This window comes from Rhodococcus sp. OS5, from assembly GCF_056837585.1.
The window spans coordinates 3,295,551-3,353,221 of sequence record NZ_CM166368.1; the positions used below are offsets into that span (position 1 = coordinate 3,295,551).

General features: G+C 63.9%; 50 protein-coding genes, 2 tRNA genes and 1 riboswitch (2 of these 53 cut by a window edge). Of the genes, 26 read left to right on the forward strand and 26 right to left on the reverse strand.

Going from position 1 to position 57,671, the window contains the following annotated elements:
• Positions 1-734 carry the 3' portion of a thioesterase family protein gene (locus ACVZUB_RS15390; RefSeq protein ID WP_065352494.1) on the forward strand. The gene continues 76 nt to the left of window position 1, outside the view, so the window shows 734 of its 810 coding nt (coding positions 77-810); the start codon falls outside the window, past its left edge; its stop codon occupies positions 732-734.
• Between the two features lie 46 nt (positions 735-780).
• Here ACVZUB_RS15390 and hisG read toward each other — a convergent pair whose 3' ends face one another.
• The 6 genes from hisG to metH form a co-directional block, all read right to left on the reverse strand.
• Complete coding sequence (gene hisG / locus ACVZUB_RS15395; protein ID WP_003944905.1) at positions 781-1,632, reverse strand: ATP phosphoribosyltransferase; 852 nt, start codon at positions 1,630-1,632, stop codon at positions 781-783.
• A gap of 97 nt (positions 1,633-1,729) precedes the next feature.
• Complete coding sequence (locus ACVZUB_RS15400; protein ID WP_003944933.1) at positions 1,730-1,993, reverse strand: phosphoribosyl-ATP diphosphatase; 264 nt, start codon at positions 1,991-1,993, stop codon at positions 1,730-1,732.
• Positions 1,994-2,052: 59 nt separating this feature from the next.
• A complete protein-coding gene (locus ACVZUB_RS15405) occupies positions 2,053-2,913 on the reverse strand; it encodes a pseudouridine synthase (RefSeq protein WP_047270562.1) in 861 nt (286 codons plus the stop codon).
• Between the two features lie 57 nt (positions 2,914-2,970).
• The gene (gene trhO / locus ACVZUB_RS15410; RefSeq protein WP_042450983.1) at positions 2,971-3,831 is read right to left on the reverse strand and encodes an oxygen-dependent tRNA uridine(34) hydroxylase TrhO; all 861 of its coding nucleotides are present in this window, start codon (positions 3,829-3,831) and stop codon (positions 2,971-2,973) included.
• Between the two features lie 12 nt (positions 3,832-3,843).
• Complete coding sequence (locus ACVZUB_RS15415; protein WP_007729900.1) at positions 3,844-4,542, reverse strand: HAD family hydrolase; 699 nt, start codon at positions 4,540-4,542, stop codon at positions 3,844-3,846.
• On the reverse strand, positions 4,535-8,104 hold the full coding sequence (gene metH, locus ACVZUB_RS15420) for a methionine synthase (protein ID WP_047270513.1): 3,570 nt from the start codon (positions 8,102-8,104) through the stop codon (positions 4,535-4,537). Before metH ends, ACVZUB_RS15415 begins: the two co-directional genes overlap by 8 nt.
• A gap of 168 nt (positions 8,105-8,272) precedes the next feature.
• Between metH and ACVZUB_RS15425 the strand changes: the two genes are divergently transcribed.
• The 6 genes from ACVZUB_RS15425 to ACVZUB_RS15450 all read left to right on the forward strand — a co-directional run bounded on the left by ACVZUB_RS15425 (position 8,273) and on the right by ACVZUB_RS15450 (position 18,666).
• Entirely contained in the window at positions 8,273-9,127 is an 855-nt protein-coding gene (locus tag ACVZUB_RS15425; RefSeq protein WP_223257810.1) for a PAC2 family protein, read from the forward strand.
• Positions 9,124-10,284: an MFS transporter gene (locus tag ACVZUB_RS15430; protein WP_050655280.1), complete on the forward strand. Its 1,161-nt coding sequence runs from the start codon at positions 9,124-9,126 to the stop codon at positions 10,282-10,284. The genes ACVZUB_RS15425 and ACVZUB_RS15430 overlap by 4 nt, the downstream gene beginning before the upstream one ends.
• Before the next feature lie 146 nt (positions 10,285-10,430).
• Positions 10,431-11,516, forward strand: coding sequence for a hypothetical protein (locus tag ACVZUB_RS15435; protein ID WP_482627495.1), 1,086 nt, complete (start codon positions 10,431-10,433; stop codon positions 11,514-11,516).
• 33 nt (positions 11,517-11,549) lie between these two features.
• The gene (locus tag ACVZUB_RS15440) at positions 11,550-13,055 is read left to right on the forward strand and encodes a TIGR02677 family protein (RefSeq protein ID WP_019748531.1); all 1,506 of its coding nucleotides are present in this window, start codon (positions 11,550-11,552) and stop codon (positions 13,053-13,055) included.
• On the forward strand, positions 13,052-14,494 hold the full coding sequence (locus tag ACVZUB_RS15445) for a TIGR02678 family protein (RefSeq protein ID WP_218680607.1): 1,443 nt from the start codon (positions 13,052-13,054) through the stop codon (positions 14,492-14,494). The genes ACVZUB_RS15440 and ACVZUB_RS15445 overlap by 4 nt, the downstream gene beginning before the upstream one ends.
• Positions 14,491-18,666, forward strand: coding sequence for a TIGR02680 family protein (locus tag ACVZUB_RS15450; RefSeq protein ID WP_482627496.1), 4,176 nt, complete (start codon positions 14,491-14,493; stop codon positions 18,664-18,666). Before ACVZUB_RS15445 ends, ACVZUB_RS15450 begins: the two co-directional genes overlap by 4 nt.
• Before the next feature lie 57 nt (positions 18,667-18,723).
• Here the strand turns inward: ACVZUB_RS15450 and mshC are convergent, their stop codons facing one another.
• On the reverse strand, positions 18,724-19,965 hold the full coding sequence (mshC, locus tag ACVZUB_RS15455; protein WP_058038814.1) for a cysteine--1-D-myo-inosityl 2-amino-2-deoxy-alpha-D-glucopyranoside ligase: 1,242 nt from the start codon (positions 19,963-19,965) through the stop codon (positions 18,724-18,726).
• A 10-nt stretch (positions 19,966-19,975) separates the two neighbouring features.
• The gene (locus tag ACVZUB_RS15460; RefSeq protein WP_125051104.1) at positions 19,976-22,111 is read right to left on the reverse strand and encodes an MMPL family transporter; all 2,136 of its coding nucleotides are present in this window, start codon (positions 22,109-22,111) and stop codon (positions 19,976-19,978) included.
• Between the two features lie 82 nt (positions 22,112-22,193).
• Between ACVZUB_RS15460 and ACVZUB_RS15465 the strand changes: the two genes are divergently transcribed.
• Complete coding sequence (locus ACVZUB_RS15465; RefSeq protein WP_042450996.1) at positions 22,194-22,652, forward strand: MarR family winged helix-turn-helix transcriptional regulator; 459 nt, start codon at positions 22,194-22,196, stop codon at positions 22,650-22,652.
• On the opposite strand, the gene ACVZUB_RS15470 is transcribed toward ACVZUB_RS15465, so the two are convergent.
• The 4 genes from ACVZUB_RS15470 to ACVZUB_RS15485 are packed head-to-tail and all read right to left on the reverse strand — an operon-like array spanning position 22,649 to position 25,714.
• A complete protein-coding gene (locus tag ACVZUB_RS15470; protein ID WP_482627497.1) occupies positions 22,649-23,455 on the reverse strand; it encodes an SCO1664 family protein in 807 nt (268 codons plus the stop codon). The two genes, ACVZUB_RS15465 and ACVZUB_RS15470, sit on opposite strands and share 4 nt — an antisense overlap.
• 4 nt (positions 23,456-23,459) lie before the next feature.
• Positions 23,460-24,059 (reverse strand): DUF3090 domain-containing protein, encoded by a 600-nt coding sequence (locus tag ACVZUB_RS15475; protein ID WP_003946200.1) that lies wholly within the window; start codon positions 24,057-24,059, stop codon positions 23,460-23,462.
• A gap of 55 nt (positions 24,060-24,114) precedes the next feature.
• On the reverse strand, positions 24,115-24,810 hold the full coding sequence (locus tag ACVZUB_RS15480; protein ID WP_003946173.1) for a histidine phosphatase family protein: 696 nt from the start codon (positions 24,808-24,810) through the stop codon (positions 24,115-24,117).
• A 58-nt stretch (positions 24,811-24,868) separates the two neighbouring features.
• Positions 24,869-25,714 (reverse strand): undecaprenyl-diphosphate phosphatase, encoded by an 846-nt coding sequence (locus tag ACVZUB_RS15485; protein WP_030537531.1) that lies wholly within the window; start codon positions 25,712-25,714, stop codon positions 24,869-24,871.
• Between the two features lie 228 nt (positions 25,715-25,942).
• Here ACVZUB_RS15485 and ACVZUB_RS15490 point away from each other — a divergent pair, with 228 nt between their 5' ends.
• The 5 genes from ACVZUB_RS15490 (at position 25,943) to ACVZUB_RS15510 (ending at position 30,682) form a co-directional block, all read left to right on the forward strand.
• On the forward strand, positions 25,943-26,878 hold the full coding sequence (locus ACVZUB_RS15490) for an aldo/keto reductase (RefSeq protein WP_003946175.1): 936 nt from the start codon (positions 25,943-25,945) through the stop codon (positions 26,876-26,878).
• Positions 26,879-26,970: 92 nt separating this feature from the next.
• Positions 26,971-27,657: a biliverdin-producing heme oxygenase gene (locus ACVZUB_RS15495; RefSeq protein WP_054187388.1), complete on the forward strand. Its 687-nt coding sequence runs from the start codon at positions 26,971-26,973 to the stop codon at positions 27,655-27,657.
• Entirely contained in the window at positions 27,654-28,661 is a 1,008-nt protein-coding gene (locus ACVZUB_RS15500) for a heme/hemin ABC transporter substrate-binding protein (RefSeq protein WP_042450998.1), read from the forward strand. The genes ACVZUB_RS15495 and ACVZUB_RS15500 overlap by 4 nt, the downstream gene beginning before the upstream one ends.
• Before the next feature lie 63 nt (positions 28,662-28,724).
• Entirely contained in the window at positions 28,725-29,822 is a 1,098-nt protein-coding gene (locus ACVZUB_RS15505) for a FecCD family ABC transporter permease (protein WP_030537529.1), read from the forward strand.
• Positions 29,819-30,682, forward strand: a complete 864-nt coding sequence (locus ACVZUB_RS15510) for a heme ABC transporter ATP-binding protein (RefSeq protein ID WP_007733386.1) — start codon at positions 29,819-29,821, stop codon at positions 30,680-30,682. The genes ACVZUB_RS15505 and ACVZUB_RS15510 overlap by 4 nt, the downstream gene beginning before the upstream one ends.
• Here ACVZUB_RS15510 and ACVZUB_RS15515 read toward each other — a convergent pair.
• Positions 30,663-31,085 (reverse strand): hypothetical protein, encoded by a 423-nt coding sequence (locus ACVZUB_RS15515; protein WP_007733387.1) that lies wholly within the window; start codon positions 31,083-31,085, stop codon positions 30,663-30,665. The genes ACVZUB_RS15510 and ACVZUB_RS15515 overlap by 20 nt on opposite strands.
• A gap of 183 nt (positions 31,086-31,268) precedes the next feature.
• On the opposite strand from ACVZUB_RS15515, the gene ACVZUB_RS15520 reads away from it, so the two are divergent.
• From ACVZUB_RS15520 to ACVZUB_RS15530, 3 genes are all read left to right on the forward strand, one after another.
• Positions 31,269-32,294, forward strand: a complete 1,026-nt coding sequence (locus ACVZUB_RS15520) for a YncE family protein (RefSeq protein WP_081557902.1) — start codon at positions 31,269-31,271, stop codon at positions 32,292-32,294.
• Positions 32,294-32,542 carry a DUF5703 family protein gene (locus ACVZUB_RS15525; RefSeq protein ID WP_003946171.1) on the forward strand — a complete coding sequence of 83 codons (249 nt, stop codon included), beginning with the start codon at positions 32,294-32,296 and terminating at the stop codon, positions 32,540-32,542. The genes ACVZUB_RS15520 and ACVZUB_RS15525 overlap by 1 nt, the downstream gene beginning before the upstream one ends.
• Before the next feature lie 75 nt (positions 32,543-32,617).
• Positions 32,618-33,688, forward strand: a complete 1,071-nt coding sequence (locus ACVZUB_RS15530) for a quinone-dependent dihydroorotate dehydrogenase (RefSeq protein WP_054187384.1) — start codon at positions 32,618-32,620, stop codon at positions 33,686-33,688.
• Positions 33,689-33,746: 58 nt separating this feature from the next.
• On the opposite strand, the gene ACVZUB_RS15535 is transcribed toward ACVZUB_RS15530, so the two are convergent.
• On the reverse strand, positions 33,747-34,283 hold the full coding sequence (locus tag ACVZUB_RS15535) for a YbhB/YbcL family Raf kinase inhibitor-like protein (RefSeq protein ID WP_054827756.1): 537 nt from the start codon (positions 34,281-34,283) through the stop codon (positions 33,747-33,749).
• A gap of 65 nt (positions 34,284-34,348) precedes the next feature.
• A complete protein-coding gene (locus ACVZUB_RS15540) occupies positions 34,349-35,701 on the reverse strand; it encodes a M20/M25/M40 family metallo-hydrolase (RefSeq protein WP_003946170.1) in 1,353 nt (450 codons plus the stop codon).
• A 118-nt stretch (positions 35,702-35,819) separates the two neighbouring features.
• Between ACVZUB_RS15540 and ACVZUB_RS15545 the strand changes: the two genes are divergently transcribed.
• The 8 genes from ACVZUB_RS15545 to ACVZUB_RS15580 all read left to right on the forward strand — a co-directional run bounded on the left by ACVZUB_RS15545 (position 35,820) and on the right by ACVZUB_RS15580 (position 45,024).
• Positions 35,820-35,905: transfer RNA gene (locus ACVZUB_RS15545), tRNA-Leu, on the forward strand.
• A gap of 162 nt (positions 35,906-36,067) precedes the next feature.
• Positions 36,068-36,153, forward strand: a tRNA-Leu gene (locus ACVZUB_RS15550).
• 108 nt (positions 36,154-36,261) lie between these two features.
• Positions 36,262-37,803, forward strand: a complete 1,542-nt coding sequence (locus tag ACVZUB_RS15555; RefSeq protein WP_074447104.1) for an SDR family NAD(P)-dependent oxidoreductase — start codon at positions 36,262-36,264, stop codon at positions 37,801-37,803.
• A gap of 156 nt (positions 37,804-37,959) precedes the next feature.
• A complete protein-coding gene (locus ACVZUB_RS15560; protein WP_003946198.1) occupies positions 37,960-38,391 on the forward strand; it encodes a universal stress protein in 432 nt (143 codons plus the stop codon).
• 44 nt (positions 38,392-38,435) lie between these two features.
• A complete protein-coding gene (locus tag ACVZUB_RS15565) occupies positions 38,436-39,686 on the forward strand; it encodes a saccharopine dehydrogenase family protein (RefSeq protein ID WP_341514331.1) in 1,251 nt (416 codons plus the stop codon).
• Positions 39,687-39,838: 152 nt separating this feature from the next.
• Positions 39,839-42,022 carry a malate synthase G gene (locus ACVZUB_RS15570; protein ID WP_064074336.1) on the forward strand — a complete coding sequence of 728 codons (2,184 nt, stop codon included), beginning with the start codon at positions 39,839-39,841 and terminating at the stop codon, positions 42,020-42,022.
• A gap of 159 nt (positions 42,023-42,181) precedes the next feature.
• Entirely contained in the window at positions 42,182-43,876 is a 1,695-nt protein-coding gene (locus tag ACVZUB_RS15575) for a VWA domain-containing protein (protein ID WP_341514332.1), read from the forward strand.
• The gene (locus ACVZUB_RS15580; protein WP_054187381.1) at positions 43,876-45,024 is read left to right on the forward strand and encodes a metallophosphoesterase; all 1,149 of its coding nucleotides are present in this window, start codon (positions 43,876-43,878) and stop codon (positions 45,022-45,024) included. Before ACVZUB_RS15575 ends, ACVZUB_RS15580 begins: the two co-directional genes overlap by 1 nt.
• 22 nt (positions 45,025-45,046) lie before the next feature.
• On the opposite strand, the gene gcvP is transcribed toward ACVZUB_RS15580, so the two are convergent.
• The 11 genes from gcvP to ACVZUB_RS15635 form a co-directional block, all read right to left on the reverse strand.
• Positions 45,047-47,905, reverse strand: coding sequence for an aminomethyl-transferring glycine dehydrogenase (gene gcvP, locus ACVZUB_RS15585; RefSeq protein ID WP_042451011.1), 2,859 nt, complete (start codon positions 47,903-47,905; stop codon positions 45,047-45,049).
• A 53-nt stretch (positions 47,906-47,958) separates the two neighbouring features.
• Positions 47,959-48,087: riboswitch (glycine riboswitch) on the reverse strand.
• A gap of 220 nt (positions 48,088-48,307) precedes the next feature.
• Entirely contained in the window at positions 48,308-48,862 is a 555-nt protein-coding gene (locus ACVZUB_RS15590) for a MerR family transcriptional regulator (RefSeq protein WP_207624564.1), read from the reverse strand.
• Between the two features lie 332 nt (positions 48,863-49,194).
• Entirely contained in the window at positions 49,195-49,668 is a 474-nt protein-coding gene (locus tag ACVZUB_RS15595) for a bifunctional nuclease family protein (protein WP_003946194.1), read from the reverse strand.
• Positions 49,669-49,761: 93 nt separating this feature from the next.
• Positions 49,762-50,499, reverse strand: a complete 738-nt coding sequence (gene ftsR, locus ACVZUB_RS15600; RefSeq protein WP_003946161.1) for a transcriptional regulator FtsR — start codon at positions 50,497-50,499, stop codon at positions 49,762-49,764.
• Positions 50,499-50,993: a glycogen accumulation regulator GarA gene (garA, locus tag ACVZUB_RS15605; RefSeq protein ID WP_003946166.1), complete on the reverse strand. Its 495-nt coding sequence runs from the start codon at positions 50,991-50,993 to the stop codon at positions 50,499-50,501. The genes ftsR and garA overlap by 1 nt, the downstream gene beginning before the upstream one ends.
• A gap of 211 nt (positions 50,994-51,204) precedes the next feature.
• Positions 51,205-51,609: a glycine cleavage system protein GcvH gene (gene gcvH, locus ACVZUB_RS15610; protein WP_003946160.1), complete on the reverse strand. Its 405-nt coding sequence runs from the start codon at positions 51,607-51,609 to the stop codon at positions 51,205-51,207.
• A 45-nt stretch (positions 51,610-51,654) separates the two neighbouring features.
• Positions 51,655-52,437: a DUF881 domain-containing protein gene (locus tag ACVZUB_RS15615; protein ID WP_165639292.1), complete on the reverse strand. Its 783-nt coding sequence runs from the start codon at positions 52,435-52,437 to the stop codon at positions 51,655-51,657.
• Positions 52,438-52,440: 3 nt separating this feature from the next.
• Entirely contained in the window at positions 52,441-52,791 is a 351-nt protein-coding gene (locus ACVZUB_RS15620; protein WP_003946178.1) for a small basic family protein, read from the reverse strand.
• Positions 52,792-52,804: 13 nt separating this feature from the next.
• Positions 52,805-53,671, reverse strand: coding sequence for a DUF881 domain-containing protein (locus ACVZUB_RS15625; protein ID WP_003946177.1), 867 nt, complete (start codon positions 53,669-53,671; stop codon positions 52,805-52,807).
• On the reverse strand, positions 53,668-54,267 hold the full coding sequence (locus ACVZUB_RS15630) for a CDP-alcohol phosphatidyltransferase family protein (protein ID WP_030537518.1): 600 nt from the start codon (positions 54,265-54,267) through the stop codon (positions 53,668-53,670). The genes ACVZUB_RS15625 and ACVZUB_RS15630 overlap by 4 nt, the downstream gene beginning before the upstream one ends.
• Before the next feature lie 109 nt (positions 54,268-54,376).
• The gene (locus ACVZUB_RS15635) at positions 54,377-54,991 is read right to left on the reverse strand and encodes an NUDIX hydrolase (protein ID WP_070161064.1); all 615 of its coding nucleotides are present in this window, start codon (positions 54,989-54,991) and stop codon (positions 54,377-54,379) included.
• Positions 54,992-55,130: 139 nt separating this feature from the next.
• Here ACVZUB_RS15635 and ACVZUB_RS15640 point away from each other — a divergent pair, with 139 nt between their 5' ends.
• Entirely contained in the window at positions 55,131-57,266 is a 2,136-nt protein-coding gene (locus tag ACVZUB_RS15640; RefSeq protein ID WP_165639293.1) for a phosphatidylglycerol lysyltransferase domain-containing protein, read from the forward strand.
• A gap of 4 nt (positions 57,267-57,270) precedes the next feature.
• Positions 57,271-57,671: the 5' end (the start) of a DUF2254 family protein gene (locus tag ACVZUB_RS15645; RefSeq protein ID WP_482627498.1), read on the forward strand. Its footprint extends 1,867 nt past the window's final position; the window shows 401 of its 2,268 coding nt (coding positions 1-401); the start codon lies at positions 57,271-57,273; the stop codon falls past the right edge of the window.

Consider the following 57,671-nt stretch of genomic DNA (forward strand, 5'->3'; position numbering starts at 1 on the left):
CTGTCAGCATCTGGGGCCCGACACTGCAGCACGGCGCTCCCCCGTCGGCGCTGTTGGTACGAGCCCTCGAGCGGTGCGGTGCGCGCGACGAAACCCGTCTGACGCGCGTCGTCGTCGAGATTCTCGGACCGATTCCGATTGCCGACCTCGAAGTCCGGTCCTGGATCGAACGACCCGGTCGCCGAATCGAATTGATCGTCGCCGAACTGTGGGCAACCACCGCCGATGGAACTGCACGCGCGGTTGCGCGCGGTACGGCGTGGCGGATGGAGACGGTGGATACCGGCGACGTCGTCCACGTAGTCGATCCCCCGCTCGAACCCCGCGACAGCGGCACCCCGGGCGTTCTCGAGGGTCTGTGGAGCGTCGGCTATCTCAAGACCCTCGACTGGTCCTGGATTGCTCCGATCGGGTGCGTGGGAACCGGCAAGGTATGGGCGCGCCCCAAGCCAGAGCTGGTCGAGGGTGAGAAGATGTCTGCTCTCGAGCGTTTGTTCGCGGTGGCCGACATCTCAAACGGGGTCGGCGCCAAGCTCGACCCGGAGCACTGGACGTTTCTCAACACAGATCTCACGGTGCATATCTTCCGTGTGCCCGAGGGAGAGTGGGTCGGTGTCGCCGCCGAAACCACAACGGGTCCGGACGGCGTCGGCATGTGTGCGGGCGTGCTCTACGACGAGCAGGGTGCCGTGGGCCGTATCGCCCAGACTTTGCAGATTCGCGCCCGTTCCTGATTTCCAGGAACGGGCGCGAATGCGCGTAAATCTATTCAGGCAGTGATCAGAAAGCGCGTACCGAGCGGATGTTCGACGCGAGGATGGCCTTGGCACCGAGTTCGGCCAAGGCATCCATCACCTGGTTGTGTCCCTTGATCGGGACCATCGCGCGAACCGCGACCCAGTCGGGATCGGCCAACGGTGAGAGGGTCGGCGATTCCATACCGGGAGTCATCTTGATGGCGTCGTCGAGGATGGTGCGCGGGCAGTCGTAGTCGATCATCAGATTCTGCTGCGCGAAGACAATTCCGCGTACGCGTTCGATGAGCTGGTTGCGGGCGGGATCGTCCTGCGGAGCGCCGGTGCGCTCGATCAGGACACCTTCGGAATCGCAGAGCGATTCACCGAAAGCCACGAGGTTGTGTTGGCGGAGAGTACGACCCGATCCGACCACGTCGGCGATCGCGTCGGCGACGCCGAGCTGAATCGAGATTTCCACTGCTCCGTCGAGACGGATGACGGTGGCGTCGAGTCCGCGATCTGTGAGGTCCTTACGGACCAGGTTCGGGTACGACGTTGCAATGCGCAGGCCGGACAGATCCTCGACGGCCCAGTCCTTGCCGGCAGGTGCTGCGTAACGGAACGACGAACGGCCGAAGCCCAGTGACAGACGCTCGGATACGGGAGCACCCGAGTCGCCGGCGAGATCACGACCGGTGATGCCGAGATCCAGCTCACCGGAGCCGACGTAGATCGCAATGTCCTTGGGGCGCAAGAAGAAGAACTCGACCTGATTGGCCGGATCGAGGACTGTCAGATCACGGGAATCGGTGCGTCGACGGTAGCCGGCCTCGCTGAGAATCTCGGCGGCGGACTCGGACAGTGAGCCTTTGTTGGGAACTGCTACGCGCAGCATGGTGGATGTCCTTTCGGAAGGTGTGGGTGACGTGAGACGACATGAATCGGAAGCCCTGGACGAGCGAGACGGAGTACATCTCGCTGGTCAGCTCCGCTCACAGATGTCGGTACACGTCCTCGAGGGTCAGTCCGCGACCGACCATCAACACCTGCGTCCAGTACAGCAGCTGGGAAATTTCCTCGGCTAGCTGCTCATCGCTCTGGTATTCCGCAGCGATCCACACTTCACCGGCTTCCTCGATGACCTTTTTGCCCTGAGCATGCACACCGGCGTCGAGGGCGGCGACAGTGCCGGACCCCTCGGGGCGAGTAGCAGCGCGCTCGGTCAATTCGGCGAACAAGGATTCGAAGGTCTTCACGGGTAGCTATTCTTTCACGAGGACGGAAGCGGTTTTCACACGCCCACGAACAGCGGTGTTCACAGGCCTGCGTCGAGGCTGCGCGAACTCACGAACCTGCGGGTCTGCCCGGTGATCGGATCCGGGTACTCCAACGCTCGCGCCAACAATCGCAACGGAGTCGAGAAGTCACCGGGCACTGCGGGCAGATACTCCGGATAGTAGTTGTCACCGACGATCGGGACGCCCAGCGAGTTGAGGTGCAGCCGAAGCTGATGGGTCCGGCCGGTCCGTGGGAGCAACCTGTATCGCCCGAGCGTCCGGCCGGCCGAGTCGGTGATCACCTCGATCAGTTCGATCGACGTCTCACTGTTCGGCTCGCCCGCGATTTCGGTAGCCGTCATCTCGCCGTGAACTTTGTTGATGCGGCTGCGCACCGTGCGAGGGAAAGTCAGTTCCGGATCGAAGCCCGCAATCGCCTCGTACTCCTTGACGATCCGCTGCTCGGCAAAAAGTTCCTGGTACGGCCGTCGTAGGTCCGGTGTCACGGTGAACACGATGACACCCGCCGTCATCCGGTCGAGGCGGTGAACTGGCGCAAGATCCGGAAGGTCCAGGTCACGACGCAGGCGCACGACTGCGCTTTCGACGATGTGCGCTCCCCGTGGAATGGTCGCCAGGAAGTGCGGTTTGTCGATCACGAGAATCGAGTCGTCGCGGTACAAGATCTCGATCTCGTGCGGAACCGGAATCTCGGGGGCCGGCTCGCGGTAGAAGTACACGAACCGGGTCGGCTGATAGGGCGTTCGGCTCGTGATCTTCCGCCCGTGCTCGTCGACGACGTCCCCGGCGCTGACGAGGTCCGCCCACAGGTCCCGCTCCCCGGGATGCTCGCCGACCAGGTGCTCGAGGACGGTCCGCGCCGACGACTCCGCCGGCATCCGCAGCCGGTCAGGTCCGAGACCGTTTCGGATCGGCAACGGAGCCTTGGGCACAGCTCAGTCCTGCTCGAGGTCTGGTGAACAACTCTCGCAGAGCAATTCGAGGGTTCGGCCGTCGCCGTCGATCCGGTTGCGGTACCGCGGGGTCGGAGTACCACAATCGACACACACGCCGAGTGTCTTGGCTTCGGATGAGAACTCGATGTTCATCCGCTTGTCGAACACGTACAGGGAACCGTCCCAGAGGCCGCGGTCGCCGAAAGTCTCGCCGTAACGGACGATTCCGCCGTCCAACTGATAGACCTCGTCGAAGCCACGTGAGCGCATCAGCGAAGACAACACCTCACAGCGCACTCCGCCGGTGCAGTACGTGACCACGGCTTTGCCCTTGAGATGGTCGTATTTGCCACTGTCGAGTTCGTTGACGAAATCCCGAGTGGTGGCGACGTCCGGAACTATCGCATCTCGGAAACGGCCGATCTCGGCTTCGAAGGCATTGCGCCCGTCGAAGAACACGACGTCGTCACCGCGAGTGTCGACGAGTTCGTGTAGTTCCTTGGGCACCAGGTGAACTCCTCCGCCGACGACACCGTTCTCGTCGACTTTCAGCTCGTCGGGGGCACCGAACGTCACGATCTCCGAGCGTGCCTTGACACTCAGACGAGGGAAATCGTTCCCGAGGCCGTCCGACCACTTGATGTCAGCGGTACGGAAGGGTTCGTAACCACGCGTACCACGGACATATCGCTTGACATCCTCGATGTCTCCGCCGACCGTCGCGTTGATCCCGTGCGGCGAGACGATGATCCGGCCCGTCAGGTTGTTGGACTCGGCCAGGCTGTGCTGCCACAGCTTGATCGCTTCCGGGTCCGCCAACGGCGTGAACTGGTAGAAGAGAACAATTTTCGGAATAGCCACAGCAAATCCAGCCTAACGTGCCGCGCTCGAGTGAACGTCGTGAAGATCGTGAATGGACAAGTCCAACAGGGACTCTCGAAACACGCGTCCAGGGCCGGCGGGGACGTCGACCTCACACGGAACGACGAGCACCGCGCAACCCGCAGCGCTGGCCGACGCCGTGCCGGTCGGCGAGTCCTCGATCGCGAGGCACTGCGCCGGCTCGAGTCCGAGCAGATGCGCGCCGCGCAGGTACGGATCCGCTGCCGGTTTCCCGTTGGGGACCTCGTCGCCACACACCGAATGGTCGAAGAACTCACGGCCGAGCATGCCGAGTGCCCGATCGACCAGAACTCGCTCGGTGTTGGTGACCAGTGCAGAACGCAGACCACCGTCACGCACGGTCGACAGTGCGTCGCGAGCACCCGGCCGCCAGGTCACGCCGTCCTCGAAAAGATCGCCGACGCGGGTGTACATCCAGTCCTTCGCCTCGGCGATGGCATCGGGATGCTTCTCCAGGCCGAGCGCGTCGAACACCGTCGCAAGGGCGAAGGGACTCGACGCACCGATGACGGCAACGCGTGTCGCTTCCGTCATCGGTCCGCCCAGGCGTAGGGACAGCTCACGAAGCGCGATGTCCCACAGCTTCTCCGAATCGAGCAGGGTGCCGTCCATGTCCCACAGGACACCACCGAGCGTTGATTCGGATACTTCGGTCAACAACTCAGACATTGAAATACTTTGCTTCCGGGTGGTGCAGGACAAAAGCGTCCGTGGACTGCTCGGGATGCAGCTGCAGCTCCTCGGACAATTCGACGCCGATTCGTTCGGGTTCGAGCAACGCAACCAACTTGGCTCGATCCTCGAGATCCGGGCACGCGCCGTATCCGAACGAATAACGAGCGCCGCGGTACTCGAGATCGAAGTAGCCGGCAACCTCGGTGGGATCCTGCTCCGCGACGGTGTGACCCTCGGGAAGCACTAGCTCTTCACGGACGCGTCGATGCCAGTACTCGGCCAGAGACTCCGTGAGCTGGACACCGATTCCGTGAACCTCGAGGTAATCGCGGTACGAGTTCGATGCGAACAACTCGTTGGCGAAGTCCGCGATCGGCTGACCCATCGTCACCAACTGGAACGGGAGTACGTCGACCTGCCCGGTGGCCTCGGCGTCCTTGCGCGAGCGAACGAAGTCCGCGATGCACAGGAAGCGGTCGCGGTGCTGGCGCGGGTAGGTGAATCGGAACCTTTCGGGTGCATCCGGTTTCGGCTCGGTGAGCACGATGACGTCGTCGCCCTCCGAGATCGCCGGGAAGTACCCGTACACGACCGCGGCATGCGCGAGGATACCCTCGGACGTCAGCCGATCGAGCCAGTACCGAAGTCGCGGACGACCTTCCGACTCGACCAGTTCCTCGTACGTCGGACCGTCGCCCTTGCGCTGACCGCGAAGGCCCCACTGGCCGAGGAAAAGAGCGCGCTCGTCGAGCAGCCCCGAGTACTCGGACAGCGAGATTCCCTTGACGATGCGCGAGCCCCAGAAGGGAGGTGTCGGCACCGCGATGTCGGTTGCGACATCGGAACGCTCCGGCAGGACCACGGGAACCGCTGCAGCCTTACGCTTTTCGGCGATGCGCTTGGAACGCTCGTGACGTGCCTTACGCTCGGCAGCCTTCTCGCGAGCAGCGATGGCCTCCGGGCTGTCCGGCGCCGGGCCGCCACCACGCTTGGTCGTCATGATCTGGTCCATCAAGTTCAGACCCTCGAAGGCGTCGCGGGCATAGCTGACGTCGCCCTCGTACACCTCCTGCAAGTCGTTCTCGACGTAGGAGCGCGTGAGCGCCGCACCACCGAGCAGAACCGGGAACTTCTCGGCGACTCCGCGTGCGTTGAGTTCCTGGAGGTTTTCCTTCATCACGACAGTGGACTTCACGAGCAGTCCAGACATGCCGATCACGTCGGCTTTCTTGTCCAACGCGACGTCGAGGATGGTCGCGATCGGCTGCTTGATACCGATGTTGACGACCTCGTAGCCGTTGTTGCTCAAGATGATGTCGACCAGGTTCTTGCCGATGTCGTGAACGTCGCCCTTGACGGTCGCGATCACGATGCGACCCTTGCCGTCCTCGTCGCTCGCTTCCATGTGCGGTTCGAGGAATGCCACGGCAGCCTTCATGACCTCGGCCGACTGCAACACGAACGGCAACTGCATCTGTCCGGAGCCGAACAGCTCGCCGACGGTCTTCATGCCCGAGAGCAAGGTCTCGTTGATGATGGCCAGCGGAGGCTTGATCGTCATCGCCTCGGTGAGGTCGTCGTCGAGGCCGTTGCGCTCGCCGTCGACGATGCGGCGTTCGAGCCGGTCGAACAACGGAAGTCCCGCCAGTTCCTGCGCACGGGACTCACGCGCCGACGCTGCCGAAACGCCCTCGAACAGAGCCATCAGCTTCTGCAGCGGGTCGTACCCCTCGCTACGACGGTCGTAGACGAGGTCGAGTGCGGTTTCACGCTGCTCGTCAGGAATTCGGGCCATCGGCAGAATCTTGGACGCATGAACGATCGCCGTGTCCAGACCTGCCTCGGTGCACTCGTGCAGGAACACCGAGTTGAGGACCTGCCGTGCGGCCGGGTTCAAACCGAACGAGATGTTCGAGATACCCAGGGTGAAGTGGAGTTCCGGGTACGCAGCCTTGAGCTGACGGATGGCTTCGATGGTCTCGATGCCGTCGCGTCGCACCTCTTCCTGACCGGTGGAGATGGGGAAGGTCAAGGCGTCGACGATGATGTCGGACTCGGCGAGTCCCCAGTTTCCCTTGATGTCCTCGATCAGACGCTTGGCGATGGCGACCTTCGTCTCGGCGGTGCGAGCCTGGCCCTCTTCGTCGATGGTCAGGGCGACGACCGCCGCGCCGTGCTCCTTGACCAGAGTCATGATCTTGTGGAAACGCGATTCGGGGCCGGCGCCGTCTTCGTAGTTGACGGAGTTGACGGCGCAGCGGCCACCGAGGTGCTCGAGGCCGGCTTGCAGCACGGCAGGCTCGGTGGAGTCGAGCATGATCGGCAGCGTCGAGGACGTCGCCAGGCGGCTGGCAAGTTCCGACATGTCGGCGGCACCGTCGCGGCCCACGTAGTCGACGTTGAGGTCGAGCATGTGTGCGCCGTCGCGGGTCTGGTCCTTGGCGATGTCCAGGCACTTCTGGTAGTCCGCGGAGAGCATCGCCTCGCGGAAAGCCTTGGAGCCGTTGGAGTTCGTGCGTTCGCCGATCATCAGGATGCTGGCGTCCTGCTCGAACGGCACCGCCGAGTACAGCGAAGAGGTGCTCGGCTCGTGGATCGGCGTGCGCTGGGCCTTCTCGACCTGACGAACCGCGTCGGCGACCGCGCTGATGTGCTCGGGCGTCGTACCGCAGCAGCCACCGACGAGGCCGAGTCCGAACTCGGAGACGAAACCACTGAGGGCTTCGGCCAATTCGTCGGCAGTCAGCGGATACTCGGCACCCTTGGGGCCGAGCTGCGGCAGGCCGGCATTGGGCATGACCGACACCGGCAGCGTGGAGTACTTGGACAGATGACGGAGATGTTCACTCATCTCGGCCGGCCCGGTGGCACAGTTCAGACCGATCATGTCGATACCGAGTGGCTCGAGTGCCGTCAGCGCCGCACCGATCTCACTGCCCAGGAGCATCGTTCCGGTTGTCTCGACCGTCACGTGCGTGATGATCGGCAACCGCAGTCCGAGTTGCTCCATCGCACGCTGGCTGCCGAGGATTGCGGCTTTCACCTGAAGCAGGTCCTGGCAGGTTTCGACGAGGATGGCGTCGGCGCCACCGTCGATCATGCCGAGCGCAGCTTCGGTGTACGCGTCACGCAGGACTGCGTACGGTGCGTGTCCCAGGCTGGGGAGCTTGGTTCCCGGTCCCATCGAACCGAGTACGAATCGGGCCATGCCGTCGCGGCCTGGTCCCATCTCGTCCGCTACTTCACGGGCGAGAGCAGTGCCTTTTTCCGCGAGTTCGCGGATCCGGTGAGAGATGTCGTAGTCGGCGAGGTTGGGCAGGTTGCAACCGAAGGTGTTGGTCTCGACGGCATCGGCACCAGCGGCGAAGTACGCACGGTGGATGTCTTTGAGCACGTCGGGACGGGTGTCGTTGAGGATCTCATTGCACCCCTCGAGGCCGAGGAAGTCGTCCAGGGTGAGGTCCGCGGCCTGCAACATGGTGCCCATCGCTCCGTCGCCGATGACAACGCGCTGTTTCAGCGCATCAAGCAGGGCAGAGTTAAATGGGGCAGACATGCCGTCCAGAGTAGTGGGCGCACCGACAAGCTCTGGCCGTAGGCTGGGTGGGTGAGTCCAAGTGAGTTCCCCGTCACTCCCGACGGCCCGGTCGATTTCGATGATTCCGCGGCCTTCGAGAGCCCTGACGGCTTTGCCGTCGACAGCAGCGACCGCCTCGAGGGCGACATCCCTGTCCTACGTGATCCCATCCTCGTTGCAGCTTTCGAGGGCTGGAACGACGCCGGTGACGCAGCCAGCGGTGCGGTCGAACATCTCGAGCTGATCTGGGATGCCCAGCCGCTCGCCGAACTCGATTCAGAGGACTACTACGACTATCAGGTCAACCGCCCCACAGTCCGGCAGGTCGACGGTGTCACTCGCGAAATCGTTTGGCCGGCAACACGTTTGTCGGTCTGTTCGCCTCCTGGCAGCGAGAGCGACATCGTCCTGCTTCGCGGGATCGAGCCCAACATGCGGTGGCGCAGTTTCTGCGAGGATCTGCTCGAGCTGATCGACCAACTGAACGTCAAGACGGTCGTCATCCTCGGCGCCCTGCTCGCCGATACTCCGCACACCCGACCGGTCCCGGTGACGGGCACGGCCTACAGCAGTGAATCCGCCGCCCGATTCAACCTGGAACAGACGCGGTACGAAGGCCCGACGGGCATCACCGGGGTTCTTCAGGACGAGTGCGTTCGTGCTGGTGTACCCGCTATTTCGTTCTGGGCGGCGGTTCCGCACTACGTCTCGCAGCCACCCAACCCGAAGGCCACAGTGGCCCTCCTTCAACGAGTCGAGGATGTTCTCGACATCGAGGTCCCACTCGGGGAGCTCCCGGCTCAGTCGGAGGATTGGGAGGAAGCGGTCAACGAAATGACCGCGGACGATGAGGAAATCGGCGAATACGTGCGCACCCTGGAAGAACGGGGAGACGCCGAAACCGACATCAGCGAAGCAATCTCCAAGATCGACGGCGATGCCATCGCCGCGGAATTCGAGCGCTACCTCAGACGGCGAGGCCCCGGCAGCTTCGGACTGTGAGCAAGAACACTCCAGAAGAAGGCGGAAGTACACAGCGCCCACTGCGCCTCCGGCTTCAGCTGATCGCGCTGTACGCCGGCGGGTTCCTCGGCCCGTTCGGCGGCGGCGTGGTTGCTTCGATCCTTCCCGAGATCGGTGACGATCTAGGGGTCGGTCCGTCGGCGGCCGCCTCTTCCCTCACCGCGTACCTGCTCCCCTTCGCCGCTCTGATGTTGGTGTCGGGGACACTCGGGACGCGGTGGGGCAAGGTTCGGACGGTGCGCATCGCTTACGGCGTCTACGTCCTCGCGTCGTTGGCATGCTTCCTCGCCCCGACACTCGAGATCTTCCTTGCCGCCCGGGTACTGCAGGGCTCCGCGAACGCATTCACCACGCCGCTACTGCTTGCCTCGTTGGCGGCCGCAACACCGCAGGCACGGCTGGGTCGAGCCCTCGGAGCCTTCGGCGCTTTCCAGGCCGCAGGGCAGTCGTCGGCTCCGTTGATCGGCGGACTGGCGGCCGAATTCGACTGGCGTCTGGCCTTTCTCGTCATCGCAGTGGTCGCGGGCATTCTGGGAGCCGTCGGACTTCCGAAGTCCGAAGCACCGGCAGCGACCACTCCCGCCCGTCTCCGCGATGCATTACGCCCCGAAGTGCTCCGCATCGGTATCGCTGCATTGCTCGGCTGGGGCGCCCTCGGTGGACTGAGCTTCCTGCTCGCCTTCCGCTTCGAAGACGAGTTCGGGCTGTCCCCCACCGTCCGCGGCCTACTGCTCACCGTCTTCGGCGTGGCCGGTATCCTCTCGGCCCGGCGCATCGGAATCCTCATCGATCGCATCGGCGCACGCTCCTCCGTGATGATCGGCGCCCTGGGCGGAGCAGTTCTGGTCTCCGTCGTCGGCCTTGCCGGCTTGGTGCCGGTGATCGCGATCGCATGGTTTGTCGCAGGCGTCGCGAGCCAGTTCGTGCTGGTCGGCGTCAACGCGGCGGTCCTCGGATCCGCGGGGCCGAACCGTGGCGGCGCCGTGTCCGTCGTCCAAGCGATGCGCTTCGGCGGCGCCGCTCTTGCTCCCCTGGCCCTGACACCGATTTACGACTCTTCGCCTGCCGCGAGCTTCCTGATCCCCGCACTACTGCTCGCCGTCGTCGCTCCCCTGATCATGCCGAAGCAACGCTGATCGATCTCGGCAGTTTCGAATTTGAAGTTGTGTAGGTAGTGAGTTTCTCGGCGAAAGCGACCACCGTTGTCGCGAGGCTGTCAGGGCGAACGTTATTCGGAAAATCTTGTGTTTCCGTCGTCGACAGATATTGATACCATTGGAACATGGGCGAATCTGAGTTGGAACCGGAACGGCCGATCGACATTTTTCGGCGATCGGTTGCCGTCATCGAAGAAAATTTGCCTCCTACCTGGTCTTTGTCGACGCAGCGCTCCCCCGACCTGTCCGAGGCGCCACTCCGACTCGACCTCCGCTCCCCTGACGGCTCGGTGGCCAAATTCGGCGTGTACGCCGCTCACGGTGTCCTGAGCAGCGACGTTCCCGGTATCGCCGATCGCTTCCCCACCGGTCAATCGGGCTTCGTGTGCGCAAAATATCTGTCCGAGCCGGTTCGCCGGCAGCTCGATTCCCACGCGATCTCGTACGCAGACGCCACGGGCAACGTGTCGTTGACCGCTGATCGACCCGCCGTCTGGGTGCGTGGACGCGGAGCCGACGCCGATCCGTGGCGGGGGCCCGGACGTCCTTCCGGACAGTTGACGGGCGATCCGTCAGCTCGCGTTGTGCGTGCGCTTGCCGATTTCGCGGCGCCACTGGCGATCACTGCCTTGGTGCGCCTGGCCGGTGCGTCGACGGGAGCAACCTATCGGGTGGTTCAGACACTGTCGGATCGTGAACTGGTGACCAGGCTCCCCCGCGGTGGGATCGGTGACGTCCGCTGGCCGAAGATGCTTCGTGAATGGGCGGCTGAGGCCGGGGCCAAAGCGCCGACGCCTCACGGCTTTCACGCGCCGGACGGGTTGGAAGCACTCTTCGATCAACTGCGTCAGCTCAGCGGTCACATCTACGCCGGTACCGCCTCGGTGGCCGCCGCACCCTTTGCTCGGTACGCGCCCACTCGACGTGCCCACTTCCATGCCGACAACGTCGATCAGTTCGCCGACGCTCTCGGACTACGGCGGGTGGAATCCGGCGGTGACGTGTGGATCACCGCTCCCCTCTCACCGTCTGCCTTCGACCGATTGCTCACCCGCGACGGCATCCGCATCGTCGCCCCCAGCCAAGCGTTCGCCGATCTGCTGGTCGGCCCGGACTCCGACGAGGCGGCGGCCGAGCACCTGCTCACATGGATGATCGAGAACGAATCGCAGTGGCGACGCGCCGCATCCCCTGCTACGGATCGCCCGTAGGAAAAAGAGGGGGCGTCTCTCGCCTACCCTGTCATGGTGGAAGAAACGAGTGCGCCCGATTACGCCGCGTACGCCGACACCAATCGACTGAAGCTGTTTTCGTTCACGATCGCGGAAAAACGGGCCGAGTACCTCTGGGTACTTCGTGCCTTCGACCATGCTCGCGCCAACTACACCGTCCTGCTGCATGCCGGAGCCGTCGCGCAAATCCTCGAGAAGATCGGTGGATCGGATCCGGCGGCCGATCTGTCGGCAGCAGAGGTCACTCCCCTGTTGGATCAGCTCCACGTGTGGGAGATCCTCGAGCGCAGCTACGACGGCACCCGCGCGGCCACGCTGGCCGAGTACCGCAATCGCCACTTCGTCTACCAGTTCGGTCAGGCCGGATACCAGGTCTATCGATCAGTCGAAGACGTTCTCGCCGCACGCCTGGACTCGGCGTCGCTCTCGCGTCTCGCTCTGCCGGACCTGCTCGCAGACATGTCCGAACTCGCCGAGGCCAACCGAAGCTCCGACGGCGATCTGATCTTCCGCAAGCTCAAGCGCCTCGACTCGACACTCTCCGACATGGCTGATCGAGCCGCGCACTTCTATCTGACCCTCGGGGACCTCGTACGGACCACGGAGATCACTCCGCAGGCTTTCCTCACGCACAAGGACGCTCTGCTCACGCACATGCGGGAGTTCAGCTCCGATCTGGCTCGCTACGCCCCCAAGCTCAAGGAAGCGATCGAGCACGTCGAATCCACCGGGGTCGATCGCATGATCCGCCTCGCCGCCGCCAGTGACGAACGGGTGTTCGTCCCGATCACCGAACGCGAGGACGACTGGGCTGCGCGCTGGCGAGGATTGACCGCCTGGTTCGTCTCCGCGGAATCGGGGATCAGCGAGTCCGAGCGTCTACGTGAGGGCACGATGAGCGCGATCGCCGCGGTTCTGGCGCTCCTTCGCCGCGTCACGGAAACCCGTCGCGGCGGCGTCAGCCGTGAGAGCCAGCTCCGGCACCTCGCCGGCTGGTTCGCCGCCACGCCGTCCGAAGACGCAGCTCATGCTCTGTTCCAGGCAGTGTTCGACCTCGGTCGTCCACGCCATCTCTCGATGGTGCATCCGGACGCCGACATCATTTCGCACTCACGCTCGTGGTGGGAGGCACCGCCGGTCGAGATCGCGCGAACACTCGCCGAAACCGGCCGCCCGCCCTCACCCGGCTTGCCGAGCAAAGTCGCCCGCAACGACGGCAGCATCCGCCGCCTGCGCGAAGAGCAGCTGGCGGCGCAACGTACGCGCAGTGCCGCGGCGCAATCCCTCGCGTCGAACGGCGTCTATCAGCGCGAACTCAACGAGCAGGAGACCGAAGTTTTGCTGAGTCTGCTCAATGCAGCACTGACCGCGCGCGTTCCGGTGGTGGGACGCGTCAAGAGCTCCACCGGTAGTGAGAACGGGGTGAAGCTGACGCTCAGTCCCTCGGACGGTTCGACCACCATCAAGACCGCCCGCGGGCGTATGCACCTCGACGGCATCGAGGTCAGTGTTCGATGAGAGCTCGCGAGATCACGCCCCTTGCCCTCGACTCGTATCAACGCGCGGCGCGAGTGATCCTGTCCAACCACCTGATCACCTCGACGTACCCGGATCGAATTGCGTTGCCGCTCTTGCGCCGTTGGGCCACCGAGCTGCGTGACGACCTACTCGAACTGTTCGGCTACCGCCTCGAGGTGACGGAGACCACCGCGCGCCTGTTCACGGTGTCGGATCGACTCAACCCGTCGGCACCGGCCCGAACTGCCTCCGAGCGAACCTTCGATCGCACGCGCTACGCGTACCTGGCGTTGTGCCTGGCCGCATTGGGCCGCGCCGGAAACCAGATCACGTTGTCGGAGTTGGCCGATCACGTCGCGGCTGACGCAGGGCAGGTCGACGGCGTGGAACTCTCCACCGATCGTGCGTCCGACCGCGACGCCTTCGTCGACGCAGTGGGCTGGCTCGGAGTCAGAGGCGCCATCGCCCTCGCCGACGGTGACGCAAACGGCTGGGCGTCCAATCCCGAAGCGGGAGAAGCGCTCTACGACATCGACCGTTCCGTCGTCGTAGCGCTGTTCCGTCCACCGCGCGCCCTGCAGCACCTTCACTCCATCCGCGGACTCCTGGCCGCCGAGACCTCGAGCGCCTCCGAGGACGACGGAATTCCCGTGGACGCGAAAGAGATCGGACGCCGAGTACGTCGGGCACTCGTCGAGCGCCCGGTCGTACTGGCCGGTGAACTCGATCAGCACGAATTGATCGCGTTGGCGCAGCCCAAGACCGCGTCGGAAGTCGAACTACTGACGGGGTTGGTGGCCGAGCGCCGCGCCGAGGGAATCGCGATGATCGATCCCACCGGTCGCCTCTCCGACGTCCGCTTCCCGAGCACCGGAACGATCGCTCAGGTGGCACTTCTCCTGGCCGGCGAGATTGCCGACCGCGTACTCGACGTCGACGCTCCCGAACTGCCGAAACTTCCGATCCCGCACGTGTCGGACGATCACCTGATCGAACAACTCGATGCCGCCATCCCCGAGGCCGGGATCTTCGAGGACCTCGCCGACGAGGACGACGACTTCGTGCTGCCCGCCGGCGAACCGGCCGAGCCACCGCCACCCGTCACGTACCCGAAAATCGACGACGACTGGCTCGCTGACAAGGTCACCGAGTTGGTGGACCAGTTCGGGCGAACTTTCGCGGCGCAGTGGCAGGCCGATCACAACGGGCTGCGCAAGCAGGCGCTCGGGTTGCTGCAACGTCTGCGCCTGACGCATGCGGTCGACGGCGGCGTACTGGTGTTGCCCGTCCTTGCCCGGTACCGCGACGTCGTGGTCTCCGTGCGCGAACGCGATCCTCAGATCGACTTCGCGGTGGACAACTCCGCACCGGATCCGGTCGACGAATTCGGCCCCGAACCTTCCCCCAACGGCGAACTATCAGAGGTAGAGAACGTATGAGCAACGCCCGCTTCCGACCTACTCGGGCTGGAATCATCAACCTCTGGGATTACCGAGACCAAGAGTTCTCGTTCGCCGACGGTCGACTGGTTCTGCGGGGACCCAACGGATCCGGCAAGACCAAGGCCCTCGAGGTCCTGTTCCCGTTCGTCTTCGACGGCCGCATCGAACCGCGGCGCCTCAACCCGTTCGCCGGTGAAGAGCGCACGATGAAGTCCAACCTGCTCTACCGGGGCCAGGACAGCGCGCACTCCTACGTGTGGATGGAGTTCTGCCGCGGCTCCCTCGAAGATCCCGAGTCGGTGACCGTGGGAATCGGCATGCGCGCAACACGCACCAACGACAAGGTCACCCGCTGGTACTTCGTCGCCGACGGCCGCGTCGGGGTCGACTTCTCGCTGATCGGCAACGACGATCGCCCCCTGACCAAGAAGCAGCTTGCCGAACAACTCGGCAGCGATGCCATCACCGACCGTCCCCTCGACTACCGCACAGCCATCGACGCGCGGATGTTCGGTCTCGGTGTGCAGCGATACGACCAGCTGATCAACCTCATTCTCACGCTTCGCCGCCCCCAGCTCGCGAAGAACCTCGACCCGAAGGGCCTTTCGCAGGCACTCACCGACGGTCTCCGTCCACTCGACGATCAGTTGGTCCTCGAAGCTGCGCGTTCGTTCAGCGACATGGAGGAAGTCGGCCGCGCGCTCGAGGGGCTCGCGGCCGCCGATCAGGCAGCCCAGAGTTTCATCGGGGTCTACACCAAGTACCTGCGTCAGCAGTCTCGCGGAGAGATCGAACAGGTCAGCACCCGCCTCGCAGCGGTCACCAGAGGTGTTGCCGCCATGGACGAGTCGTCGCTCGCCCAGACCCGCAGCCGTGAGGCGCGGGCAGCAGCCGAGGAGCGCTTCAACCAGGCCGAGCAGGCACTCGAGAACGCGCGCGCCAATGTCGAAGCACTGCAACGCTCGAGCGCGTACGAAGGCAAACAGCAACTCGACGACCTCGCCCAGGCCGTCGCGACGCTCAAGCTCTCGACCGAGCAGCAGGCAGACAAGTCCCGGAAAGCGCAGGCCGCACTCGCTCAACGCGGCGACGAAGCCGACAAGGCTGCATCGTCGGTCAAGCGTGCGGCCGAAGCACTCTCGCGCGCCGAGGACGAACTGCAGGCGGCCGCTGAGGACGCCGGCATCGTCTGGACTCCCCTGCCCGACGGCTCACGCAGTGACCAGATCACGGCAGCCGTCCGTGGCCATGCCGAGGAGCGTGACGGTGACGTACGCGTCGTCCGCACCGCACTGGCGACCGTCGAGAAGGCGGCGACCGAACGAACCCGGGCCGAAAACAGCTCTCGCCGTGGACAAGAGCTGCTCGAAGCGTCCAAGGCGGCTGTGCTCGAGGGCGAAGCTGCCGTGGAACTCGCACGCAGTCAGTGCGCCAGCGGGCTGCGCGCGTGGTGGACCGATCACTCCTCCCTGTTTTCGGCTGTCGGCGCCGACACGTCGCTGTTCGAAGCTCTCGACGCGGCGCTCGCCGAAGTCGGCGACGAAGACGCTCCGGCGCTGTCCGCAGTTCTCGCCGAGCACACCGAGGCCGGCACCGAGACGCTGCGCGAGCGTCGACGTGAGGCCGAAGCTGAAATATCTGCATCACACGCCTCCATCGCGGCTCTCAAATCCGAGCGCAAGGCCGTCTCCGCGGAACACGACGACGCTCCGCCTGCCTTCCACGCACGCTCCGACAACCGCAGTGAACTGGGTGGTGCACCGCTGTGGCAGTTGGTGCGCTTCGCCGATTCCGTCGAACCAGACGTGGCCACGGGAATCGAATCCGCACTCCAGGCGGCAAATCTGCTCGACGGCTGGGTCTGCCCGGACGAGAAGATTCCCGAGCACGTCAGCGAGCAGTTCCTGACGGCTCTGCCCGTCAAGCAGCGTCCGAAGGGACGAACGCTGGCCGACGTCCTCGAGGTCGAAGGCAATGCCGACGTACCCGACGCTCGGGTACAGGACATTCTCGCGTCGATCAGTCTCGTCGAGGCGCCAGGCGACTCCGATGCAAGCGTCGCGATCGGCGTCGACGGCCGCTTCTGGCAGGGCGTCGCGCGTGGCCGGCACGTCAAGGCCGACGCCGAGTACATCGGCACCACAGCACGGGCGCGTCGACGCGAGGCTCGGATCACCGAGATCGACGCGGCTCTGGAAGAACTTGCCGCGGCAGTCGATACGGCCAAGGCACTGGTGGCGCAGACCAACGAGCAACTGAGCCGGATCAACTCTGCGGCAAAGGAATTGCCGAAGACAGGTTCGATCCTGCGCGCACTCAAGACGGTCACCGAATCCGCCGGCGCCCTCCGTACTCGCTCGGAGGCCACGGAAACGGCACAACGCGAACTCGATGCGGCGATCGCTGATCTCGCGGCGAAGGAAAAGCAACTCCGAGCGACGGCGTCGCAGCACCGGACGCCGCATATCGGCCGTGAACTCGACTCCCTCGCGGCGGCGATCCGTCATTTCGAGAAGCAGGGCGAACTGGCGCTGCGCTGCCGACGGGAGCATGCCAAGGAAGTCGAACTCGAACGCGAGTCTCGCGACCGTCTCGACGAATCACGCGCCAATGCGGAGGAATTCGCCGAGGAAGCCGCCATCGCCGAGGAGAGTCTGCTCCAGCAGGTGCAGCGTCTCGAGACGCTGCGCGACACCCTCGGTGCCAGCGCCGAGCAGATCGACCTGGACCTGGCAAAAGCCCGCGCGAAGATCGAAGAATGCAAGGTCGAACAGCGTGCGGCGCGAAAGGCGTACGACGCCGCCGTCCTCCAGATCGGCACGGCGGAGGGTGCGTATAACACCGCCGTGGAGACTTTGCGTCACACCCTGACCGAAACCCGCAGTGATGCAGAGCGACTCGCACCCTACGCGCGCCCGGACCTTCTCGAGTTGTTGGGCGTCAAGGAACATCTGAGCTGGCCGGCCAGTTCAGCGGCGTGGATGAGCCCCGATCAGTTGGTCTACCGCATCCAGAACGAAGATCGCAGCGAGGACGCAGCCCACCCGCCTGTCCTCCCCGAAGACGTCGACAAGTTGTACCGAGCGCTCGAGGCTGCGACCTCGGCAGTCCGAGTCACCGACGGCGCCCGAAAGGCAACCCGCACGGCACTGACCTCGGCGCTGCAGGACTTCGACGCGCAACTCGCAGCAGCCGGACAGGACTACCGTCTGCAGTGGGATGCACCGGATGGGCTGACCGTCATACGAGTCCAGGACGATCAGGGCTATTCGTCGATCGGCGAGTTCGCAACGCGGATCCACGACGCTCGCGGCGATCAGGAGCAGTTGCTCACCGAATCCGAGCGTCGCATTCTCGAAGATGCCCTGTTGACGGGATTGGCTCAGCAGATCCACGAGCGCACGGTCGACGCACGCGAGTTGATCGCACAGATGGGCACCGAGATGCGTGAGCGTCGGATGTCCTCAGGTAATACCATCGGCGTTCACTGGGTGCTCGCCGACAACCTCGACGACAGCTCGCGGGCGATCTCCAAGCTGCTGGATCGAGACGCGTCGGCCCTCGGCGTCGATGAACTGGCAACTCTGCGAGCACATTTCGCGACGCAGATCCGTACCGCCCGCGCGGCGCACCCCGAACGCTCGTACCCGGAGATTCTGTCCTCGGCGCTCGACTACCGTCAATGGCGCGTGTTCTCGTTCACCCTCATCAGCGGTGAGGGCAAGGAAGACCGTCTTACCGTCGCGCGGCACAGCGCGCTGTCCGGTGGCGAGCAGTCCGTCTCGCTGCACCTTCCTTTGTTCGCCGCGGCGCACGTCATGTTGGACTCGGCCGACCCGCACGCCCCGCGTCTGCTGGCACTCGACGAGGCCTTCGCCGGTGTCGACGACAACGGTCGCAGCGAGCTTCTCGGCTTGAGCGTTCAGTTCGACCTGGACCTCTTCATGACCGGCTACGACCTGTGGATCACGTACGCAGACGTCCCCGGCTGTGCGCACTACGACCTCGCGCACTCCACGGCCGAACAGGCTGTCAGCGCCGCGCTGCTGGTCTGGTCGAACGGTGAGCTGCTCGCCGAGCACGACGGAACGGATCTGGCGAGGGCATTGGGCTCGCCGCTACGGCGCCGGGTGCCGACACCCGCCGAAGGTGCGTTGGACTACGCCTAGAAACTGCTGTGCGCCTTTATTAACCGCGGGCGGTTTATAAAGGCGCACAGCAGGGGTTCAGCGAAGCGAAATACCCAGTAGGGCGTCGACGGCATCGGCGAACTCGCCGGGTGCCTGCGTGTCGGATCCGCCGCCCTCGATGGCGCGGCGGGCCCAACCGTCGAGCGCGTCGAGCGCCTTCGGGGTGTCGAGATCGTCGGCCAGGTGCTGACGCAAACGCGCAACAGTGTCAGTGGCTGCCGGCGCAGAACCGAGAGCCGCGGCCTCGCGCCACACCTTCAGGCGCGACTGAGCATCCGCGAGGACCTGATCAGTCCACGCGCGATCCTGGCGGTAGTGGCCGGACAGCAGTCCGAGACGGATTGCCGCTGGGTCCACCCCCTCACCGCGCAGCTTGGAAACGAAGACCAGGTTTCCGCGACTCTTCGACATCTTCTCGCCGTCGAGACCGATCATGCCGGTGTGCACGTAGTGCCGCGCGAAACGGCGATCACCCGTTGCCGATTCGGCATGCGCGGCCGAGAACTCGTGGTGCGGGAAGATCAGATCGCTGCCACCGCCCTGGACGTCGAAGCCGGAGCCGATGCGGTTGAGTGCAATGGCCGCGCATTCGATGTGCCAGCCGGGGCGCCCCGGCCCGAAGGGTGAGGGCCACGAGGGCTCGCCCGGACGCTCCGCACGCCAGACAAGTGCGTCGAGCGGATTGCGCTTTCCGACGCGATCGGGATCTCCGCCGCGTTCGGCAAAGAACTTCTCCATCGTCGCGCGGTCGTAGCCCGACTCGTAGCCGAACTGCTCGGTCGCGTCGGCACGGAAGTAGACGTCGGGGAACTCCGCGTCGTCGACGATGTACGCGGCGCCGGACGCCACGAACTTCTCCACCAACTCGACTACTTCGTTCACCGATTCGACGGCGCCGATGTAGTCCTTCGGCGGAAGCACACGCAGCGCTTCCATGTCCTCGCGGAAGAGTGCCGTCTCACGCATGCCGAGGACGATCCAGTCCTCGCCGTCGCGATTGGCTCGCTCGAACAGCGGGTCGTCCACGTCGGTCACGTTCTGGACGTAGTGGACATCGTGTCCGGCGTCGCGCCAGATGCGGTTCACGAGGTCGAACGTGAGGTACGTGGCCGCGTGGCCGAGGTGGGTGGCGTCGTACGGGGTGATGCCGCAGACGTACATCGTCGCCTTCTCGCCCGGGGTGACGGGGCGAACCTGACGGTCGGCTGTGTCGTACAGCCGCAACGGCGGCCCCTGACCGGGAACGGACGGGAGTGCGGTATCGGACCAAGACTGCATGCTGCCGAGCCTAGTGGAGACTGCTCTGAGGCTGGGAAGGTGCTGGCTGATCCTGCTCTGGTTCGGGCGTCGACGCGAGCTTGCTCGGCCACCAGATCTTCTGACCGATGTCGTAGGTCAAGGCCGGGACCAGCAAGGATCGGACGATCAGAGCGTCGAGCAGGACACCGAACGCCACGATGAACGCGATCTGGGCGAGGAACAACAGCGGGATCACCGCCAACGCCGAGAAGGTTGCTGCCAGAACAACTCCGGCAGATGTGATCACCCCGCCGGTCACCGTGAGTCCCCGCAGAGCGCCCGCCCTGGTGCCGATCTTCAGCGCTTCCTCACGCACCCTCGTCATGAGGAAGATGTTGTAGTCGATTCCCAGAGCCACGAGGAACACGAACGCAAAGAGCGGGACCACCGGATCCGCGCCGGGGAAACCGAAGATGTGGTCGAACACCAGCGACGAAATGCCCAGTGTCGCAGCAAACGAGAGCACAACGGTGCCCATGAGAAGCAGCGGTGCGAGAAGCGAACGCAGCAAGAGCGAGAGAATCACGAACACCACGATGATCACCACGGGAATGATGAGTGTCCGGTCCCGTGTCGAGGTGGTCTTCGTGTCGAGGTCGGTCGCAGTGACGCCACCGACCAATGCGTCGGCGCCCTCCACTGAGTGAACTGCATCACGCAGTCGCACGATGGTGTCTTCGGCCTCGAGCGAGTCGGCAGCGTCAGTCAACGTCGCCTGCAGGGAGACTCGCCCGTCGACAACCAGAGGCGCTCCCCCGTTCTGCACGACGCTTACGTCGCTGACACCCTCCACGCGACTGACTGCCGCAACGGCATCCACTTGGTCTGCATTCGCGATGACCACGGCCGGTGAACCCGAACCCGCGTCGAAGTGCTCGCCGAGAATCTCCTGGCCTGCAACCGAATCGACATCGAGCAAGAAGATGTCGGACGACGAGACACCGCTGGCTTTGAACTGCGGCATCATCATCGCGAAGATAACCAGCACCAGCGTCGACGCCACCCAGAAGCGGCGCGGATGCCTACCGATTCGAGCAGCGAGCCCGGCCCAGAACCGGTGATCGTTCGCCTCGTCGTGGTGCTCGCGGTCGGCATCGAACTTCGGCTTGGTCGGCCAGTACGCCGTCCTCCCGAACAGAACCAGGACAGCAGGTAGGAAGGTCATCGATGCGAGGAAGGACGCGGCGATACCGATGGCGGCCACCGGACCGAGTCCGCGGTTCGAGTTCAGGTCGGAGAGCAACAGGCACAGAACGCCCGCGATGACCGTTCCTGCAGACGCTGCGACAGGTTCGAGCGTCGCGCGCCACGCAGTGCGCATTGCTGCGTACTTGTCCTTCTCGATCCGCAATTCTTCCCGGTAGCGAGAGACCAGCAGTAGCGCGTAGTCGGTGGCGGCACCGAACACGAGGATGAACAGGATGCCCTGGCTCTGACCGTTCAGTGCGATGACGTCCGCGTCCGCGAGCAGATACACGAGCAAGCTCGACAATCCGAGTGCGAAGATCGCCGAGAAGATCACCACGAACGGCAGGATCGGGCTTCGGTAGACGATGATCAGGATCACGATCACGACGGATCCGGCTACCAACAACAGCAATCCGTCGATACCGGCGAATGCTGCCGACAGATCCGCAACCTGCCCAGCGGGGCCGGTGACCTTGACTGTCAGTCCGTCAGGGCTCGACTCCAGCGCCGCGCGCAGCGCTTTCACGCTGTCCTTGACTTCGAGGGTGCTGTCGACCGGCAGGAACATCTGGAGTGCCTGGCCGTCGGCCGACGGGATCGGCGGCGATGAGGCGTCGCCGAATCCTTCGGTACCGACAAACGAATCGACGGTCTGGGAAAGGAAGGTGGAGTCGGCGGGCTCGAGGCCACCCGGTCGTTCCGCCACGATGATGGCCGGCACGAAGCGCGTGTCCGTGAAGCTCTCTTGAAGCTTTGCCACCTCGGTCGCTTCGGCCGACGCGGGCAGGAACGACGTGTTGTCGTTCTGCTGCACCGTGCTGAGCTTTCCGGCGAACGGACCGCCGAATCCTCCGATTGCCAGCCAGCCGATCACGAGGAGAGCTGGCACAATCCATCGAAGGCGACGAACAGGACGATTTTGTACTGGTGTGCTCACTGGGTCTCCAGGGATCGGCAGCAGAGGACTTGCCGACTATTTTGTTCAGCATGCTGAGTAATTGCAAACGGAAGGCAGAAAAATGAGCAGCGACGGCCTGGACGACTGGCCCACCGGCCGGCTGTTGTCCACCGCTGCACGCCTGGTGGAGCACTCGTGGGAGAAGGTCTTGCGGTCTCAGGACATGACGCACGCGGGCCTGATCGTGCTCCACTCGATCGCCGGTGGGGCGGCGTCTCAACGCGACATCGCGAAGAACGCCCGCGTCACCGATCAGACGATGAGCCGCACGATCGACCGTCTCGAACGAGCGGGTTACGTCACTCGTGACACCGATCCGAGGGACGAGCGTCGGCGCGTGATCGCGATAACCGACGCCGGAAGACTGACGTACGAGCGACTACTGACGCTCGAGAAGGAAGATGCGGCGTTGACCGTCGGCGTCGGGGATGTCGCCGCGCTGCGCGAACAACTACTGCGATTGGTTCGCTCACCCGGATTGACGGCAACTCGCGAACAGCAGGAAACGTCTCGCGACTAGAAGGCCGGCCAGGGAATCGTTCGATGGCCGTTCGGCTCAGGCATCACCGCGGACTCGGCGAACTGCATCGCCCGCACCGCCAAAGCCACGATCTCTTCCTCGGTGATCAGTTCGGACAACTCGTCGCCGAGATCCCCGTCGAGAGTTGTCGCGAATTCGGCGACGTCGGCGATCAAAGCACCGGGTACGGGCTGCCCGGCCCACCCCCACAACACCGTCCGCAGCTTGTTCTCCGAGTGAAGACAGATTCCGTGATCAACGCCGTACACCGAGCCGTCGACGCCCTCGAGGGCGTGACCACCTTTACGGTCGGCATTGTTGATGAGGACGTCCAGAACGGCCATTCGCTGCAGCCGTGGATCGTCCGCATGGATCAGAGAGACTGGTTCACCCTCCGAGTCGAAGGCCTGCAGGACCTCGAACCACCCCGGCGGAACGTTGTCGGGACTGCACAGGTCCACCATCTCGAGTCCACCAGATCCATCCGCGCGGCGATCGACGGTGTCGATCCATCGCTGCACCATGCCTGGACCGAAGGGGCCGTCCCGCAACACTGTTCGCGGAATCACTCCCCAACCCAGCGCCTCGGACACGCGGTACGACGCGACCTCACGCCCCGCCAGAGTGCCGTCCGGGAAATCCCACAGTGGGCGTTCACCCCGGACCGGCTTGTAGACCACGCGGGTGGACTTCTCCCCCAGAGTTGACTCACATACCAGCGTGGCGTTGCTCGCCGTGGTGATCTGACCGATCAGAGTCAGATCACCCTCGAGCAGCACGTCCGGCACACCAGGTTCGGACACGACGTCAGACCTCGTCGTCGTCTGCGTCGTCGATCGCGAAACCGAAGGACTCGCCGCGTCGGTACCCATTGGTGCGGATGCAGACGTGCCCCTCGGGCGCCAACGGTTCACCACACAGCGGGCACGGCGCGCGTCCCGCCGCGATGACGCGTTCGGACCGCAGCGAAAACTCGCGCGCTTGCTCCGGAGTCAGGAACACACGGACTGCGTCCGGACCGTCGTCGGCGTCGTCGAGGACAACCGATTCGTCGAACTCCGTCTCGCTGACGGCAAGCAGCTCCACGACGACCGCCCCGGCATCGGCGTCCCAACCGAGCCCCATCGTGCCGACCCGGAACTCCGCGTCGAGTGGTGTGACCAGCGGGCTGAGGTCGGAGACGTCGTCGGCTTGTGGCGGAACCTCGGTTCCGAAGCGTCGATGCACCTCTTCGAGGAGTAAGCCCATGCGATCGGCGAGAACCTGAACCTGCTGCTTCTCGAGCAGCACACTCACCACCCGTGATTCGTGCACGGCCTGGAGATAGAAAGACCTGTCACCGGGTTCGCCCACCGTTCCTGCGACAAATCGGTCAGGAGTGCGAAATACGTGAATCGCGCGCGACATTGCACCTCCTCGAGTTCGAGCAGAACATCACTGAATACCCATTATCCGTCACAGCTCACGCACCGACCTCTCCGCCGGGGACGGACTCCTGCGCGGGAGCCGAACCGTTGGTCGCGGCCTTCGCTGCACCGATCGCGGCGAGCACGTCTCCGGTGTCGTTGACGCGAAGAACGAACGGCAGTGTCGCCGTGTAGCGAATCACACTGACCGAGGCGGGCTCGGCGACGATGCGCTGGAACGAATCGAGATGCATCGCAAACGCGTCGGCGAGAACCGATTTGATGACGTCACCGTGCGTGCACGCGATCCAGACGACGTCCTTGCCGTGTTCTTCGGCCAGCCGTGCGTCGTGCTCTCGGATCGCGGCAACGGCTCGCGCCTGTACCTGGGCCAGCCCTTCACCGCCGGGAAACACTGCACCGGAAGCGTGGCGCTGCACCACTTTCCAGAGCGGTTCTTCCAAGAGTTCCTTGAGCGGGCGACCCGTCCAGTCGCCGTAATCGACCTCGATGAGGCGATCCTCGACCACCGGCGTCAGACCACGGTCGACGGCAATGGGGCCGACCGTCTGCTCACACCGCAACAGCGGCGAGCGGACGATCTCCGCGATGTCCAGACCGACCAGCCGATCGACGACGCCTTCGGCCTGTTTCCGGCCGTGGTCGTCGAGTTCCACACCCGGCGTTCGACCGGCCAGGGTATGGGCAGTGTTGGACGTCGACCGCCCGTGCCGCAGTAGGACAACTGTCATTCCACAACCCTAATGGGGCGGTGGCCGCACGGACGGGTGGTCGACGTCGAAACGGGCCCTATGTCGCGGACACGACCCCTGTGGCCAGCAACGCAAGGACGACTACGCCGAGAGCGATTCTGTATCCGACGAACCAGTACATGGAGTGATCGACAACAAATCGAAGCAGCCAGGCGATCGCTGCGTAACCGACCGCGAAGGCGATGACGGTTGCCACCAGCAACTGCGGACCGCTCGCGTTCAGACCCTCACCGGCCGGCTCGAAGGCATCCGGGAGGCTGAACAAACCGGAGGCGAGAACTGCCGGAATCGCCAACAGGAACGAGTAACGGGCTGCGGCCTCACGGGTGAGTCCGAGGAAAAGGCCGGCACTGATCGTGCCACCCGAACGTGAGACACCCGGGATGAGCGCGAGCGCCTGAGCCGAACCCATGATGATGCCGTCGCGCGCTGTGAGCGATTCGATCGGGCGCGTCTTGCGTCCGTAGTACTCGGCAGCAGCGATGACGAGCGCGAACACGATCAGCATCGTGGCAATCAGCCACAGATTGCGTGCGCCGGTACGGATCTGGTCTTTGAAGAAGAACCCGAGGATGCCGACCGGGATGGTGCCGATGATGACGTACCAGCCCATCCGGTAATCGAGATCGCCCCGGTGCTCGGCATTGAACACACCTCGGAACCAGGCAGTGATGATCCTCACGATGTCGCGTGCGAAGTAGATCAGGACCGCCAACTCGGTGCCGAGCTGCGTCACCGCGGTGAACGACGCGCCGGCGTCACTGCCGAAGAATATCTCCGACACGATTCGCAAATGTCCGGAAGACGAGATGGGCAGGAACTCGGTCAAGCCCTGCACGAGGCCCAGGATCACGGCCTGGAGCCAGGTCATCGCTTCGCCCATCACTCACCGATCCCGGCTGATTCGAATGGGGTTACTGCACACAGGTTTCGTGTGTCGGGTTCACGTTTCACCGGCGCCACGCTACCGGGGCCCACGGCGCCGCGCCGCTCCCGGCACGTCCGTGTCCGAATACCCCGACTCGAGGCGAGCGCCTACTAGTCTGCACGTGGTGAGATCTCTCGGGTGCCGCACTTGCGCACACGAGTCGGGCGCGAGATGCAGGCGGTTATGAAGCACAGATCTGTCGGAACGAGCGGACTTCGGGTCTCGCGACTTGGGCTCGGCACACTGACATGGGGACGCGACACGGACGGCGACGAGGCTGCTGCGCAGCTACTCGCGTTCGCCGAGGCCGGCGGAACCCTGGTCGACACCTCGCCCGCCTACGGCGCCGGTGCGGCGCAACGAATCCTCGCCGAGTTGCTCGACGACGTCGTTCCACGTGACGAACTCATCATCAGCTCGAGCGCCGGCATCGACCCCACACCGATCGGCACCGACCGCGTCGACTGCTCGCGGCGCGGATTGCTCCGCCAGCTCGACGCGACTCTTCGTGAACTCGGAACCGACTTCCTCGACATGTGGCAGGTCGCAACCTGGGATCCGCTCACGCCTGTCGACGAGGTTGCAGCAACCCTCGACTACGCCGTCTCGAGCGGCAAGGTGCGGTACGTCGGAGTTCGCGGCTACCTCGGCTGGCAGCTCGCGACGGCCGTAGGAGCCGGTGGCGCAACAACACTCGCCGCGACGCAGGCCGAGTACTCGTTGCTCGCACGCGGCGTCGAGGAAGAATTGTTCGCAGCGGCGGCCCATCACGGCGTCGGAGTGTTCGCCGCAGTACCCCTCGCGGGCGGTGTGCTGACCGGCAAGTACCGCGACGGCATTCCAGTCGATTCCCGCGGCGCCGACGAAGCACATTCGCAGGATGTGCAGAGCTATCTGACCGATTCCTCGATCCGGGTGGTCGACGCAGTCGTTACCGCTGCCGACGGTCTGGGTACTTCCCCACTGGCGGTGGCACTGGCCTGGGCGCGCGATCGCGCCGGGGTGGCCAGCGCCGTCGTCGGCACGCGTGATCTCGCCCAGTTGACAGGAGTACTGGCAACCGAAGAATTGGAACTTCCGAAAGCGATTGCCGCGGCTCTCGACGATGTGAGCGCTTGATCTGTCCCGCTGATCGAAATACCGGAGGTATCGTGTTGGCGAGGGCAGGCTAACCTAGTAGGCAACGCTTGACTACAGCCTCAGGAGAATCAATGACCACGCTCGACGTAGACAGCCTTTCCGCAGACGCAGGCCCAGCCTTCTCCGAACGAATCAAGACCGAGACGGACGCAGCACACCGCAAGACGGAGCAGTCGCGATTCGTAGGCGCACTTCTCGGCGGTGAGCTGACCACGGCTGGCTACGCCGCACTTCTGGGACAGACGTACCTCGTCTACACGAGCCTCGAAGAGGCCGGCCGCACACACGCCGACAACGAGTTGGTCGCCCCGTTCCTGTCCGAGGATCTGTTGCGCGTGGCTTCACTCGAGGCCGATCTCGAGTTCCTCGGCGGACCGAACTGGCGCGACGAACTCGTGGCACTGCCGGCAACCGAGCGCTACATCGCCCGCCTGAAGGAGGTGGCGTTCGACTGGCCTGCCGGCTTCGTCGCACATCACTACCTTCGGTACATGGGCGATCTCTCGGGCGGACAGATCATCCGCCGGATGCTCGAACGCGCCTACGGATTCGAGACCGACGGACTTCGCTTCTACATCTTCGAAGGCATCCCCAAGCCGAAGCCTTTCAAGGACGACTACCGCTCGAATCTGGATGCACTGCAGATTCCCGCCGAGGAACAGCAGCGTTTCATCGACGAGGTGAATCTGGCGTACCGCCTCAACGGCGACCTGTTCGCCGACCTCGAAGGCGACATCGAGAGCTACCTCGTCAAATGATGAAGCGCTTGGCCGCGGCGGCTCTGGTCGCAGCAGCCGGTTTCGGTCTGGTGGCTTGCGGGTCCAGCGACACTTCGACGACATCTCAGGGTGCCAGGACCGCGGTACTCGAAGATTCCAGCCCGGTTCCCGTGTCCGACAACCCGACCGCGACACTGCCCGTGACGGTGAAGAGCTTCGACGGCGTCGACGTGACCATCACCGACAACAGCCGGATTGTTGCGGCCGACCGCTACGGGACGCTCGCGACGACGACGGTGGCGCTCGGCCTCGGTGACAATCTCGTCGGCCGCGACACCGCCGCCAAGTTCCCCGCGGTCGCGGACGTGCCGGTTGTCACGGTCGGCGGCCAATCGCTCAACACCGAGGCAATTCTCGACCTCAATCCCACCGTTGTTCTCACCGACACCAGTATCGGGCCCAAGAGCGTCCAGGATCAGCTGCGCGCCGCCGGTGTTCCCGTCGTCTTCTTCGATCCGACCCGAACACTCGAGGGTGTGCCAGGACAACTCCAGGCCGTCGCCGACGCGCTCGGCGTCCCTGCCCAGGGCGCGGCGCTGGTCGACCGGACCGAATCGGAAATCGCTGGAGCTCGTGACCTGGTCCCCACCGAGGGCGATCCACTGAAAATCGCATTCCTCTACATGCGCGGATCGGCCATCACCATGATCGGCGGTGAAGGGTCCGGAGCAGATTCCTTGATCGAGGCACTCGGCGCCACCGATGCAGGAACCGCCTCGGGCATCACACAACAGTTCGTGCCCATCACCAGCGAAGCGCTCATCGCCGCAGCGCCTGACGCCCTGCTGATGATGACGGACGGATTGGCATCGATCGGCGGAATCGACGGCCTCGAAAAGGTCCCTGGCATCGCTCAGACGCCGGCTGGAAAGAACAAACGAGTAGTCGACATGGCGGACGGTGTACTGCTCAGCTTCGGGCCGAACACCGGACGCGTCATGGCGGCACTCGCCGAAGCGATCTACGAGCCCGGTGGATCGTGAGCAAAGATTCGTGAGTGCTGATTCGTGAGTACAGAGACAGGTAGTTCCGAAGCAGGTAAGACTGTGTCCGCAGCCGAGGATTCACACGACGTCGGGGGCGCCGACAAGTCGGCGTCTGGCCCCGCGTCGCGGTCGCGGGTGAGTGCGGTTCTGGTCAGCTTGACTCTCGCCCTGGTGATCGTCGCGGTACTGTCGGCGTGCATCGGCCAAGTTCCGACGTCGCCTCTCGAGGTTTTGGGCAGCATCCTGCATCGCATCGGGCTCGACCTCGGTCCGATGCCCGCCCATCCCAGCGGTGAAGTGACTTTGTGGGAGGTTCGTTTCCCCCGCGTCGTGCTCGCCATCTGTGTCGGCGCGGCGCTGGGATGTTCCGGTGCGCTCCTGCAGGGTGTGTTCTCCAATCCGCTCGCAGAACCCGGAGTGATCGGAGTGTCTGCGGGCGCGGCAGTTGGCGCGAGTGCTGTCATCGTCGTCGGGGGAACGTTCGTGGCCGGCTGGGCCGTTGCTGCGGCTGCGTTCGTCGCCGGGCTGGTCACCACCGCGGCGGTCTACCTTCTGGCTCGGCACGAAGGCCGAACCGAAGTAGTGACGTTGGTGCTGACGGGCGTCGCGATCAACGCGTTCGCCGGCGGGCTCATCGCGTTCTTCACCTTCGTCGCCAGCCCGTCCGCTCGCGATCAGATCGTGTTCTGGCAACTCGGCTCACTCAACGGCGCTTCCTGGAACGCAGTCCTGATCGTGGCGCCGATGACCGTCGTCGGGATCGCCGCGACCATGATGATCGCCCCACGTCTCGACCTGCTGGCGCTCGGTGAACACGCGGCCCGTCATCTGGGCGTCAACGTCGAACGGCTTCGCCAGTTCGCGGTACTGATCGTCGCTCTCTTGGTCTCGGCGAGTGTTGCCTTCACGGGAATCATCCTCTTCGTCGGCCTGGTCGTTCCGCACCTGATGCGCATTCTCGTCGGACCTGGCCACCGCGCGCTGATTCCGGCGAGCGCCCTCGCCGGCGCACTGGTTCTGCTTGTCGCAGATCTGGGCTCGCGGTCGCTGATCGACAACGCAGACCTGCCCCTCGGAATGCTGACCGCTCTGGTGGGCGGCCCCTTCTTCTTCTGGCTTCTCCGACGCACGCGCGCGCAACAGGGCGGGTGGGCATGAGCAGCCTCGTAAGAAACTGGCGCGAACTGTTCGGCCGCGTCACCCCCGAACCGAAGAGCCCAGCCGTCGGTGATGTCACCCTCGAGGCGCGCGACATCACCGTCGAACGCGGTGGTCGGCAGATTCTGGAAGGCGTGTCCATCGAAGTCCGGGCAGGCGAGCTAGTCGTTCTCGTCGGACCGAACGGCGCCGGTAAGTCGACTCTTCTTGCGGCGTTGGCCGGTGATCAGCCCGTCATCGCTGGGCGGGTGGACGTTGACGGCACCGACCTCACTCAGTGGTCGCCGATCGACATGGCGCGCCGACGCGCGGTGCTCCCCCAGAAACACACCATCGGATTTTCGTTCAGCGCTCGCCAGGTGGTTCGTATGGGACGTGCGCCATGGACCGGAACTCGCCGAGAAGACCGCGACGGCGCTGCTATCACCGCGGCGATGAAGACCTGCGATGTCGAGGGGTTCGCCAATCGGCCGTTCGCCGTGCTGTCCGGCGGCGAGCAAGCGCGGGTCGCGCTGGCCCGGGTACTGGCACAGGAAACGTCGACCATCCTGCTGGACGAGCCGACTGCAGCTCTCGACCTCGGACACCAGGAAGCGGTGATGTCCGTGGCGCGCGCTCGCGCTGCGGACGGCGATGCCGTCGTCGTCGTTTTGCACGACCTCGCGTTGGCAGCGGCGTACGCGGATCGGATCGTCGTGCTCGAAAACGGCCGCATCGCCGCTGACGGTCCCCCGGAATCGGTGTTGCACGAAGAGCTTCTGACCCGCGTCTACGGTTATCCGGTCGAGGTGTTCCCGCATCCGACAACCGGAGCAACCCTGGTCATCCCGCGCCGAGAATTCACCGAACAGAATCGATGATCGATCCCAGCCTGTTCAGGACGGCTCTCACCGTCGGCAGGCTGCGGCCGTCTCCCTCGCGAACTCCGTCACCGGGACCGGGCTGTGACCAATCAGCCTCCGTGGACAGAACTGCGTCGCGGACCACACCGGCGATGCTTCGCTCGTCGGTCAGATCGATGTCGGTCACCGATCGCTCCGCGGTGGCGACAACGTCTGCAGGGGTCGGCACACTGTGCTCGCAGTATTCGCCGTATACCTCGACGAACAGCATGCTCTTTCGTACGCGGAACGCGAAAGTTCGACCGTCGGACCTGCCGAAACCGTGTGCATGGGCGCCGACGGTGAGGTCCTCGATCTCGAAGCCCGGCCGCGCCGGTTCGGGCGACTGCGCGCCGGAATCGGTGGGTTCTGTGGGAATCACAATGATCTCCTCGGTGATTGCAGCGTCAACCGCAATCGCTGTTCGTACGGTATCGCGTCAAGGGTGTGAGCGGAATGGTCGGTAGTTCCTCGACGCGATGAACGGCGCCCGACTGCGATCAGGGATGATCGATGACAGTCGCACTGCGTGAAGAACAGATGACAAGAAAAAGAGGAACTACACATGGCTCGCCTAGGGATCCGCACCACTGCAGCAGCAATGGGGGCGGCGGTTCTGCTGGTCACAGGATGTTCTTCCGGAGATGGCGGAGACGACCTCATCACGATCGATCCCGCAACGGCAGCGGTCTCACCGGCCACCACCAGCACCCCGGACGGCGTGGTTCACCCGTATTCAGGTCTGATCGATTCCATCACATTCGACCCGATCACGCGCAGCGCTGTTCTGGTTGCCAACGACCCACGATCGGTGTTGGTCGTTCCTTCGGACAGTTTGGCCGGCGCCGACCCCGCCTCTGCAGGTCGTCCGACAGCCCTGGATTCCGACGTACGCGACGTTTCGATCGGCTCTGACGGTAGCGCTCTTCTGTCGATGGATCGCCAGGTCGTGAAGCTGAATCTGACTTCGGGCGAACGGACGTCCATCCCGGTAGACGGGCAGGCGAATTCAGCGGTCGAACTCAACGACGGCCGCATCGCGATCGGCACGGACAATGGTTCAGTTCACATCGTCGACCCGAAGACCGATCAGTCACAGACGGTTTCGGGATTCGCATCCGTCGACGAACTCGCGGTCACCGGCGACAACCTGAGCGCCCTCGATCACCGTCAGACCTCGCTGACGGCGATCAATCTCGAAGACGGCAAACTCGGCGTCGCTCTTCGCGCCGGTGAGGGCGCAACTCATCTGGCCACCGATCGCTTCGGACGCATCCTTGTCACCGACACCACCGGGAACGAACTGCTCGTCTTCACTGCCGATCCGCTCCTGTTGCACCAGCGCTACCCCGTCGGCGAGTCGCCATACGCCGTCGCCTACGACGAGGCCGCGGATCGGGTGTGGGTGACACTGACCGCGACCAATGAAGTGGTCGGCTTCGATCTGTCGTCCGGCATCCCCGTGGAGACCGGACGGTTCAAGACGGTGCGACAGCCGAATTCGTTGGCCGTAGACTCTTCCAACGGCAATCTGATCGTCGGATCGGCAACCGGTGACGGGCTGCAGGTCATCCCGTCACGGGAGAACTGATGGAAAAGCGTACGCGCGGGATCCCCGCGCAGTGGGAGACGTCGGACGACAAGTTCGACTATGTGCCCCTTCGACTACCGCCGAATGTTTCGCGGGTCACGGCGTCGATGCGTCTGGCGATCTCCGCCGAGTTCGGCGGATGGGAACTCTCCCGAGTCCGTCTCTACCCCGACGGCAGTCGTCGCGTGCTCCTCAAGCGAAAGAAGACGCCGCTGCACGTGACCGATCCGGACGGCATTCAGCACTGATCGTCCAACAGACGACCAGGGCCCGCCGCTGTCGAAACCGCTGACAAAATCACACCATCGAAGAGCTGGAGAATCGTGTACCAACTGCTGCTGAGCCTGATGTTCCGGGTCCCACCGGAACGCATCCACCACATTGCCTTCACCGCGATGAAACTGGTGACACGGTTCGCTCCCCTTCGCTGGCTGGTCGCAAAAGTCCTTGTCGTCGACGACCCGGTTCTGCGGAGTCAGGCATTCGGTCTGACGTTCCCGGCACCTCTCGGCCTCGCCGCAGGATTCGACAAGGACGCCACCGGCGTCGACGCCTGGGGCCCGTTGGGATTCGGTTTCGCCGAGGTCGGAACAGTGACGGCCCAGGCTCAGCCCGGTAACCCCGCGCCGCGTCTCTTCCGTCTTCCGGCCGACCGCGCTTTGATCAACCGGATGGGCTTCAACAACCACGGCGCTGGTCACGCGGCGAATTTCCTGCGACAGCGCCGCGTCACGGTCCCGATCGGTGCCAACATCGGCAAGACCAAGATCGTCGAAGCCGCCGACGCCGCTGCCGACTACACCGCCAGCGCGCAGCTTCTGGGTCCGCTGGCCGACTTCATGGTCGTGAATGTCAGCTCGCCGAACACGCCCGGACTCCGTGATCTGCAGGCCGTCGAATCACTGCGCCCGATCCTGCAGGCCGTGCTCGACACCGTCAGCGTGCCGGTACTGGTGAAGATCGCGCCCGACCTCTCGGACGAGGACGTCGACGCGGTCGCCGATCTGGCAATCGAACTCGGGCTTGCCGGAATCGTCGCGACCAACACCACGATCCGTCGCGACGGTTTGAAGACCCCGGACGCCGAGGTAGCTGCACTCGGCGCAGGCGGGCTGTCCGGTGCACCGGTCGCCGAGCGCTCACTCGAAGTACTTCGGCGCCTGTACGTCCGAGTGGGCGACAAGATGACCATCATCTCGGTCGGCGGTATCGAGACGGCCGATCAGGCGTGGGAACGGATCCTCGCCGGCGCGACACTGGTGCAGGGATACACCGGCTTCATCTACGGCGGACCGTTCTGGGCTCGCAGCATCCACAAGGGGATAGCCAAGCGGGTCCGCGCAGCGGGTTTCTCGTCGATCGCCCAGGCTGTGGGAGCTGAGAACCCTCGCTAGAAACTGCTGTGCGCCTTTATTAACCGCCCGCGGTTAATAAAGGCGCACAGCATAGTGACTATTCGACCTCGAACGTCCCGGTCAGGGTTGCACGCGCAATCGCGTGATGGAACACGTTGAAACCGAGGAACGCCGGCGACGAATCAGGGGTGACTCCGTCGAGCGCCTCCACGTCGAGGGCATGCACCGCGACGATGTAGCGATGCGGACCGTGCCCGGGAGGCGGGCCTGCACCGATGAAACCGAACCCACCACCGTCGTGGCGGAGGGTGACGGTTCCGGCGGGCAGGACATCGCTGTCCGCCGCGCCGGCACCGGCGGGGAGCTCGGTGACGGAAGCGGGGATGTTCGCCACGGCCCAGTGCCAGAACCCCGACGCAGTCGGTGCGTCCGGATCGAACACCGTCACGACGAAGCTCTTCGTCTCGGCCGGAAAGCCGGACCACGAGAGCTGCGGTGAGATGTCTTCGCCACCGGGGACACCGAAGGCTCCACTGGCCTGAGCAAGCTTCAGCGGCTGGCCCGCAGTGATGTCGTCACTGGTCAGCTCGAAACTCGGCAACTTCGGCAATGGTTCGTACGGATCGTGCGCCATGCGAATCCTTTCTGTGACAAGAGAGCTCGATGTGCGTCGAGCTCACGGATCTATCTACGTGCTCGTCAGGAATTGAGCAGGAAATGTTCCAGAACACGTGTCCCGAACAGTAGTGCGTCCACCGGAACTCGCTCGTCGACGCCGTGGAACAGCGCGCTGAAATCCAGCTCGGGCGGCAACTGCAACGGCGCGAAGCCGAAGCAGCGAATGCCCAGTTTCGCGAATGCCTTCGCGTCGGTTCCGCCGGAGAGCATGTACGGAACTGTGCGAGCCTCCGGATCGTGGGCGAGGATCGCCTCGTTCATGGCGTCTACGAGGTGGCCGTCGAACGTTGTTTCGTACGAATCCAGCTTGGTGATCCACTCGCGGGTCACGTCGGGACCGATCAGTTGGTCCACCGTTCGCTCGAATTCGGCCTGACGTCCCGGCAGCACGCGGCAGTCGAAGACCGCCTCGGCCGTCTGCGGAATGACGTTCGCCTTGTATCCGGCCTTGAGCATCGTCGGGTTCGCCGTGTCACGGAACGTCGCGCCGATGATGTTGGCGATCGTGCCCAGCTTCGCGAGAGTCCCGTCGATGTCGGGTGATCCCGGATCGAAGTCCAATCCGGTCTCCTCGCCGACGGCGGTCAGGAACTCCGCGACCGAATCCGAGATCACGATCGGGAACTGGTGGGCAGCAAGCCTCGAGACCGCGCCGGCGAGTGTCGCGACTGCGTTGTCGTCGTGGAGGAAGGAGCCGTGTCCGGCGCGTCCCTTGGCAGTCAGACGCATCCAACCTAGGCCCTTTTCCGCAGTCTCCACGAGGTAGAGCCGGCGGTCGGTTCCGTCAGGCCGCGGAACCGTCAGCGAGAAACCGCCGACCTCACCCACGGCCTCGGTCACTCCCTCGAACAGATCCGGGCGGTGCTCGACCAGCCACTGGCATCCGTACTTTCCGCCCGCTTCCTCGTCCGCCACGAAAGCGAACACCAGATCACGCGGCGGTACGACGCCTTCCGCCTTGAACTGTCTGGCGAGGGCCAGGATCATCCCGACCATGTCCTTCATGTCCACGGCGCCGCGCCCCCAGACGTAACCGTCCTGGACGGTGCCGGCAAAGGGATGGACGCTCCAGTCGGCGGGCTCGGCCGGAACTACGTCGAGGTGACCGTGAAGCATCAACGCACCACGACCCGACTCGGCTCCCTTCAAGCGAGCAAAGACATTTCCTCGGCCGGGTGCTCCGGACTCGACGTATTCCGTCTCGTAACCGACTTCTTGAAGCTGCGCGGCAACCCACTCCGCGCACGCACGCTCGCCTTTGGTGGTTTCGAGTTCTCCCGTGTTCGAGGTGTCGAAGCGGATGAGGGAACTGACCAGTTCGACTACTTCTGCTTCGGCTCTGCTCGGATTCGGATTATTCGGGGTTGTGGTCATTCCACTTTCCTACCATCGAATCAAACGACGCGGGCGACCGGAATGCCCCGCAACCTGGCGATTTGGGGCAGCTCACCTAATCGGATACTCTTTCCCAGCACCGAGAAATCGGGGCCGAGTCCGAGTGGCGGAATGGCAGACGCGCTAGCTTGAGGTGCTAGTGTCCTATTAACGGACGTGGGGGTTCAAGTCCCCCCTCGGACACTCGAATACAGCAGAAAGACCCCAGCCTGATCAGGCTGGGGTCTTTCTGCTGTGCGCCTTTATTAACCCCCGGCGGTTAAAAAAGGCGCACAGCAGTGGGGCGATTTGGGACCTGGGGATGGCATCGGATACTCTTTCCCAGCACCGAGAAATCGGGGCCGAGTCCGAGTGGCGGAATGGCAGACGCGCTAGCTTGAGGTGCTAGTGTCCTATTAACGGACGTGGGGGTTCAAGTCCCCCCTCGGACACTCTGTGTTGAGACAGACAGGAAAAGCTCCGGTTCATCGAACCGGAGCTTTTCTCGTAATTGGCGAAGTTCCCGCACCAGGGAACAGTCCGCGCGAGCGGCGATCGAGATGGAACAGAAGTTCGAAGTGGATACAGACACCAAGAAGTCGGATGCACTGCAGGCAGATTCGCTGGAAACAGCCGATTCAGAATCTGCTCGAGCCGAACTCACCGGCCTCGACCCCGCGGAACTCGAAATCTGCCTGAAGGTCCTTTCCGAAGCCGCCGAACTCGACGACGAGCATCCCGATTCGATCACCATGCAGCGCGCTGTCGGCCATCTGTTCAAGCGGCTCAAGAAGAAGCGTCGCCTCGCCTCGCGCGCAGCCGTCAACGAAGCCGACCGCCAAGTAGTCGCTGCGACTGCCACCGGTTCACCGGATCGCATCGACGACGAGACCGCAGGCATTCCGATCAAGTCGAACACCGCCGGCGCCTCCGCCGGAACGCTCATCAAGGCGCGGCCGTGCTACATCTGCAAGCAGCGCTACACCGCAGTCGACGCCTTCTACCACCAACTGTGCCCCGATTGCGCTGCCACCAGCCGCAGCAAACGTGATGCCAGCACTGATCTCACCGGCCGACGCGCACTTCTGACCGGCGGCCGCGCGAAGATCGGCATGTACATCGCGTTGCGCCTGCTGCGTGACGGCGCACATCTGACCATCACGACGCGATTCCCCAACGACGCGATCCGCCGATTCAAAGCGATGGAAGACAGCAACGACTGGATTCACCGTCTGCGCATCGTCGGCATCGACCTCCGCGACCCCGCCCAGGTTGTTGCACTCGCGGATTCCGTTGCCGCGCAGGGTCCACTCGACATCCTCATCAACAACGCCGCGCAAACCGTCCGACGCTCCCCCGGTGCTTACGGCGCTTTGGTGGACGCCGAGTCCGGCGCACTGCCTGCCGGTGAACTGCCCGATGTCCTGACCTTCGGCAAGACGAGCGACGCTCACCCCGCTGCTCTGGCCGGATCGCTGTCGGACGTCGCAAGCATCACCTCCGGAAATCTGTCCGCCGACGCGGTCAGTTCACTCGCCCTCGTCGCCAAGTCGGCGTCACCCGATCGCATCGAGCAGGGCATCGCCATCGACGCGGGCGGGCTGCTGCCCGACCTCGCGCACACCAACAGCTGGGTTCAGACCGTCGAAGAGGTCGATCCGATCGAGCTTCTCGAAGTCCAGCTCTGCAACTCGGTCGCGCCCTTCATCCTCGTTTCACGCCTGCGCCCATCGATGGCCGCGGCAGCTGCGCGACGCAAGTACGTCGTGAACGTTTCCGCCATGGAAGGCCAGTTCAGCCGCGCGTACAAGGGCCCTGGCCACCCGCACACCAACATGGCCAAGGCAGCACTGAACATGCTGACCCGCACCAGCTCCAAGGAAATGCTCGACGACGGCATCCTCATGACCGCCGTCGACACCGGCTGGATCACCGACGAACGCCCACACTTCACCAAGATGCGGTTGGCCGACGAAGGTTTTCACGCACCACTCGACCTCGTCGACGGTGCCGCCCGCGTCTACGACCCCATCGTTCAGGGTGAACTGGGCGTCGACCTGCACGGCTGCTTCCTCAAGGATTACAAACCTTCGCCGTGGTGATCGGCAGCACGCCGCATTCGTGATGGGCGGCACCTAGGCGCCCCGATGTGGCGATCTCGTCACCCCCAAACCCCCGTGTCGAGTAGCTCATTTCGGGTAGCGCACAGCATTGCAGGCGATAATGGAGCCGACACTGCTCACCGACTCGGAGGAACCATGACGATCGCCGTCGTACACAAGGACAGCCCGGAAGGCCGTGCCGCAATCGTGGCCGCTGCACGGGAATCCGTGGGTCGAAGCGAGGAACTGCTGGTTCTGCACGTCCTGGACGACGTCAACATCGGAGGCACGGTCAACCTCGGAGACACCGAGGACGATCGGGCCGCTCTTCGCGGCGAGATCCAGTCAGCGCTCGACGCCGGTGGATTCTCGGAGACGAAGTGGGATCTGCGCACCACCGAGCACGACGGCGACCCGGTTACCGCACTCGTCGACCTGGTCCACGACGCGGGTGTCGATCTCCTGATCGTCGGAACACGCCGGATGTCCCCCATCGGCAAGTTCCTCCTCGAACGCCCGCTGCAGCGTCTCCTGCTCGAAGTGGAGGCTCCGATCCTCGTCGTCAAGGAACCCCTCCCCGCCGAGTGATCTCGGTCACATCACTTTCGGGTGCTCGTTTGTAGGCTGGCTCCATGACTGGAACCTCGCCCGCCCGAGAACTCGACATCATCGTCTACGGAGCGAGCGGCTTCGTCGGTAAGCTTCTCGCCGACTACCTCGTCAAACATGCTCCCGAAGGCACGAAGATCGGCCTCGGTGGCCGTTCCCTCGAGAAGTTGGCAGCCACTCGCGCCGATCTGGGTACCGCCGCTGCCGATCTCCCCTTGATCATCGCCGACGCCGACGACGCAACCGCACTGAAGGCACTCGCCCAGCGAACCCGGGTCGTCGCCACCACGGTCGGCCCGTATGCCAAGTACGGCCACGCCCTTGTTCACGAATGCGCCTCCGCCGGAACTCATTACGTCGACCTGACCGGTGAGGTGCTGTTCCACCGCGAGAGCATCGACGACAACCATGAGCTGGCGGTCTCGACCGGTGCCAAGATCGTCCATTCCTGCGGATTCGATTCCATCCCTTCCGATCTCGGAGTTCACGTCCTGCACGAGAAGGTCGCCGCCGACGGCGCCGGCGAGCTCACCGACACCACCCTGGTGGTCACGGCCCTGCGCGGCGGCGTGAGCGGTGGCACCATCGATTCGCTTCGCAACCAAATCGACGTGTCGAAAGACGATGCGCGCCTGCGGAAACTTGCTGCCTCGCCGTACTCGCTGAGCCCCGATCATGATCGGGAGCCCGAACTCGGACGCCAGAGCGACGTGAGCGTAATCGACGGCAAGAAGATCGATCCGTCGTTGAAGGGGTGGAAAGCGCCGTTCGTGATGGCGTCGTACAACACACGAGTCGTCCGTCGCAGCAATGCGCTCCGAGAGTGGGCGTACGGCAAGAAGTTCAAGTACAGCGAGGTGATGAGCGTCGGCTCATCGGTGGTGTCACCGGTGATTGCGGGCGGCGTGGCGGTCGGCCTCGGCGCGCTGGTCGCCGGACTCGCTCTACCTCCGACACGTTTCCTTCTCGACAAGGTCTTGCCGGCTCCCGGTGAAGGTCCGAGCGAGAGCACCCAGAAGAAGGGCCACTTCACGCTCGACGTGTTCACCACGACCACGACCGGCGCCCGATACACATCACGAGTGAAGGCGAAGGGCGACCCGGGATACAGCGCGACGGCGGTAATGCTCGGCGAATCTGCGTTGTCGTTGGCGAAGGACCAAAAGGCTCTTCCCCCGGCCACCGGCGTTTTGACTCCAGCGACAGCGCTCGGCGACGTCCTGGTCGAGCGTCTACGCGCGGCTGGTTTCGAGATTTCCGCGCGCAAACTCTAGACAGAACGAATTTCACTTGATCGTTTCAGCTCTCCGCGCCCGATTATCGCAGCTCAGGGCGCGGACAGCGGTGGGAATACTCCCAGGTAACATTGATGTTGGTTCATGGCATCCATATGTGATGCTCCGCTTTCGGAAAAGTGAGGCTATTCATGACTGAGCGCGTTCAGGTCGGCAGTCTTCAGGTTGCCAAGGTTCTCTACGACTTCGTGGTCGAGGAGGCTCTTCCCGGCACCGGTGTAGACGCCGAAACGTTCTGGGCCGGCGCCGACAAGGTCATCACCGAGCTCGCACCGAAGAACCGCGACTTGCTTGCCAAGCGTGACGATCTGCAGGCTCAGATCGATCAGTGGCATCGCGATCACGCCGGCGCTCCCATCGACGCCGCCGCGTACAAGGCGTTCCTGCAGGAAATCGGCTACCTCCTGCCGACGCCTGCCGAGTTCTCGGTCACCACCGCGAACGTCGACACCGAGATCACCTCGACGGCCGGCCCGCAGTTGGTCGTGCCGATCCTCAACGCGCGCTTCGCACTCAACGCGTCCAACGCCCGCTGGGGTTCGTTGTACGACGCGCTGTACGGCACCAACGCCATCTCCGAGGAGAACGGCGCCGAGAAGGGTTCCGGCTACAACAAGGTCCGCGGCGACAAAGTCATCGCCTGGGCGCGTGAATTCCTCGATGCGGCAGCACCTCTCGCGTCGGGATCGCATGCAGATTCAACCAAGTACGTTGTCGACGGCAGTGAACTGAAGATCACGTTGGCAGACGGTACTGTCACCACGCTCGCCCAGCCGGAGAAGTTCGTCGGCTACCTCGGCGAGAAGGACGCACCGACGAGCATCCTGCTGCTCAACAACGGATTGCACGCCGAGATCCAGATCGACGCCTCGTCCCCGATCGGCAGCACCGACGCCGCCGGCGTCAAGGACGTCGTTCTCGAATCCGCCGTCACCACGATCATGGACTTCGAGGACTCGGTCGCCGCTGTCGACGCCGACGACAAGGTTGTCGGCTACCGAAACTGGTTGGGTCTCAACCGCGGTGACCTGTCCGAGGAGATCAAGAAGGGCGCCAAGTCCTTCACCCGCACGCTCAACGGCGACCGTAAGTACACCGCAGTCGACGGCAGCGAACTCAGCCTGCACGGTCGTTCGCTCCTGTTCGTCCGCAACGTCGGTCACCTCATGACCAACCCCGCGATCCTCGACGCCGACGGCAACGAGGTCCCCGAGGGCATCCTCGACGCCTTGATCACCAGTGCCTGTGCAGTGCACGGCCTCTCGATCAGTGACGCCAACGGACCGCTCGACAACAGCCGCACCGGCTCGATCTACATCGTCAAGCCCAAGCAGCACGGTCCCGAGGAAGTTGCCTTCACCACCGAACTGTTCGGCCGTGTCGAGCAGGTCCTCGGGCTTCCGGAGAACACGCTCAAGGTCGGCATCATGGACGAGGAGCGTCGTACGACGGTCAACCTCGCCGCCTGCATCAAGGAAGCCGTCGACCGCGTCGTGTTCATCAACACCGGCTTCCTCGACCGCACCGGCGACGAGATCCACACCTCCATGGAAGCCGGCGCGATGGTGCGCAAGGCCGAGATGAAGAAGCAGAAGTGGATCGGTGCGTACGAGGACTGGAACGTCGACACCGGACTGGCCTGCGGCCTGCAGGGCAAGGCGCAGATCGGCAAGGGCATGTGGGCCATGACCGAGCTGATGGCAGACATGCTCGAGCAGAAGATCGGTCACCCCAAGGCCGGCGCCAACACCGCATGGGTACCTTCGCCGACCGGCGCAACGCTGCACGCGACGCACTACCACCGCGTCGACGTATTCGCAGTTCAGGACAGCCTGAAGGGCAAGCCTCGCGCGAGCGTCGACGACATCCTGACCATCCCGCTCGCTCCCAGCACCGACTGGACGGACGCGGAGAAGAAGGAAGAGCTCGACAACAACTGCCAGTCCATCCTCGGCTACGTGGTCCGTTGGATCGACGCGGGCGTCGGCTGCTCCAAGGTTCCCGACATCCACGATGTCGCGCTCATGGAGGATCGCGCCACGCTGCGCATCTCGAGCCAGCTGCTCGCCAACTGGCTGCGTCACGGCATCGTCAGCGAGAGCGACGTTGTCAGTGCACTCGAGCGCATGGCCCCGGTTGTCGACCGTCAGAACGAGGGCGACGCCGAGTACCGCAACATGGCACCTGATTTCGATTCCAACATCGCGTTCCAGGCTGCCAAGGAACTCATCCTCGAAGGCGCGAAGCAGCCCAGCGGATACACGGAGCCGATCCTGCATCGCCGCCGCCGCGAGTACAAGGCCGCCAACGCCTGATTTCACCTTCTTCGAACTCGAAGCTGAACCCGAACAGCCTCGGCACCGCTCCCGGTGTCGAGGCTGTTCGCGTAGGCCCCGAAGTTTCGTCACTAGACTGGCCGAGGACAAAGTCCGTTCAACAGACATTCTTCGAGTGACCAAGGTAGGGCAAGGTACGTGGGCGAACATCGCGGCGGGTCAGGCGCCAGAGGTATCAGTAAGGGGCCGATTCTCGTCGTCGTGCTGATCGTCTTGATCGTGGCAGGCTTCTTCGGATGGAAGGCCCTCAGCAACCGGATCGACCATCAGGGACAGCAGGCAGCCGGTACGTGCGTCGAGGGCAACAAGACACTCGACGTCACCGCGGATCCGTCCATAGCCCCACAGGTCGAGGAACTGGCGAAGCGGTACACCCAGACCTCGCCGGTGGTGCGTGATCACTGCATCGCCGTCGTGGTGCACGGTGCGCCGTCCGCGTCGGTCTCGACGGCACTCGAAGCCGGTCCGGCGGCCCCCTGGGACGACGCAGCATTGGGACCGCGTCCCTCCCTGTGGATCCCGACGAGTTCGTTCGAACTCGCGCCACTGTCGGGCAAGGCCGTGATCAACGGTGATCCTCGCTCGCTCGCGAGTTCCCCGATCGTTCTGGCAGCCGGTCCCGAGACCGCGGCAGCATTGGCCGGCGCAGCATCGAGTTGGAAGTCTTTGCCTTCCGATCTGACGGTCGCCCTGCCGGTCGGAAGTACCGAAACCTCGATGGCTGCACAGGCGATCGCTGCCGACGTCGCCGATGCGGGTGCCGGTCCGGTCACGACGGATCAGGCGAAGTCCGCTCAGGTCAACGCTGCGCTCAGTGCACGGGCGTTGCAGTTCCAATCCTTGCCGACTCCCCCCTCGTCCACCGCCGAAGCCCTCGGAGCACTGAGCGCCGGAACACCGGATTCGGTGAAAGCCGTTCCGGCCACGGAACAGTCGATAGCGCAGAGCGCGAACGCGGCGATGACGACGTACTCCCCCGCCGGCGCAACGCCAGTCGCGGACTATCCGGCGGTCATCGTCTCGGGCAGCGGGATCGACGAAACCGCGTCGCGCGCAGCGGCACAGTTTGCCGATCTCATGCGTGAGCCGAATCAGTCACAGTTGTTCGTCGGCGCCGGTTTCCGGGTCGAGGGCCAAGACCTTCCCGATCTCGGGGCGGTGTCCCCGGCCAAGATCTCGTCCACGTTGAAACCGGCTTCGGCGGAGACCGCAGCGGCGCTCGGTGACATAGTCGCCAACCCGGTCTCGCCGCGTAGTGCCACCATCCTGATGGACACGTCGGCGTCGATGGGTACCGACGACGGTGGCACTACCCGCTTGGCGAACGTTGCCTCGGCGGTGAATACCCAATTGGGTCGCAGCCCTGACGCTTCGGACATCGGCCTTCGCGAGTTCAGCACGGGCACCGACGGAAAACCGTCCGAGCGCATCCTGGTTCCGGGCGGTTCACTGTCCGAGCCGAATCGGCGTGCCACGATCACCGATTTCCTCAACGGGCTTCGGGCCGGCGGAACGACCTCCAAGTACCCGGCGCTTGCCAGCTCCTACAAAGCCGCCGTGGACGGTTTCGACGCGGGGCGAGTCAACTCGGTGCTGCTGATCACCTCGAGTACGCCTGACGAATCCGCCACGACGCGAGCCGAACTGCTCAGCGCGATCGCCGCTACGGGCAATCCGTCGCGTCCGGTACAGGTCGACGTGATCGTCGTCGGTGCGGGCGACGACGTCTCCACACTCCAAGACGTCTCGGATCGGACGGGCGGAACATTGGTTCGGGTCGATTCGACGTCCGACCCCGCTCTCGCGGCCGCAGTGACCAAGATGCTGTCCTGATGGGGCGCGTCGCGGTTTTTGCAGTCCTTCTCGCCCTTCTGACCTGGTTCCTGCATCGCCGACTCGTTCGCGCCACCGGCATCCCGAGGCGATGGGCTCGTCTCGCCGACACTGCGCTTGTCGTCTTGGCGGTCTCGACGCTCATCGGGGTCGGCAGCGGCGAAGTCTTTCCGACATCGTGGGCGCGACCGATCGGATTTGTCGGATGGGTCTGGCTGGCTTCGTGGCTGTATCTGATTCCCGGACTGCTCGTGATCGGCCTGTTCGCCGGGATCGGTCGACTACGTGCACGCCACACGGATACCACGACCGAAGTCGACCCAGCCAAGCGTCGTACGTTGCAGTTGGCTACGGCAGCAGTCACTCTCGCGGCGATCGGCACCGCCGGCTACGGCGTCTACGAGGCGTCGGGCCCCAAGATTTCCCGCGTCCGCGTGCCGCTCGCTCGCCTACCTGAGGGCTTCAACGGATACCGGATCGCCTTGATCACCGACCTGCACGTGGGACCGGCCCGCGGGGTCGACTTCACCCGCAAGGTGGTCGATATCGTGAACTCGCAGAATGTCGATCTGATCGCGATCGGCGGCGACCTCGTGGACGGAACCGTCGCGAAAGTTGCTCCCGATCTTGCTCCGCTCGCCGATCTTCGGGCGCCCGACGGAATCTTCGGAGTCAGCGGAAACCACGAGTTCTACGCCGACGACGGCGGCAAATGGCTCGACGTGTGGGAGACATTGGGGATCACCACACTTCGCAACAGCCGCACCTCGATCCAGCATGGCGGCGATACCATCGACATCGTGGGCATCCACGACTACACGTCGCCGGCCCCGTACGAGCCGAACCTGACTGCCGCGCTCGCAGGTCGCGATCCGAATACTTTCGCCTTGCTTCTCGCGCACGAACCGCGTCAAGCGATCGAGGCATCCGAGATGGGTATCGATCTGCAACTGTCCGGGCACACTCACGGCGGTCAGATGTGGCCGCTGCGGTATCTCGTTCCGCTGCAGCAGCCTTCGGTGCAAGGCTTGGACAGGGTCGGAAACACAGTGCTGTACACGACGCGTGGCGCCGGGGCTTGGGGTCCGCCGGTACGCGTCGGCGCCCCGCCGGAGATCACTGTTCTCGAACTCGTACACGAGAGGTGATGATCTCCGGCGGGCACACGCCTTAGTTGCCTGCGAACGCTTCGATCGGCGGGCAGGAGCAGACCAGGTTGCGGTCGCCATGTGCACCGTCGATACGACGCACGGACGGCCACACCTTCGGGCGGGCCTTGCCACGCGGGAAGACGGCGATCTCACGCGAGTACGGGTGATCCCACTGCGCTGCAATGCTTCCGGCAGTGTGGGGAGCACCGCGTAGCGGGTTGTCCTCCACCGTCCACTCGCCGGCGCCGACGCGATCGATTTCGCCGCGAATGGCGATCATCGCCTCGCAGAACTCGTCGATCTCTTCGAGGTTCTCGCTCTCGGTGGGCTCGACCATCAGTGTGCCGACCACGGGGAAGCTCATGGTCGGAGCATGGAAACCGTAGTCGGCCAGACGCTTTGCGACGTCGTCGACGGTGACGCCGGTGTCCTTGGTCAACCCCCGGAGGTCGAGGATGCACTCGTGCGCGACCATGCCGTTCTCGCCGGTGTAGAGAACCGGGAAGTACTCGTCGAGTCGACGCGCGATGTAGTTGGCCGACGCGATGGCGGTCAGGCTGGCGCGGCGCAGGCCCGCAGCACCCATCATCCGGATGTAGGTCCAGGTGATGGGCAGAATGGACGCACTGCCGTACGGCGCTGCCGAGATCGTTCCTCCACCACCGAGTTCGGGGGCCATCGGGTGTCCGGGCAAAAACGGCGTCAAGTGCGAGCGCACACCGATCGGGCCGACGCCGGGTCCGCCGCCGCCGTGCGGGATGCAGAAGGTCTTGTGCAGATTCAGGTGGCTGACGTCGCCGCCGAATCGGCCCGGACGGGCAAGGCCGACAAGCGCATTGAGGTTGGCGCCGTCGACGTACACCTGGCCACCGGCGTCGTGTACCGCTGCGCAGATGTCGGCGATCTCGTGCTCGTAGACACCGTGCGTTGAAGGGTAGGTGATCATGATCGCGGCGAGACGCTCGGCGTGATCGGCGATCTTCGCGCGCAGATCGTCGACGTCGACGTCACCGTTGGGACGGCAGGCGACAACCTCGACGCGCATCCCGGCCATGACGGCAGAAGCCGCGTTGGTGCCGTGAGCACTCGACGGAATGAGGCAGGTGTCGCGGTGGTCGTCGCCCCGGCTGAGGTGGTAGTTGCGGATCGCGAGCAGGCCCGCGTATTCCCCCTGGCTGCCGGCGTTGGGTTGCAGGCTGACGTTGTCGTAGCCGGTGACCGCGACCAGCCAGTCTTCGAGATCCTTGATGATCTTCAGCAGACCGGGCGCATCCGATGTCGGCGCGAACGGATGGATCGCGTTGAACGCGGGCCAGGTGATGGATTCCATCTCGGCGGTCGCATTGAGCTTCATGGTGCACGAACCCAGCGGGATCATGCTGCGATCGAGGGCGATGTCCTTGTCGGACAGCGCGCGCAGGTAGCGAAGCATTGCCGTTTCCGTACGGTAACGGGTGAAGGCTTCGTGCTGCAGGTAGTCGGAGGTGCGCTCCTGAGCAGCCGGAACCGAATTGCCCTCGGCTTCGATGGCGACAACAGCATCCTCGATCCCGAACGCGTCGAGCACGGCAAGGACGTGGTCGGCGGTCGTGGCCTCGTCGCAGGAGATACCGACATGATCGGCATCGACCAGACGCAGGTTGATCCCGGATTCCTTGGCCGCAGCGACGACGTCGGCCGCCTTGCCCGGAACCTGAGCGAGCACGGTGTCGAAGAACGAATCGTGGACGACGGTCACGCCGCCTTCGCGCAGGCCGTTTGCCAACGCGTGTGCGCGGGCAGCGACTCGCAACGCAATCGCCTTGAGTCCCTCGGCGCCGTGGTAGCTCGCGTACATCGCAGCGAGGATGGCGAGGAGCACCTGAGCGGTACAGATGTTGGACGTCGCCTTCTCGCGGCGAATGTGCTGCTCACGTGTCTGCAGCGCCAGGCGGTACGCCTTGTCTCCGTCTGCGTCGATGGAGACGCCGACCAAGCGGCCGGGCAGCTGACGCGCATGCTTGGAGTGCACGGCCAGGTAACCGGCGTGCGGTCCGCCGTATCCCATGGGAACACCGAAACGCTGGGTGGTTCCGAAGCACGCATCCGCGCCGAGCTCACCGGGTGAGGTGATGAGCGTCATCGCGAGGAGGTCTGCGCCGACGGCAACCAGTGCGCCGCGCTCGTGAGCTTCCGCGATGATCGAGGTGTAATCGACGACTCGTCCCGAGGCACCTGGGATCTGGGCGATGACGCCGAAGAAGTCACCTTCCGGAAGACCAGCGGTGAGGTCCGCAGAGACGATCTCGATGCCGAGCGGCTCGGCGCGAGTCTCGATGACGGCGAGGGTCTGCGGGTAGAGATCGGCGTCGACGACAAATCGTGGGGACTTGCTGCGGTTCGCGCGGCGCAGGAGCGTCATGGCTTCGGCAGCGGCGGTGGCCTCGTCGAGCATCGATGAGTTTGCCAGTTCCATGCCGGAGAGATCGGCGACCATGGTCTGGAAGTTGAGGAGGGCTTCGAGACGGCCCTGGCTGATCTCCGGCTGATACGGGGTGTACGCGGTGTACCAGGCCGGGTTCTCGATGATGTTGCGCAACAACACCGGCGGCGTCAACGTGTCGAAGTAGCCGAGGCCGATCATCGACGTCGCGACGGTGTTCTGGGCTGCGAGTGCAGTCAGTTCGGCAAGTGCCTCGTGCTCTCCGACCGGAAGCGGCAGAGCGTCGAGTCCGGCAGCGATGCCGTTCGGGGCAGCGTCGAGGATGACGGAGGGAACGGCCTTGGTTGCCAGTTCGTCGAGTGAATCGACCCCGACGAGTTCGAGGATGCGCGCGAGTTCCGCGGCGTTCGGACCGACATGGCGGTCGGCAAATATACGGCTTGCAGCGTCGATCACGACAACTCCCAGACAGATCGGAGGATCAGGACACACACCGAACTGCGGTGTGTTCCTCCCCCTCTGTCGCATGCTCGATTCCCGAGCGCCTGAGAGATTCGGTAGTGATCCGCCGAAGGCGGAAGCCACAGCCTTTCCCCGTCGGCGGGTGGGTTGTCCCACCGCTTTCCAGAGGCGTCGGAGCCCGTACGGTCCTTGGTGCCTGAGAGATTGACGGGGAGGTATTGCTCCTTCGGCGCCCTGATCCCGCTCACGACTGACCTTTGAGACAAAGACTGAATCAAAGACAAGTTCGGTGAATCGGTATCCGAGGCTCTCCCGTACGCCGGCGACGCAGGCCCAGTCTAGTTGACCGAAACGCCTACCTGCACCGTGGCATCCTCCAAAGAGATGTGACGTACGTTATCCGGTTTTGCGGCTGGCGCGATTCTTGCGTCGCGAAGCCAACTCGTCTTCCGGGTTGGGATCATTTTCGCCGCCGTCGGCCCGCTCGGCGGGGAAGTCGGCGATCGTTCCGGTGAGTTCACGCATCGCGCCACTGACTGCGATGCCGAATACGCCCTGCCCACCCTGGAGGAGGTCGACGACCTCTTCGGGGGACGTGCATTCGTACACGGTGGTGCCGTCGGAGAACAGAGTGATGTTGGCAAGATCGCGGACGCCACGCTTACGGAGGTGATCGACGGCAACGCGGATGTTCTGCAGTGAGATGCCGGTATCGAGCAGACGCTTCACGATCTTCAGAACGAGAATGTCCTTGAAGGAGTACAGACGTTGGCTTCCGGATCCGGCAGCGCCACGGATCGACGGAACAACCAACGACGTCCGTGCCCAGTAGTCGAGTTGGCGGTACGTGATCCCGGCGATCTGGCAGGCACTGGGTACTCGATATCCGACGAGGTCGTCGGGGATGGAATCGTCCGGGAACAGGCCCGGCTGCAGCTCTTCGGAAGACATTTCTGCAGTCGCGGCACTACCGGCTATGCCCGTCCCGCGCTCATTCGACTGTTCTTCCACTGCCGTCTCCCTCTCGCTTCGCCATCATGTAACCAACCTGTGCTATCAGCAGTCACGAGAATCCCGTGCCGACCGAACTTTCAGATGTGAATCCAAGGCAGGTAATTCCATGAGTGGACTTACCCAGAGTACGCCTCGATCGACAAGGCGAGAAGATCTCCACCGCACGCAACGGTAAGTCCAGGAGGGTGCATGGTCAACGCAACACGCCGACCGAGACTCAACCTCTACTTGAGAGTTGAAGACTAAAGTCCGCAACCAGTCAATTCAGGCTAACCATCAGTGGCTTTGAAATCGTCCGGCGAGATGGTGTCGAGGAATTCCTTGAACTTCTCGACCTCGTCTTCGCGCTCGTCGGGAATGACCAGACCGGCCTCGGCGAGAACAGCCTCCGACGCGAAGATCGGAACGCCGATGCGCAGGGCCAATGCAATCGAGTCCGACGGACGTGCCGAGACAGTGGTCTGCTCGTCGAAGACGAGATCCGCGTAGAAAGTGCCCTCTTGCAGGTCCACGATCCGAACTTCCTTGAGGCTCCGACCGAAAGATTCGATCAAGATCTTGATCAGGTCGTGAGTCAGCGGCCGCGCCGGCTCGACTCCCTGTTGTTCGAGAACAATCGCGGTAGCTTCGGTTTGCCCGATCCAGATCGGCAGGTACCGATCGCCGTCGGACTCTCGCAGCAACAGGACCGGCTGATTCTGAGGCTGCTCGACACGAACTCCGATCACACGCATTTCGCCCATCGAGCTTGCCTCCAACCTGACGTGATCCAGCCGACCGACTCCGATGCGGTCGTACTGAAATTCTATTCGAGTGTGCCCCGCTGATCGAGGAACTCAGCGATCGAGACTTCCCCGAACTGCCGATTTGACCAGACACGTGTGCAAAGTCAGTGACAGAGCTGCCAGCTCCCGCACCATTTCCTCGGCACGATCACGTGCTCCGGCGTCACGACCCTTGGCAACCGGTCCGGCGATCTGAGTCACCAGTCCCGCTTCGCGATCAGCAGCCAACTTGAACGCGCGCAGATGGCGAACCTCCAAGCCGTACTCGGACATCGCCTTAGCGGTGCGCGCCAACGTCACGGCATCCTCGTCGAAGAAGCCCGCCGCGCCGGGAACGACCAAACCGGTGCGGATCAGATCGGTCAGAAACCGATCGTCGATGTCAGCGCGCGCGAGAAGATCCTGACGACCGACTCGAACTTCGCGATCGACCCGGAACGCCTCGGGTGAGACATCGCCCGTAGCGATCGACAGGACGCGAGCACGACGAGGCGCAGGAACTTCTGCACTCACCGTCGCTGCGCCACTGTCGATCGCTTCGAGTTGTTCTTTGATCACTTTGAGCGGCAGGTACTGATCGCGTTGAGCGGTCAGCACGAAGCGAAGACGCTCGCAGTCCTCGACAGAGAATCTGCGGTATCCCGACGGTGTCCGTTGCGGGCTGATCAAGCCCTCGGACTCGAGGAAACGGATCTTCGAAATCGTCACGTCGGGAAAATCTGGACGCAACCGATCCAGCACGGAACCAATCGACATTCCGGGCTGGCTCTGCTGCCGCACTGCCGTCATTAGCTACCCGCACCTGCTGACGACTCGCCGACCTGCGAACCGCCGGCACGAGGGCCGGTGAGGAACACCAGACGGAACTTGCCGATCTGAACCTCGTCACCATTCGCGAGAACTGCCGAATCGACAGGCTCACGGTTGACGTAGGTGCCGTTGAGGCTTCCGACGTCGACGACGTGGAAATCTGCATCTTCCTGACGGAACTCGGCGTGACGACGGCTGACGGTCACGTCGTCCAGGAAGATGTCGCTGTCCGGGTGCCGACCTGCCGACGTCGTCGGCTGATCGAGCAAGAAGCGGGATCCTGCATTCGGTCCCCGCTTGACCACCAGAAGTGCGGCTCCGGCGGGAAGGCCTTCCACACCCGAAACCGGCTGCTCGGCGGCCGGTGCTGCAGAGGAGGTGTTGTCGAGCTCATTGAGGAAGTCCGCGCGGAAAACCGAAGTGGTCTCCGCCGGCGACTCCCCATAGCCCGCGTCGTTACCGTTCTCGCTCACTGTTTCTCCTCCTGGGTCAATCATCCAGATCATGAATCACTGGACTACGCAGTGCACTTTCTTCACGAGCATCTTTCACAGTCACGTTCGATACGGCCCTGCGCCCCGACTCGGCACATGCGTACCTAACGACCGTACCCTGCGCAGACCGCCGTGTGCAGCGAGACAGGCCGCGACACAACACGAGTTGGCCGGTCCACGCGCAGGTTTTCTACTCGGACGTGAGTCCCTTGTATGCCTCCGCGTCCAGAGTTGCCGCGAGTGCGGCGTCGAGTGTGGCCTCGTCGGCAACCTCGAGTTCGACCAACCAACCCGTGTCGTACGGGTCGGTGTTGACGAGGTCGGGCTGTCCGTCCAATTCACCGTTCGCTGCAAGAACTTTCGCAGTGAACGGAGCAAAGATGTCGGAGACGCTCTTGGTCGACTCGACCTCACCGAGCGATTCACCGGCGGTCACGTCTTCGTCGACAGCGGGAAGCTGGACGAACACGACGTCACCGAGCTGCGACTGAGCAAAGTCGGTGATACCGACTCGAACTGAGGTCGGGCCGGTTCGCTTCACCCACTCGTGCTCCGCGGTGTAGCGCAGATCGGTAGGTGTATCGAGCTCACTCACAGTGGCTTCCTTTCACAGGCCGTCCGAAAGTCGGACGCAAAAAGATCAATTTCCGGGTTGAGCGTATTGGCGCGGATTCAATTGTCGCAAGACGGAGATCGTGACCTGCTGCGATTGCTCGACGGACGACGTTCCGCCATTGCGTGCGACATTGTCGAAGACGCCTCCGGGAATGTTCAACGCTGCCGCCAATGTCGGCGGATCTCCGATCGCGGTCACAGTGTACGGCTGCTCGATCCGGGTTCCGTCCAATTCGATCTCGCCGCCGCGCCCACTCACCCACGAGTTCACGCCGATACGAATGGGTTCGCCGTTCGCACCTGCGATCGAGACGGCTTCGGCACCGGCAGCACGCAGTTCCTGGATGAGATCGAGAATCACTTCCGATCCGACGCCGCCCGCCGGATCTGTCAGGGTCATCGTCACACCCGGTCCAGTGGCCGGAGCGGTCCCCACTTGAATGGAGAGTGAGGTCAGCCGCGCCCGCGCCTCGTCCAGCGCTGCTCCCGTGTTGCCACCGGCTTCCAAAGTGGCAAGCGATTCCTGAAGATTCGCGACTTCCTGCCTCAGCGCGGCTTCGCGTCGATTCAAATTGTCGAGAACCACCAGGAGGTCGGCAGGGCGCGCGGCGTCGAGTGAATCTCCGGCCACTGTGCTGCGTACCTGTGTGGCAATCGCAACGCCGAGCACGCCCAACAGCACAGCAGCGAGGATTGCGAAGACGACGTTGGTGCGGTGTTTGGACGGTGAACGCAACTCGTGACGACCTTCACCCGCAGTGGTGACGGGAGGTTCTTCTTCCGGTTCGGTCGTGGAATGTTCCGCCATGACTCACGCTCCGAACAGTCGGCGTCGCAATGCCGCTGCGTTGCCGAAGATCCGGATACCCAACACGACGACGATCGCCGTCGAGAGTTGAGTACCGACACCCAACTGATCACCGAGCCAGACGATCAACGACGCGACGAGCACGTTGAAGACGAAGGAAACCACGAACACCTTCGCGTCGAAGATTTCGTCCAGATACGCGCGTAGTCCACCGAAGACGGCGTCGAGCGCCGCAACGACAGCGATCGGAAGATAGGGCTGGATCACGTCGGGCACCTGCGGGCTGAAAACTACGCCCAGGACGATGCCGACGACCAGTGCTGCGAGTCCGTACAGGGCGGAACCGGCCTTCATCGAACTCCTTCTGTCACTTGGGTTCTGTTGGTTCTGTTGCCACTCGGACGGCGCGAGGCGCCGCAGGCGGCAGAGTCAACGAATCGTCTTCGGCCACCGCGAAACCGACTCCGTACAGTTGCGAGACGCTAGACATTCTCACGTAGGCGTCGCTGACGACGAATTTCCGCTGCAGTGCTCGCGTGTCTCCGATCGCCTCGACGAGGTACGGGGAGAAAACAGGTTGGTTGTCGACGAGCATCGCGCCGCCCGCCTGACGAATGGTCACCGTCGGCCCGATTCGCACGCCGCCGACGGCGATCGCCTCCGCTCCCCCAGCCCACAGGGCGTTTACGACGGTCTGCAGATCGCGATCGAGGACAACTGTCTTACCGCCGACACTCCGTTGCGACGCATCCGAGAGGTTCGGGCGTCCGGCCGGGTCGGTCAACGTCACCACCAGTCCCTCCCCGTGAACAGCTTCGGCTCCTGCGCCGGATTCGACCGCTCGCAGTTGGTCGAGGACGGCGCTGCCGCGTGCATCGCCTTCGAGCGCCACGCCGCGCGCGGCGTCGACGGCGCCGCCGAGTGAATCGCGGGACGCGGCCAGTGAATCGATTCGATCCTCCGCATCACGGACCTTCGCCACCAACTCGCTTCGAACCTCTTCGGTGCCGGTCACCTGCTTCGTCGCCTGAACAGCCGAGACCGTGACGATGAACCCGATCAACAGTGCGCCGAGGGCCAGCCACGGCCCCGTCTTCGAGGATCTGTTCTTGGTGTGCTCGTGCTGGCGTTCGAATGCAGTTGCCTCGTAGCCCGGGTCGAGATGTTCGGTCATGAGTGACCGAAGCAGCGACGGTACCGGGTTACGACGGACGTCCTCCCCGGTCGACTTCATCGGGGCACGACCTCGTGGGTTCGCGCAACGTCAACGGCCTTGAGCACGTAGATCGCGGCAGTCCACACGTACAGGACGGTTCCCCAGATCAGGAAAGCGAAACCGAAGGCATGGGTGAACGGTCCGATGGCCCAGTCTCCGTGCCCGGCAAGAATCAACGGCAGCGCGAACATCAGTAGGAAGGTCGCAGCCTTGCCGAGATAAACCACCTCGGGCGGTGGCAGGCCACGCCTGCGGTAGATCGGCAGCGTCAACGCAAGCAGAAGATCACGGCCGATGAGTATCGCTGCGACCCACCAGGGAATGAAATCGCGGGCAACGAAGGTGACCAGTGTCGTCACGACGTACAGACGATCGACCAGCGGGTCGAGAAGCGCTCCCAGACGCGAGGTCTGTCCGAGCACTCTGGCCAGCTTGCCGTCGAGCCAGTCGGTGAACCCGCTGAGCATCAGCAGCGCCAATGCCCAGCCGTCCGAGTGCGTGACGAGCAGCAGGTAGGCGAACAGTGGCAGAGCGAGTAGACGCACGATACTGAGCACGTTGGGAACAGTGAGAATCCGATCCGTGGGGATCGGTTCTTGTTCGCCAGAGTTCACTGCACACACCTCGCGTCGTTCGATTGCCGTGCGGCCAGCTTTCCACAGCACGACGGACTATTCGCCGAGGCGCCGTAGCCTGAACTGTCCCGAGCGTGTCGAGCTGCCCTTATCTCCAGGCGAACACCGGCTGCTCGAGCTTGTCGATGCGCGTGTGCCGTCCGTTCAGCACTTCGCGGAACTGATAGATGACGGCTCCGGTCGGCGCATGGATCAAGCTCGTTCGGAACGGCCATTGGATCACCGGGTTCGGTGACTCCTCGATGGTGACGAAGCGCGAGTCCACGTCGAGCTCCTCCGACGTGACGGCATACACCTGGGCCACCTCGTCGGGATTGGGTACCAGTCCCCCGATGTCGTCGCCCGACCACATGACGAACGGCCGGATCACGAATCCCGAACGAGTGACGTAGTCGTCGAGCCGGCCGATGATCTTCGACTCGGGAACGTCGACACCCAGCTCCTCGGAAAGTTCCCGAACCGCTGCCTGTTCGGACGACTCGCCCGGGTCGACGCTTCCGCCCGGCAACGCGAATTGACCGGGGTGGGCGCGCATCTTGCTCGGCCGCTTCGTCACCGGGAACACTGGTGTTCCGTCCGCAGTCCGCATGACGACGATGACCACCGACGCCGAGCGCCTTCCGTCCAATTCGACCGACCGAGGTTCGAAAGCGGCAAGTGAGGCGACCACGTGGTCCCGATTCAGTAAATCTCCGTTCACCATGGCTCGACAGTAGCGCCACGAGACTGAGACCCTCAGCCAGTCTGGTCCATTTTGGCCGCTTCGCCTGATTATCGGTCTGTATTCCTGTCATGCTGAACAGGCAGAATCCACCGTGCGGCATGGCGAGAAGAGAACCTCGATGGCTGAGCAGTCCCAGACCCCCACCCCGCAGACCGACCAGAGCGCGCCGGGCGCGTCGAATCGGGCCTCTCGCTTTGCCTCCGACACGCTGAGCGTCCTGCGGCGTGTGCCGTTCACCGCGAGCGTCGTGCTCACCATCACCGTCGTCGGGATCGCGACCGGCGCCCTGTGGAATCACGTCCGTACCTACTCGTGGTTCAACGACATCGCCTACGGAGTTCCTGCCTTGCAGGAAGGCAAGTGGTGGACTCTCGTCACGGGGTGGTTCTTCGGATTGACGCCGGGTCAGTATGTTTCGATCATCGTCGTTTTTGCCTTCGCGGTCGGCTGGTGCGAATGGCGCCTGGGAACCAAGAACGCGGCCATCGTCACGATCAGCGGTCAGTTGGCGGGCGAACTCGGTGCATCGCTCCTCCTCTGGGCGGGCAGCCACACCGACTGGGATTGGGCTCGCAACCTCGCCACCCACCGCGACGTCGGCGTGACCACCGCAATCATCGCCGCACTCGCCGCGACCACAGCAACACTCCGCTCGCCCTGGCGAATGCGAGTCCGCGCCATTCTGTGTGCGTACATTGCGATCGCGTTCCTCTTCGAAGGCCGCCTCGCCGACGTGCAGCACCTCATCGCGGTCGCGATATTCCTGCCGGTGGGCGAGAAGTTCTTCGGCGACGGAGCGCGCGGGTTCATCCCCCGAACGCGACGCGAGATCCGCCTGCTCGGATTCATCGGCCTGCTCCTGATCGGCGTGGTCGAGATCGCCGTCTGGCTGTTCCCCGGAAGCGGACCGTTCGGGCCGACGGAAGCCGAAACCGGTTCGGGCTGGACGGCATTGATCGACGTGGTCATCGTTGCCCTGATCGCGGACCAGTTGCGACGAGGTCGCCGCTGGGCCTGGTGGGTTGCCGTGGTGTTCGGTTCACTGACGGTCTTGGCCACCGCCCTCGTCCTCGTCTCGGTCATCTTCTTCGACTACGAGAGCGCCGGCGCCGTCACGGTCGGTACCGCGCTGCTCTGGCTTCTCGAACTCATCTTGTTGATCAAGGGCCGCCACGCTTTTCACGTACCGATGCGGCGCAAGATTCGAGGCGGGCCGTTGTCCGGGAACGATCCGCGCGCCGCCGCTCGGGAACTGCTCAAACGACACGGCGGCGGAACCATGTCGTGGATGACGACGTGGGACGGCAACAGTTACTACTTCGGCGAGTCGGGTGAGAGCGTCGTTGCATTCCAACGGCATGTCGGTGTCGTCGTGGTCCTGGCCGATCCGATAGCGAGCCCCGACCGACTTGCCGCAGCGGTCGACGAATTCACGACGATGTCCGAAGCCAACGGCCTCACTCCCTGCTTGTTCTCCGTGGGGAAGGAGACAGCCGACGCCGCCACCCGGCGTGGCTGGCGCACCGTTCAGGTCGCCGAAGACACGATCGTCGACCTACCAGAACTGCAGTTCACCGGTAAATCCTGGCAGGACATCCGCTCGGCGCTCAACAAGGCCAAGAAGGACGACATCACCTTCCGGATGACAACATTGGCCGACGAGCCGTTCTCCGTATTGGCTCAGGTGCGCGCCATCTCCGAGGAATGGGTGGGCGACAAGGGGCTACCCGAGATGGGGTTCACCCTCGGAAGCGTCGAGGAGGCGCTCGACCGCGACGTCCGGGTCGGCTTGGCCGTCGACCCGACCGGAAGCATTCACGGCGTCACCTCGTGGTTGCCGGTGTACGGCGAAGGCGGCGTGGTTCAGGGTTGGACACTCGACGTCATGCGTCGACGTCCCGACGGGTTCCGTCCGGTGGTCGAGTTCCTCATCGCATCGTCGGCCCTCGAGTTCAAAGAACAAGGTGCCCAATTCGTCTCACTGTCCGGAGCACCGCTCGCCCGCAGCGACGACGGCGCCGACGCCGCATCGATGGACCGCCTGCTGGACATGCTCGGAGCCGCGATGGAACCGCTCTACGGCTTCCGGTCTCTTCACGCGTTCAAGAAGAAGTTCAAGCCGAGGTACGAACCCGTTTTCCTGTGTTTCCGCGACGAGGCCGACCTGCCTCGGATCGGAATCGCACTGACGCGTGCCTACCTGCCCGACGCAACGGCTCCTCAGCTGATCAAGCTCGCCACCAGCAAGAGTTGACGCCGTGCGGTCCTGGTTCGAGCACACGGTCGTCGACACCGGCAGGCTCCCGCTGTTCTTCCTCCTACTCGCCTTTGTCCTGACGTTCCTGTTCATCCGCTTCAGCGTCCGGATGATCCGGGCCGAGGTCTCGTGGTGGCCAGGCAATGTCACGCCCGGTGGAATGCACATCCACCACATGGTTTTCGGTTTGATGATGATGCTCGTGTCCGGCTTCGCCTTCATCGCTCTGGCCGACTATCACACCCCGATCGCCAATTGTGTTCTCGCGTCGGTGTTCGGTATCGGCAGCGCGTTGGTCCTCGACGAGTACGCGCTCGTGTTGCATCTGCGCGATGTCTACTGGGCCGAGGAGGGTCGCTCGTCCATCGACGCGGTGTTCGTTGCCATCGCGATCTCGTTCCT

What these genes read in the sequence shown, in the direction of transcription:
- ACVZUB_RS15525 (WP_003946171.1), top strand. Translation starts at nt 32,294, where the DNA reads ATGGAAAAGCGTACGCGCGGGATCCCCGCGCAGTGGGAGACGTCGGAC.
- ACVZUB_RS15510 (WP_007733386.1), top strand. Translation starts at nt 29,819, where the DNA reads ATGAGCAGCCTCGTAAGAAACTGGCGCGAACTGTTCGGCCGCGTCACC.
- ACVZUB_RS15465 (WP_042450996.1), top strand. Translation starts at nt 22,194, where the DNA reads ATGAGCAGCGACGGCCTGGACGACTGGCCCACCGGCCGGCTGTTGTCC.
- ACVZUB_RS15480 (WP_003946173.1), bottom strand. Translation starts at nt 24,810, where the DNA reads ATGACAGTTGTCCTACTGCGGCACGGGCGGTCGACGTCCAACACTGCC.
- ACVZUB_RS15435 (WP_482627495.1), top strand. Translation starts at nt 10,431, where the DNA reads ATGGGCGAATCTGAGTTGGAACCGGAACGGCCGATCGACATTTTTCGG.
- ACVZUB_RS15500 (WP_042450998.1), top strand. Translation starts at nt 27,654, where the DNA reads ATGATGAAGCGCTTGGCCGCGGCGGCTCTGGTCGCAGCAGCCGGTTTC.
- ACVZUB_RS15635 (WP_070161064.1), bottom strand. Translation starts at nt 54,991, where the DNA reads ATGGTGAACGGAGATTTACTGAATCGGGACCACGTGGTCGCCTCACTT.
- ACVZUB_RS15440 (WP_019748531.1), top strand. Translation starts at nt 11,550, where the DNA reads ATGGTGGAAGAAACGAGTGCGCCCGATTACGCCGCGTACGCCGACACC.
- ACVZUB_RS15450 (WP_482627496.1), top strand. Translation starts at nt 14,491, where the DNA reads ATGAGCAACGCCCGCTTCCGACCTACTCGGGCTGGAATCATCAACCTC.
- ACVZUB_RS15445 (WP_218680607.1), top strand. Translation starts at nt 13,052, where the DNA reads ATGAGAGCTCGCGAGATCACGCCCCTTGCCCTCGACTCGTATCAACGC.
- ACVZUB_RS15540 (WP_003946170.1), bottom strand. Translation starts at nt 35,701, where the DNA reads ATGACCACAACCCCGAATAATCCGAATCCGAGCAGAGCCGAAGCAGAA.
- mshC (WP_058038814.1), bottom strand. Translation starts at nt 19,965, where the DNA reads ATGCAGTCTTGGTCCGATACCGCACTCCCGTCCGTTCCCGGTCAGGGG.
- ACVZUB_RS15615 (WP_165639292.1), bottom strand. Translation starts at nt 52,437, where the DNA reads ATGGCGGAACATTCCACGACCGAACCGGAAGAAGAACCTCCCGTCACC.
- ACVZUB_RS15555 (WP_074447104.1), top strand. Translation starts at nt 36,262, where the DNA reads ATGGAACAGAAGTTCGAAGTGGATACAGACACCAAGAAGTCGGATGCA.
- hisG (WP_003944905.1), bottom strand. Translation starts at nt 1,632, where the DNA reads ATGCTGCGCGTAGCAGTTCCCAACAAAGGCTCACTGTCCGAGTCCGCC.
- ACVZUB_RS15520 (WP_081557902.1), top strand. Translation starts at nt 31,269, where the DNA reads ATGGCTCGCCTAGGGATCCGCACCACTGCAGCAGCAATGGGGGCGGCG.
- ACVZUB_RS15625 (WP_003946177.1), bottom strand. Translation starts at nt 53,671, where the DNA reads ATGAAGTCGACCGGGGAGGACGTCCGTCGTAACCCGGTACCGTCGCTG.
- ACVZUB_RS15560 (WP_003946198.1), top strand. Translation starts at nt 37,960, where the DNA reads ATGACGATCGCCGTCGTACACAAGGACAGCCCGGAAGGCCGTGCCGCA.
- ACVZUB_RS15640 (WP_165639293.1), top strand. Translation starts at nt 55,131, where the DNA reads ATGGCTGAGCAGTCCCAGACCCCCACCCCGCAGACCGACCAGAGCGCG.
- ACVZUB_RS15620 (WP_003946178.1), bottom strand. Translation starts at nt 52,791, where the DNA reads ATGAAGGCCGGTTCCGCCCTGTACGGACTCGCAGCACTGGTCGTCGGC.
- ACVZUB_RS15475 (WP_003946200.1), bottom strand. Translation starts at nt 24,059, where the DNA reads ATGTCGCGCGCGATTCACGTATTTCGCACTCCTGACCGATTTGTCGCA.
- ACVZUB_RS15535 (WP_054827756.1), bottom strand. Translation starts at nt 34,283, where the DNA reads ATGGCGCACGATCCGTACGAACCATTGCCGAAGTTGCCGAGTTTCGAG.
- ACVZUB_RS15485 (WP_030537531.1), bottom strand. Translation starts at nt 25,714, where the DNA reads ATGGGCGAAGCGATGACCTGGCTCCAGGCCGTGATCCTGGGCCTCGTG.
- ACVZUB_RS15590 (WP_207624564.1), bottom strand. Translation starts at nt 48,862, where the DNA reads ATGTCTTCCGAAGAGCTGCAGCCGGGCCTGTTCCCGGACGATTCCATC.
- ACVZUB_RS15490 (WP_003946175.1), top strand. Translation starts at nt 25,943, where the DNA reads ATGAAGCACAGATCTGTCGGAACGAGCGGACTTCGGGTCTCGCGACTT.
- metH (WP_047270513.1), bottom strand. Translation starts at nt 8,104, where the DNA reads ATGTCTGCCCCATTTAACTCTGCCCTGCTTGATGCGCTGAAACAGCGC.
- ACVZUB_RS15570 (WP_064074336.1), top strand. Translation starts at nt 39,839, where the DNA reads ATGACTGAGCGCGTTCAGGTCGGCAGTCTTCAGGTTGCCAAGGTTCTC.
- ACVZUB_RS15495 (WP_054187388.1), top strand. Translation starts at nt 26,971, where the DNA reads ATGACCACGCTCGACGTAGACAGCCTTTCCGCAGACGCAGGCCCAGCC.
- ACVZUB_RS15405 (WP_047270562.1), bottom strand. Translation starts at nt 2,913, where the DNA reads ATGCCGGCGGAGTCGTCGGCGCGGACCGTCCTCGAGCACCTGGTCGGC.
- ACVZUB_RS15415 (WP_007729900.1), bottom strand. Translation starts at nt 4,542, where the DNA reads ATGTCTGAGTTGTTGACCGAAGTATCCGAATCAACGCTCGGTGGTGTC.
- ACVZUB_RS15595 (WP_003946194.1), bottom strand. Translation starts at nt 49,668, where the DNA reads ATGGGCGAAATGCGTGTGATCGGAGTTCGTGTCGAGCAGCCTCAGAAT.
- ACVZUB_RS15580 (WP_054187381.1), top strand. Translation starts at nt 43,876, where the DNA reads ATGGGGCGCGTCGCGGTTTTTGCAGTCCTTCTCGCCCTTCTGACCTGG.
- ACVZUB_RS15565 (WP_341514331.1), top strand. Translation starts at nt 38,436, where the DNA reads ATGACTGGAACCTCGCCCGCCCGAGAACTCGACATCATCGTCTACGGA.
- ftsR (WP_003946161.1), bottom strand. Translation starts at nt 50,499, where the DNA reads ATGACGGCAGTGCGGCAGCAGAGCCAGCCCGGAATGTCGATTGGTTCC.